The organism is Actinosynnema sp. NPDC049800 (genome assembly GCF_040656635.1).
Classification (GTDB): Bacteria; Actinomycetota; Actinomycetes; order Mycobacteriales; family Pseudonocardiaceae; genus Actinosynnema.
In genome coordinates, this window is sequence record NZ_JBFAMT010000039.1 from 1 (window position 1) to 42,501 (window position 42,501).

The window sequence follows — 42,501 nt, forward strand, 5'->3', positions numbered from 1 at the left end:
AGCCATCCAACGGCAGAGGACTGATTGCCACACCCCACCAACCCGGGCGTCCGGAACATCGTGTCCCGGACGATCAAGAGCTTATGGAGGGCTGAGCGACCGCTCTTCGCCCCGCAGGCCGCACGGGCTGCGGGGCGGCCTCGTGCCCGCGGTCAGCCGAACCACCGCGCGGCGACCTGCCGGAGCTCGTCCTGGTCGGGGCGTGCGTCGTCCGACGCCCACGCCACGTAGGAGTCGGGGCGGAGCAGCAGGGCGGTGACGTCGGTGTCCGCCTCGGCGCGGACGACCTCGACGCCGTCGGCGCGCAGGTCGCCGCTCCCCGTCAGGTCGATCAGCAGCGGCCGCGCCGTCCTGACCAGCTCCGCGAGCCGGACCGTGCCGGCCGACGTGCGCAGGTCGAGGTCGGGGGCGGGCAGGCCGGCCAGCGGGTGGGCGTCCTCGCCGACCGGGTAGCGGACGTCCGCGCCGGCGACCAGGTCGGCCACCACCCGCACGACACCCGGCTGGGCGAGCAGCTCGCCGAACAGCCGGCGCAGCCCGGTCACGTCCTCGCCCGGTGACAGCAGGGCGGACTGCGCCTGCGAGTAGGTGATGGTCCGGTCGGCGACCGGACGGCGCTCGGCCTCGTAGGTGTCGAGGACGTCGGCGGCGCCGTTGACCACCGCGGCGAGCTTCCAGCCCAGGTTCACCGCGTCCTGGAGGCCGACGTTGAGGCCGGTGCCGCCGGCGGCGAACACGTGGGCGGCGTCGCCGACCAGGAACACCCGACCGTCGCGGTACCGCTCGGCGACCCTGGTGTTGCCGCCGTTGAGCCTGCGCAGCACGTGCGGGCCGGCGCCGGGTGGCGGGCCGAGCGGCACGTCGACGCCCAGCACGCGGGCGACGCTGGCGCGCATCTCGTCCAAGCTCATCGGAGCGGTCGCTGCCGGCTCGTCCCACTCCGTGGTGGCGACGAGCGGTGGGCGGCCGGGCAGCGGCGCGTAGGAGAAGCCGCCGCGGGCGGTCCGGACGGGCAGGAACGGCAGGACGGGGCCGTGGCCGGGCACGTCCAGCGCGCCGGTCGCGGGGTCGAGCCGGTCCGGCGGCACGGTCACGTGCGCGGTGCGGGTGGTGGACCGGTCGTAGGTGACGCCCGGGAAACCGATGCCGGCGGCCTTGCGGACCGGGCTGTGCGCGCTGTCGGCGCCGACGACGTACCGGGTGCGCAGCTCGTAGGGCCCGTCCGGGCCGTCGACGGTGAGCGTGACGCCGTCGGCGTCCTGAACGAGCCCGGTGAACTCGTGGCCGCGGCGGAGCTCGACGCCCAGCTCGGTCGCGCGTTCTTCGAGGACCCGGACGGTGGCCGCCTCGGGCACCGGGAGGTTGTAGATCGGGCTGTCGGCGAGGAGGCCGAGGTCGAGCGGCATCGCGGCGAACATGAAGTAGCTGCCGTTGGGCGCCGGCGGGCCGGGCTGCCCGCTGAGCCGCTCGAACAGGCCGCGGCGGTCGACCAGGCGGACGACCTGGCCGACCAGGCCGTTCGACCGGGGTTCCGCGGCGGGTTCGAGGAGGCGTTCCAGCACGACCGGCCGGACGCCTCCCAGGGCGAGCTCGCACGCGAGCATGAGCCCGTTCGGTCCACCGCCGACGATGACCACGTCCATGGCGTCACTCCTCTGCTTCGGGTGTTTTCGGGCATGCCGGGGGAGCCCGTCGGGCGGGCGTCGGTCTGCGGGGCGGACGGCGCGGTCAGCGCGGGGCGGGCAACCCGGCGCGGATCTGGTCGAAGACCTCGCGCAGCAGTGGTGCGATCGACCCGGTGGGGTTCCGGGTCCACCGGGTGAGCGCGGCGCCCAGACCCGCGCTGACCACGGCGGCCACGATCCCCGGGTACAGGTCGCCGGGGTCGGTGCCGGTGCGGTCGGCGATGGCGGCGGTCAGCTCGTCCTGCGCGGCGGTGTGGGCGCGGAACACCTCGTACTGGACGGCCGGCTCGGCGAGCAGCTCCTGGAGCGCGTCGGCGTAACCGGAGGGCGTCGGGGCGCTGCCCGGCGGTGGCTCGAACTGCGAGACGACGGCGTCGACGAGCGCGTCCCAGAGCGGTTCGTCGGCCGGGCGGTCGCGGAGGGCCTCGGCGATGCGCCGGCCGCGCTCGACGTGGGTGGCGACGATCGCCTCGGCCTTGTTGGCGAAGTAGTTGCGGAAGGTCCGCTCGGACACGTTCGCCGCGGCGGCGATGTCCTCCACCGAGACGTTGTCCCACCCGCGTTCCAGGGTGAGCCGGATGGCGGCCTGGCTCAACGCGAACCGCGTCTCCCGCTTCTTGCGCTCACGCAGCCCTTCCGTCGCCATGCGGATCAGCCTAGCTAAACTTTCCGAATCTGCAAACTTGCCGATCCGGAAAGTTTTGTCGGTGAGGCTCGGGTCTCACGAACCGTCGGGTCGCATCGCCGAGCGGGCGAGGCGGGCGAGGCCGGCGCGCATCCGCCGTTCGCCGAGTTCGGGCAGGAGCGAGGCCACGTGTTCCGCGGCCAGTGCGGCGAGCAGGGCGTGGGCGGTGTGGTCGGGGTCGGGTGTGGTGTCGAGCAGGATCGCCGCGTGGCGGTGCCAGAACCGGTAGGCCCCGATCCGGTACCGGGCGCCGGGCACCGCGGTCTCCGACATCCGGACCAGGGCCAGGTGTTCCAGCAGGTAGTCGAGGTAGGCGTCGATGAACGCGACGAGGCGTTCGACGGGCGGCGCGCCGGGGCCGAGCGGCGGTGGTCCGTGCAGGATCGCCTCTTGGAGCACGCGTTCCCGGGTGTCCAGCAGGGCGGCGGCCAGTCCGGACTTGTCGCCGAAGCGGCGGAACAGGGTGCCCTTGCCGACGCCGGCGGCGGTCGCCACCTGGTCCATGGACACCGCTTCGACGCCGTGCTCGGCGAAGAGCCGGGCGGCGGCCTCCAGGACGGCGACGCGGTTGCGCGCCGCGTCCGTTCGCTCCTTGGGTGGCGGGGTGCGCAGCAGTTCCAGGGGGATTGCAGAACCGGACTGCGGTCCGCTATCGTCGTGAGGCACAAGCGGACTATAGTCCGATTCTCTTCCGGAAGGCAGTGGGATGACCGCACTCATCACCCGCGACGAGCTGAAGGCAGCGATCGACGCGGGCACCGTGACCGTCCTCGACGCGCTGGGCGGCGACTACTACGCCAAGCAGCACCTGCCCGGCGCGCTCGCGCTGGTCCTGGCCGACGTCGACACCCTGGCGCCGGCCCTGCTCCCCGACCGCGACGCCGCGATCGTCACCTACTGCTCGAACCCGGCGTGCCCCAACAGCGGGCAGGTCGCCGACCGGCTGACCGCGCTCGGCTACACCGACGTCCGCAAGTACCGCGAGGGCATCGAGGACTGGACGGAGGCCGGCCTGCCCACCGAATCCGCCTGAGGGTCCACGCGGACGAGGACTCCGGGGGCCGTGGTCCGGCCGCGGCCCCCGGACGGGTCAGTGGCTCGGGGTGAGCTCGCCGGCGTCCGGCGCGACGTCGGCGCCGTGGGACCAGAGCCGGGCGTAGTGGCCGTTGGCCTCGAGCAGCTCGGCGTGGGTGCCCTGCTCCACGATCCGGCCCTCGGACAGGACCACGATCCGGTCGGCGCGGGCGGCGGTGGCCAAGCGGTGGGCGACGACGAACGTGGTCCGGGCCCCGGCCAGGTGGTCGCTGGCTTCCAGGACCGCGGACTCCGTGGCGGGGTCGAGGGCGGCGGTGGCCTCGTCCAGCAGCAGGATCGTCGGCTGGACCAGCTCGGCGCGCGCCAGCGCGACCAGTTGGCGCTGGCCGGCGGACAGGCCCTGGCCGCGCTCGCCCACCTGCTGGTGGAACGCGTTGGGCAGGGCGGCCACCACGGGCATGGCGCCGACGGCCCGGACCGCCGCCTCGATCTCGGCCCTGGTCGCGTCGGGCTTGCCGTAGGCGACGTTCTCCGCGATGTCGCCGCCGAACAGGTGCGCCTCCTGCGGGACGATGCCCAGCCGTTGGCGCAGCGCCGCCAGGTCGTAGGAGCGCAGGTCCACGCCGTCGACCAGCACCGCGCCCTCGGTGGCGTCGTAGAACCTCGCCACCAGCTTGACCAGGGTCGACTTGCCCGCACCGGTCGCGCCTACGAAGGCGACGGTCTCGCCCGGCGAGACGTGCAGCGAGATGTCCTCCACCGCGGGACGGGTGGTGCCCTGGTAGGCGAACGTGACGTTGCGCAGCTCCACCTCGCCGCGCAGGTGGGGCACCGGCACGGGGTCGTCGGCCGGCGGGACGGTGGTCGGGGTGCGCAGCAGGTCGCCGATGCGGCTCAGGCCCACCCTGGCCTGCTGGTAGCCGTCGAACACGCCCGAGAGCTGGTACAGCGGCGAGAAGAACAGGCCCAGGTACAGCACGAACGCCAGGAGCACGCCGGGGGACAGGGTGCCCTCCGCCACGCGGTACGAGCCGACCACGAGGATCCCCGCCTGCGCGACGCCGGAGAGCAGCGACAGGAACGGGAAGTAGGTGGCGATGTACCGCTGCGCCCGGATGCGGGAGCGGCGGTAGGCGTCGCTGCGCTCGGCGAACGCCTCGGCCGACCGCGCCTCCCGCGTGTACGCCTGCGACACGCGCAGCCCCGAGACGTTCTCCTGGAGGTCGGCGTTGACCGCGCTGACGCGTTCGCGCGCCTCCGCGTAGGCCGCCGACGAGAGGCGCTGGAAGACCACCGTCGCGATCAGCAGGATCGGCAGCACGCTCAGCGCCACCAGCGCCAGGCCCGGATCGGTGACGACCAGGGCCACCGCGATGCCGACGACGGTCAGCACGCTGATCACGAACGTGGTCAGGCCGGTCTGCAGGAAGCTGGACAGGGCGTCCACGTCGGTGGTCATCCGGGTCATGATCCGGCCGGCCATCTCGCGCTCGTAGTAGTCCAGCCCGAGTCGTTGCAGGTGGGCGTAGCTGCGCACGCGCAACAGGTACAGCAGGCGCTCGCCGAGCCGGGAGGTCACGACGGTGCCCGCCGCCGCCGACACCCAGCCCAGCACGACCAGCGTGAAGCTGATCGCGGCGGCGGTCCAGAGCCAGCCGACCTGGCCGCCGACGACGCCCTTGTCGATGCCCAGGCGCACCAGGTTCGGCGAGGCGACGGCCAGCGCGGTGTCGATCAGGAGGAGACCGCCCACGCCCAGCATCGTCCAGCGGACGGGCCGCAGCAGGGTGCGCAGGCGGAAGCCCGGGTCGGGGGCGCGCGGGTCCTCGCCGTTCAGGGTCGGCACGTCGTCGGCGGGCGGCAGGGAGTGGACGCGGGCCATCAGCTCCGGGGTGGGCGGGGTGCCGCCCAGCAGCGCCGACGTGCCACCGCCGCCCCGGGAGACCTTGGCCGCGCCGACGGCCCGGTTCGCCGCGCGCACGGCCAGGTCGTCGTCGTCGCTCTCGGGCCAGAGGTCCGGGGTCGTGCCGTCCGGGCCCGGTTCCAGCCTGGCGTCGGCACGGGGGTCGACGTGCTCGATCGCCTCGCCCGGTCCGGCGAGGAGCTCGCGGTAGAGGCGGCAGCGCTCCCGCAGCTCGGCGTCGGTGCCGACGTCGACCACCCGGCCCGCGTCCAGCACGGCGATGCGGTCGGCCAGCGCGAGCGACGACCGCCGGTGCGCGATCAGGAGCGTCGTGCGCTCGGCGGTCACGGCGGCCAGCGTGCGGTGGATCGCCGCCTCGGTGGCGTTGTCCACGGCCGAGGTCGCGTCGTCCAGGACCAGGACGCGCGGGTCGGAGAGCAGGGCGCGGGCCAGGGCGACGCGCTGGCGCTGACCGCCGGAGAGGGTCAGGCCGCGCTCGCCGACCACGGTGTCGTAGCCGTCCGGCAGGGCTTGGACGAACTCGTGCGCCTCGGCCGCCCGCGCCGCCGCCTCCACCTGCTCGTCGGAGGCGTCCGGCAGGCCGTAGGCGATGTTCGCGCGGACGGTGTCGGAGAAGAGGAACGCCTCCTCGAACACCGTGCCCACGGTCCGGCGCAGGGAGGCCAGCCGCAGGTCCCGGACGTCCACCCCGCCCACCGACACCGCGCCCTCGTGCACGTCGTAGAACCGGGGCAGCAGGAGCGAGACGGTCGACTTGCCGGAGCCCGCGGTGCCGACGACCGCGAGGGTCTCGCCCGGTTCCACGCGCAGGGACACGCCCGAGAGCACCGGTTCGCTGCGCGTGTAGCCGAACGTCACGTCCCGCAGCTCGACGGCCACCGGACCGGCGGGCACGTCGCGGTCGCCGTCCACGACCGTCGGCTGCGAGTCGACCAGCTCGTACACGCGCTCCACGCCGGCCCGCGCCAGCTGCGCCGTCACCATCAGGCTCGCCAGCAGGCGGGTCGGGCCGACGAGGGTGGCCACGTAGGTCGCGAACGCCAGGAACGTGCCGAGGGTGACCTCCCCGCGCAGCGCCATCCAGCCGCCGAGCGCCAGGACCGCCACCTGGCCGAGGTAGGGCAGGGCGTTCAGCGTCGCGGACGGGCGGGCGGTCAGGCGGGCCGCGCGCATCCGCTCGGCGAACAGGAGCTTGGCGCGGGACTCCAGCCGGGAGACCTCGCGGGCCTCCTGGCCGAACCCCTTCACCACGCGCACGCCGGTGACGGTCTCCTCCACGTGCTGCGCCACGTCGGCCGCGCGCTGCTGGGCCGACCAGGTGGCCGGGAAGAGCGTCAGCCTGCTGCGCGCCGCGACCACCCCGACGGCGGGGGTGATCACCAGCGCGATCACGGTCAGCAGCGGCGACAGCCAGAACATCGCCACGATCGCCGCGACCGCGAACACGACCGTGCCGAACGCCAGCGGCGTCATCGACAGCAGGCTGTTGACCAGCTGGAGGTCGGTGATCGAGCGGGACACCACCTGGCCCGTGCGCAACGCGTCCTGCTTGGGCCCGTCCAACCGCTGCACCGCGCCGAACACGGCCTGCCGCAGGTCGTGCTGCACGTCGACGGCCAGCCTGCCGCCGAGGAACCGGCGCACGAACGCGGTGCCGAAGGTCAGCAGCTCCAAGCCGACCAGGACGATCGCGAGCCAGGTCAGGCGGTCCGTGCGGCCGGCCATCGCGTCGTCGACGGCGACCTTGATCAACAATGGACCGACGGCCTGCAACCCGACGCCGACGACGGCGGCGAGCACCGAGAGCACCACGAGGGCGCGGTGCTGCCAGCACGCCTTGGCGAGCCTGCGGATCCAGCCGTCGGGAGAAGTCACGACGTCCAACATAGGTCGGACCACCGACGGTGTCGGCCCCCCTGGAGGTGACGAAGGCCGCCCCGAACCTTCGGGGCGGCCTCCGTCAGCCGATCAAGAACACGCGATCAGGTGATGTCCTTGCGCTGAGTGGCCGCCCAGCCGCCGAGGAAGAACAACGCCGTCCAGACGAGGAAGACCAGGCCGCTCAACCACCAGTCGAACGCGCCCAGCGCGCCCGCGATCGCCCGCAGGAACTCGACCATGTCCTCCGGCACGACGCCGGCGTTCGACAGGAACAGCGACGACGCCACCGAGCCGGTCATGCCGTTCACCGCGCCGTTGGGCAGGAAGCCGATGATCTCCGGCAGGCCCTGCGACGCCAGCACGAGCTGGATGCCGTTCTCCACGATCAGCATGTAGAGCAGCAGCACCACGGTGGTGCCGACGACGCTGGTCATCAGCGCGCCGACGCCGACGCCGAACATGGTCATCAGGATCGACGACAGCACGCCGACACCGGCCAGCGCGAGCCAGCCGCCGGCGTCGGGCAACGAGCCCGAGTTCGAGGTCAGCGCGATGCCGATGCTCACCGACGCGACGATGGCGATGCCGAAGATCGCGCCCCACAGGATGTAGACGATCATCTTCGCGGCCAGCGCGGAGACCCGGTTGGGCGAGGTCAGGAACGTCGTGGTGATCGTCTTGCGGTTGATCTCGTTCGCGATCGCCAGGCCGCCGAAGATCATCGGGAAGATCGTCGCCACGTTGATGCTGCGGGCGATCCCGAACACCGACATCTGCCACTGCGACGGGTCCACGTTGAGCAGCGCGGTGAGCTCCGCCGCCTCGTCGTTGTTCATGATGTCCGAGACGGTCTTGAAGATGGCCCCGGTGCCGAGCGCCCAGCCGAACGCGAGCAGCACGGTCGGGATCATCAGGCCCCACCACAGGCCCGTGGTGGTCGTCTTGCGGAACTCCGACTTGATCAGGTTGCCCATCACGCACCGCCCCCGAGGCCGCCCTGACCGTGTTGCTGTCCGTACGGGTTGTCCTGCGGCGGCGGCTGGGACCCCGGTGGTGGCGCCTCGTAGCCCTGCGGGGGCTGTTGGTACTGCTGCTGGTACTGCTGCTCGTAGCCGGGCGGCTGCTGGTACGGCTGCTGGTAGCCCGGCGGCGGCTGCTGGTAGCCCTGCGGCGGTGTCTGGTACGGCTGCTGGTAGCCGGCCGGTAGCTGCTGCTGGTAGCCGCCGGGTTGGGCGTACTGGCCCGGCGCCGCGTACTGGCCGTTGGTGAGCTGGAAGAACAGCCGCTCCAGGTCGACCTTCTCCTCCTGGATGCCGTAGACCGACACACCCGCCTTCAACGCGGTGTCGGCGACCTGCCTGGCCTCCACGCCGGTCACCGCGATGCGGCCGTCCGGCAGCTGCTCGATCGCGCTGATCCCGTCCTCGCGCAACGCCGCGACCAGCGCGCCGGTGTCCGACGGCTGCACGAGCACGCGGCCCTGCTGCTGGTCGCGCAGCTGGTCGAGCGAGCCGTAGTACATGGTCTGACCGCGGCTGATGACGACCACCTGGTCGACGGTCTGCTCGACCTCCGCCAGCAGGTGGCTGGAGATCAGCACGGTCCGCCCGCTGCGCGCGTAGGACTGCAGGAACGTCCGCAGCCACGCGATGCCCTCCGGGTCGAGCCCGTTGGCCGGCTCGTCGAGCACCAGGATCTGCGGGTCGCCGAGCAGCGCGGTGGCCAGGGCCAGCCGCTGCTTCATGCCCAGCGAGAACCCGCCCGCCTTGCGGTCGCCGGCCGCGCCGAGGCCCACCAGCTGGAGCACCTGGTCGGCGCGCGAGTCCGGCACGCCGATCGCGGCGGCGTAGACCCGCAGGTGGTTGCGCGCCGTGCGCTTGGGGTGGAAGCCCTGCGCCTCCAGCACCGCGCCGACCACCCGCGCCGGGTTGCCGAGCTGGGCGAACGGCCTGCCGTTGATCAGTCCGGTGCCCGCGGTCGGGGTCACCAGGCCGAGCAGCATGCGCAGCGTCGTCGTCTTGCCGGCCCCGTTGGGACCGAGGAAGCCGGTCACCGAACCGGGTTCCACCGTGAAGCTGAGATTCTGCACCGCTGCGACCGGACCGAACTGCTTGGTCAAGTTCTGCACCACGATGCGGCCACTGCCGTCGTGCACGCGTCCCTCCCGAGTACTCCTACCGGGCGTCATCCTGCCCTAGGAGGGTCACTCTGGGAGGGCATGCCGCGGTTTCGACGCGACCCTGGGTATCTCGGCCGTCGTCTCGACCTCCTTCGAATGTCGCAGCGTGCGCAGCGGACGGCGGCGTTCGCGGTGCGGCAGGCCGTCGCCGATGAGGTGCTGGTGGGCCATCGTCCACACCTGGCACGGCCACTTCTTGTGCCGCAGGATGCCGGGGCACGCGCCGCAGCGGCCGTCCGGATCCGGTTGGTGCACGGTCAGCAGCAGCCGCCAGCCGTCGGCCAGGCGGTGGATCTCGGACCGCGCGAGCGGCACGAGGGCGTCCGCCTCGCCGGTCTCGGCGGCCTCGTCCAGCAGCGCCAGCCGGCGCATCACGGCGGCCCGCAGCGCTTCGTCCACGGCCGTCACATCCTGTCGGCGACTTGGTCGAGCAGGCGGTGCAGCCTGCGCGTCTGCGTGACGGACATCACGGCGGACTCGCCGGGCGGCGCGACCAGCAGAACTCGGTCGTCCTCGACGAGCACGGTCATCGACCGGTCCCGCCCGAACGGGTCGTGGCAGTCGATCCAGCCCTCGGGTTCAGCCATCTGCGCTCCGATCGGAGGTGGCGCGGCAGAGCGCCGCGCGAGCGGACGACCCCGCCGGGTAGCCGCGGGGTTCCCGCCCTGTGCATCGGTCGCGGGGCCGTCGTGACTTACCCGTTATCACCCAAGTTCACTCGATTGCTTGAGTTTGGGCACAGCGCGTCGCCACCGCCGGGTGGGAATCTCGGCCGGATCGGTGGGGTCACTGGGCAGCGACCCCCGTTCCCGGCTAAGATTGGCGACGCGGCCCGCTCCCAGTGACCCCCAGGCTGGTTGAGCGGGCCGTCTTTCTTTCGCCGAAGGGCCCCGCTCACAGCACGTGAGCGGGGCCCTTCGCGGTGGGTCCTCAGAAGTCGAGCGGCGTGTGGGTCATCCCGTGCGCCTGCGCGACCGGCAGGTTGGTCAGCAGGCCCTCGTGCGCGTTCAGGCCGAGCGCCAGCGACGCGTCCGCCCGCAGCGCCGCCTCCCAGCCCTGGTCGGCCAGCGCGACGGCGTACGGCAGCGTCACGTTGGTCAGCGCGTAGGTCGACGTCCGCGGCACGGCGCCGGGCATGTTCGCCACGCAGTAGAAGACGGTGTCGTGCACCTGGTAGGTCGGGTCGGCGTGCGTGGTCGGGCGCGAGTCGGCGAAGCAGCCGCCCTGGTCGATCGCGATGTCCACCAGGACGGAGCCGGGCTTCATGTCGGCGACCAGCTCGTTGCTCACCAGCTTCGGCGCCTTCGCGCCGGGCACCAGCACCGCGCCGATGACCAGGTCGGCCTCGCGGACGGCCTGCTCGACGGAGTACCGGTTGGACGTCACGGTGCGCAGGCGGCCTTGGTAGAGGGCGTCGATGTGGCGCAGCCGGTCCACGTTGGTGTCCAGGATCTGCACGTCCGCGCCCATGCCGACGGCGATCGCCGCCGCGTTCAGGCCCGCCACGCCGCCGCCGATCACGACCACCCGCGCCGGGTGCACGCCGGGCACGCCGCCGGGCAGCACGCCGCGCCCGCCGGACGGCTTCATCAGCGAGAACGCGCCCACCTGCGGCGCGAGCCTGCCCGCCACCTCGGACATCGGCGCCAGCAGCGGCAGCGCGCCGTTCGCGGTCTGCACGGTCTCGTAGGCGACGGCGGTGGTGCCCGAGTCCAGCAGCGCCTGCGTCAGCGGCCGGTCGGCGGCCAGGTGCAGGTACGTGAACAGGACCTGGCCCTTGCGCAGCCGCGGGTACTCCTCGGCGATCGGCTCCTTCACCTTGAGCACCAGGTCGCCCTCGGCCCACACGTCGTCCGCGCCCGCCAGCACCTTCGCGCCCGCGGCCAGGTACTCCTCGTCGGTGATGGCCGAACCGAGGCCCGCGCCGGCCTCGACCACCACGTCGTGGCCGCGCTGCGTCAGCTCGTGCGCGCCCGCCGGGGTCAGCGCGACGCGGTACTCGTGGTTCTTGATCTCGCGGGGGACGGCGATCCGCACGGTGGGCTCCTTCGGCCGTTGTTACACCAAAGGTCCGGTAACGGGTATTCGGTGTCATCGTGCGGCCGGCACCAACGCACCCCTGCGCCACTGTGCTGATCGAACAAGCCCGGCGGTGCGTTGACACCCGTCGGGCCCGGCACCTAGCGTGCGGGCCAACCAACTGAACATCGGCCGCGGCGCGCCAGGAGCGCCGGAACCCGCGCGGGAGAGACCTCGGTGAACGTGCCGGGGCGCCGAAGGAGCAAGCACCCCGCACACTCTCAGGCAGCGAGAACCGCTCGGGTGAGGCGACTCTGGAAAGCGCGCAAGTCCGCGCACCCACGGTGCAAGCCGCCGCTCCGGCGTCGGTGAAGCTCTCAGGTCCCAGGACAGAGTGGGGCTCTGGTGGACCTTGCCGTGAGGGAGCGCTGTCGTGACTTTTCCGGACAACCTGCTGTACACGCCCGAGCACGAGTGGGTGGACTGGGCGCCGGGTACCCAGGAGCCCGTGGCGGTCGGCATCACGTCGTACGCGGCGGAGTCGTTGGGTGACATCGTGTTCGTGGAGCTGCCCGAGGTCGGCACCGTGGTGAAGTCGGGCGAGGTGTGCGGCGAGCTGGAGTCGACCAAGTCGGTCAGCGACCTGTACGCGCCGATCAGCGGCGAGGTGGTCGAGGTCAACCGGGCCGCGGTCGACGACCCGTCGTTGATCAACAACGACCCGTACGGGGCCGGGTGGCTGTTCAAGGTGGCCGTGACGGACGCGTCCGGGTTGCTGACCGCGGCGAAGTACGCGGAACTGACCGGGGACTGACGTCATGGCGATCAGCGTGTTCGACCTGTTCTCCGTGGGCATCGGACCGTCGAGCTCGCACACGGTGGGCCCGATGCGCGCGGCGATGATGTTCGCGCAACGGCTGCGGCCCTCGTTGGCCTCGGTCGACCGGGTGCACGTGGAGCTGTTCGGGTCGCTCGGCGCGACCGGGCACGGGCACGGCAGCCCGAAGGCGGTGGTGCTGGGCCTGGAGGGCAGCCGGCCGGAGGAGGTCGACCCGGAGGAGGCCGAGCGGCGGCTGGCGGAGATCCGGGCGACCGGGCGGCTGCGGCTGGCCGGGGTGCGGGAGATCGCGTTCACCGAGGACGCCGACCTGGTGATGCACCGGCGGAAGTCGTTGCCGCTGCACCCCAACGGCATGAGCTTCACCGCCCACTCGGGTGACGTCGTGGTCGACTCGGCGGTGTACTACTCCGTCGGCGGCGGGTTCGTGGTGGACGACACGGCCACCGGGGCGGACCGGATCAAGCCCGACGAGACGCCGGTCGCGCACCCGTTCCGGACCGGTGACGAGCTGCTGGCGCGGTGCCGGGAGACCGGGCTGTCGATCAGCGAGGTGATGTTGGCCAACGAGCGGTCGTGGCGCGACGAGGAGTCGGTGCGCTCGGGGCTGCTGCGCATCTGGGACGTGATGCAGGAGTGCGTCGAGCGCGGCTGCACGCGGACCGGGGTGCTGCCCGGCGGCTTGAAGGTGCGGCGGCGGGCGGCCGAGATGCGGCAGCGGATGGCCGCCGAGCACTACGCCACGGACCCGTTGCGGGTGATGGACTGGGTGACCCTGTTCGCGCTGGCGGTGAACGAGGAGAACGCCGCGGGTGGCCGCGTGGTGACCGCGCCGACCAACGGCGCGGCCGGCATCGTGCCCGCGGTGCTGCACTACTACACCCGCTTCGTGCCGGGCGCGTCCGACGACGGCGTGGTGCGGTTCCTGCTGACGGCGGGTGCGGTCGGCGTGCTGTTCAAGGAGAACGCGTCGATCTCCGGAGCCGAGGTCGGGTGCCAGGGCGAGGTCGGCTCGGCGTGCTCGATGGCGGCCGGCGGGCTGGCCGAGGTGCTGGGTGGCACGCCGGAGCAGGTGGAGAACGCGGCCGAGATCGCCATGGAGCACAACCTGGGGCTGACGTGCGACCCGATCGGGGGACTGGTGCAGATCCCGTGCATCGAGCGCAACGCGTTGGCGTCGATCAAGGCGATCACGGCGGCGCGGATGGCGTTGCGCGGCGACGGCTCCCACTTCGTGTCGCTGGACAAGGTCATCAAGACCATGCGTGAGACGGGCAAGGACATGAAGGTCAAGTACAAGGAGACCGCGCGCGGCGGCCTGGCCGTGAACGTCATCGAGTGCTGATAACCGGCCGCTGACCAGGGCGGATGGCTTCCATCGCTGCTCGATGGTTCTCGCCACTGCCTGACGTCCCACGGCCTGGAGACGGCCTGATCTTGAGCCGCACCTGACGGGCTCCACCTCGTAACGCGGGGTGGAGCCCGTTCGCGCGTCTTTGGCCTGAACCTCGATGCCGCACAACACTTCTCGACCACGCGATCGTCCCGACTGCTGCGGCTGCCAGCTGTCGCGCCCTCAGGTCGGCGCGCCTTGATCGCGCACAGCAGAATTCAGCAGCGGCTACGGGAGGAGGTTCACGCCGTCGTGAGCGCGAGTGTGCAATTCGGACCGAGGCCGGGGCTGCCCTTGCGGAGGGCGGGCCCGGCCTCGGTCACCCCGACCAGCCCGGCATGGTCAGCTCGTCGTCGTGGACCGCCCACGCGGGCGGGCCTTCGGGTGCGGCGAGGACGTCGACGCCGTACGGGAGGTAGTCGTTCGTCGTGTGCCGGGCGGTGAAGCCGGCGGCGGTCAGGATGGTGATGACGGCGTCGGCCATGGCCTGCGACACGGCTCCCTGCTGGTGCAGGGCCGGGTGGTCCAGGTGCTTGTGGCGCAGGGCGTCGACCGCCACCCGGCTGAGCCGGGGGCTGGGCCGCCAGTCCGCGTGCACCACGCCGTCGTCCGGCTCCCACATGGTCACCCGGACCGTGACGCCGCACTGCAGGTCCGGCGCCAGCCCTTCGTGCGACAGGGGCAGGCCGGCGGCGGCCAGTTCGTCGCGCGCCTGCCGGGCCAGGCGCTCCAACTCCGCCCGCGCGGTCAAGGCAGCACCGACTCGATGGCCTTGACGACCGCCTCGTCCTCCGGCTCGGTCCGCGGCCGGAACCGGGCGACGACTTCGCCGGACGGGGCGAGCAGGAACTTCTCGAAGTTCCACTGCACGTCGCCGGCCGCGCCGTCGAGGTCCGCGAACGACGTCAGCTCGGCGTACAGCGGGTGCCGGGACGGGCCGTTCACCTCGACCTTCTCGAACAGCGGGAACGTCACGCCGTACGTGGTGGAGCAGAACGTGGCGATCTCCTCCGCCGTGCCCGGCTCCTGCCCGGCGAACTGGTTGCACGGGAACCCGACCACGGAGAACCCCTGCCCCGCGAACCGCTCCTGCAACCGCTCCAAGCCCTGGTACTGCGGCGTCAGCCCGCACTTCGAGGCGACGTTCACCACCAGCAAGGCCTTGCCCTCCAACGCGCCCAGGCTCGACGGCTCACCGGACAGCGTGCGCAGCGGGATGTCGTGGATGCTCATGGCTGCGAGGCTACGTGCCGCTCGACGAGCGCCCGCAGGGCCGTCATCTCCGCCGCCAGCGCGGCCCGCCCCGCCGCCGTCACGCCGACCCACGTCCGCGGCCGCTTGCCGTCGTACCCCTTCTCCACGGCCACCAGCCCGGCCTCCTCCAGCACGGCGATGTGCCGCGACAGGTTGCCCGCCGTCAGCTCCAAAGTGGACCGCAGGTAGCCGAACTCGACCCGCTTCGCCTCCGCCGCCACGGTGAGGATGCCCAGCCGGTGCCTCTGGTGCACCACGTCGTCCAGCGACGCGGTGGGGTGCTCAGCCACGCCGCAAGCCCACCACACCGCCCACGAGGAGCACCAACCCGGGCAGCACGACCACGCTGCCCAACGACCACGTGCCGGGGTCGACCGCGGCCGGCGGCGTGAAGCCGGCCGACACGCACAGCGCGACCAGGTACCCCGCCGTGATGGTGGTGAACCGGGTGCTGCGCTCCACCGCCGCCAGCACCACCAGGCCGAGGCCGATCGCGATGAACTGCCCGATCGGGCCCTGGTCGTACTGGAGCACCGCCGTGCCGAGCACCGCCGCGGCCGCCGTCGGCACCAGCGGCGCGCGGCGGCGCCACAGCACGGTGGCCACGGCCAGCACGATCAGCCCGATCGCCGTGCCCGACCACGGCCCGGAGGCGCCGACGCGGTGACCCGGCAGGACGACCGCCAGCACCACGCCGACCACCGGCGCGCTCAACCCGATCGCCAACGCGCCGAGGTAGCCCGCCGTGGACGTCTCGATGCCCACCCTCGCGCCGCGCCTGCGGTACCACCACGCCGTGGCGAGCCCGCCCACCACCAGCACGACCAGCCAGTACAGGCCGAGCAGCGTCGGGTGCCGCACCTCGGGGTGCGCGCCGAGCACCGTCAACGGGCTCCACGCCGCCGCGGCCCCCGGTGACGGCGCGTACAGCGGCACGGCCAGGAACGACGCGACGCCGAAGAACAGCAGCGGGAACGGGTAGGCGTGCCGGTCCTCCCGCGCCCGACGGCGCAGTTCGGCCAGGTCACCCAGCAGGTCTGCCACCCGGTCAGGTTTGCACCGCAAACCAACCGCGTCAACCGCGTGGCCGGAAGATCGTCACCACCACCCGCAGCCCGAGCAGCACGCTGATGACCAGCAGGTTGTAGCCGAACACCTGGAACAGCGAGAGGTCCGGCCCGACGTGCGGCCCGCCGTCCGCGCCCAGCAGCAGCACGGCCATCACGCCCGCCGTCGCGCCCAGCACGGTCAGCATCACCTGGTGCAGCAGCGAGACGATGAACTGCCGATCGCGCTCGTCGGCGAACAGCCGCATGCTCAGCCCCAGCCGACCCTGCTCCAACGCGCTGGAGATCCGGTCCGCCCGTCGCGGCAGGCGCCGCAGCATGGGCATCAGCGCGTGCAGCTCCTCGGTCACCGTGCGCTTCAGCGACTCCGGCGTGAGGTGCGCGCTGAACTGCTTGTCCGCGAACGACCGCGACTCGACCACGATGTTGAACCCCGGCGACAGCGCGGCCAGCGTGCCCTCCACCGTGGCCAGCGCCCGGAACACCGCCGCGATCTCCGGCGGGATGCTCAGCCCGTACCGGTAGACCAGCTTGAACAGGTCGCCGAACATCTCCACGTCCGGCCGCATCCCGGTGCTGAGGTGCCGTGCCATGAACTGCCCGAGCGCGCGCTCCAGCTGCTGCTCGTCGATCTCGTCCGGCCGGGCCACCAGCTCCAGCAGCGCGTCGCGCAGGCCGGCCGGGTCGCCGTGGTCGATGGCCAGCAGCAGCTTGCCCAGCGCCGCGCGCAGCTGCGCGTCGATCCGGCCGACGGAGCCGAAGTCCAGCATGCCGAGCCGGCCGTCACCCAGCAGCATGATGTTGCCGGGGTGCGGGTCGGCGTGGAAGACGCCGTTGAGCATCACCTGGCGCAGCAGCGCGTCCAGCAGCGTGCGGGCCAGCGCGTCCCGGTCCACCGACTCCAGGGACGCCGACCGCACGGGCGCACCGTCCAGCCGCTGCATGACCAGCACGCGTGCCGTGCAGAGGTCCTCGTGCACGGCGGGCAGCACCACGCCGGTGCCGTCGGACGCCGCCCGGACGGCCGCCAGGTTGCGCGCCTCGACCCGGAAGTCCAGCTCCTCGCGCAACGCGGCGGAGAACCCGGCGGCCAGGTCGCGCACGCCGATCGCCTTGCCCCACCGGGTCTTGTCGTGCAACGTCGACGCGAGCCGGTTCACGATGTCCAGGTCGCCCTCGGCGACCCGCCGCACGCCCGGCCGCTGCACCTTCACCACCACGTCCTCGCCGGACTTCAGCCGCGCCCGGTGCACCTGCGCGACCGACGCGGCGGCGATCGGCCGCTCGTCGAACTCGGCGAACACCTCCTCCGGCGGCAGGCCCAGCTCGGCCACCAGCACCTCGCGCACCGCCGGCCACGGCGCGGCGGGCACCTTGTCCTGCAACAGCGCCAGCTCGTCGACCACGTCCGGCGGCAGCAGGTCCGGCCGCGTGGACAGCACCTGGCCGAGCTTGACGAACGTGACGCCGCCCTCCTCCAGCGCCAGCCGCAGCGACCGGGCCAGCCGGGTGTCGGTGCGCTCCCGGCCGCGCAGGTACGGCCCCAGGCCGTGGCGGAACGCGATCGCGGTGATCCGGGAGTAGCGGCGGGTGCGCGAGACCCGCCCGCGCAGCGCGCGCCACCACTCGGTCGGCGGCGGGATCGAGCCGGTCGGCACGACGATCTCGGCGAACGTGAGCAGCGCGATCATCATCAGCAGCGCGACGCCGATCTGCACGGTCGCCAGCGCGGGCGTGGTCTCCGGGCCCGGCATCGCGTTCAGCGCCGCCTCGCTCGCCGACAGGCCGACCATGCACGCGAGCGTCGTGCGGATGAGCCCGACGTGGAGCCCGAGGATGCGGCGCGCGGCCAGGGCCATGCCGAGCACCAAGGACAGGAACGTCACCGGAACGGCGATCGTGTACAGCAGGAAATCACCCATACGTCTTCCCCCAAGCGGTTCGCGCGGAGGATAGAACGGTCTGCCTGAGACGGTGCGCACCCAGAACCAGAGATCCGATCACTCGGATGGCTCAAGGAGGTGTTCACCCGGTAATGGTCTGGGCAGAGGGGTGCGGCGACCTCGTTTCACGAATGTGAAGAAGGTTGACGATCAGGTCCTCGGGTCCCTACGGTCGCCTGAGAGGTCCGAGGACCTTCGCAGGACCCCGTGGAGGGGCCACGACTTCGGCGGCGGTGTCGCGGGCCCTCCACGGGTTGCGCCCCTGCCGGGTCAGAAGTCGAACACCGGACCGGTCTGCGCGCGCATCACGCACGGGTTCGGGAACTCCGCCTCGAACGACCGCGTCTCGCCGCGCCACGTGCCGGACGCCGTGACGCGCACCGGGTCGTGCTCCAGCGTGCACAGGCCCTGGTCGGTCGACAGGCCGTCGATCTGTCCGTCCACACCGGACAAGGCGAGGCACGCCTCGTCCGCCCTGGGGTGCAGGCCGCCGGCGGGTTCGCAGGTCAGGTTCGACAACAGGAGCGATTCGCCGCGCTGCACGCTGAGCACGAAACTCGACTCCGGGTTGGTGAACGAGGGGATGAGCGCGGCGATCGCCGCGAACAGCGGGAGTGGTGCCATGCTCCACAGGGTGGCGGCCGATTACGGCTCAACTCCAGGCATCTCACCGGATCGTGTGGTTTCCGGCAAGATCGAACCGGTTCGGCGGGCCGGGGTTGCGGTACCCGTCGGTAGCGGCGGGTGTGTGACGTGGCTCACGGTCGAGGTGGGTCGCGCGCCCGTGCGGGCCAGGGTGGGTGGATGGCTTCCGAAGTGCGCCGGGTGGCGTTCGCCAGCTCCGCCGGGAACGCGGTCGAGCTGTACGACTTCCTGCTCTACGGCACCGCGTCCGCGCTGGTGTTCGACAAGCTGTTCTTCCCCTCCTTCGACCCCAGGATCGGCACGCTGCTGGCGTTCGCCACGTTCGGCGCGGGTTTCCTGGCCCGGCCGCTGGGCGGGGTGGTGATCGGTCACTTCGGCGACCGCATCGGGCGGCGGTCGATGCTGGTGCTGACGTTGACCGCGACCGGCTTGTGCACGGCGGCGATCGGGTTGCTGCCGACGTACTCCTCGATCGGGCTGGCCGCGCCGTTGCTGCTGGTCCTGCTGCGGGTGGTGCAGGGGTTCTTCCTGGGCGGCGAGCAGGGCGGCGCGACGTTGATGGCGGTCGAGCACGCGCCGGTCGGGCGCACGGGGTGGTACGGCAGCTGGACGTTCCTCGGATCGCCCGTCGGGTTGCTGCTGGCCAACGGCGCGATGGCGGCGTCGACCGCGGTGTCCGGCGACGCGTTCCTGAGCTGGGGCTGGCGGTTGCCGTTCCTGGCGAGCCTGGTGCTGGTCGGTGTCGGGCTGTACGTGCGGTTGTCGGTCGAGGAGAGCCCGGTGTTCCGCGAGGCGCGGGAGAAGGCGGGCGCGGTGCGGCTGCCGGTGGCCGTGGTGCTGCGCGAGTCGTGGCGGAAGGTGCTCCTCGGCGCGGGGGTGAACCTCGGGTTCAACATGTTCATCTTCGTGGTGGCGACGTTCGCGGTGTCGTACGGGACGCGTCAGCTGGGGATGGCGCGGGGGACGCTGTTGACCGCCGGGCTGATCGGCGCGTTCGCGCAGGCGTTGGCGATCCTGGTGTTCGCGCGGCTGTCCGACCGGGTGGGTCGGTTGCCCGTGATGCTCGGTGGGGCGGCGTTCCTGGGCGTGTTCGCGTTCCCGTTGTTCTGGCTGTTGGAGACGCGGTCGCCGGGGCTGGTGGTGCTGGCGATGGTGGTGGCGTTCGCCGGTTCGGCGGCGGTGTTCGGGCCGATGCCCGCCTACTACGCCGAGCTGTTCGGCACGCGGGTGCGGTACAGCGGGGTGTCGTTGAGCTACCAGCTGGGCGCCGTGCTGGGTGGTGGCCTGTCGCCCGTGATCGCGACGTGGCTCCTGGGCGTGACCCCGACCCACGACTCGTGGCCGATCTCCCTGTACCTGATCGTGGGGGCCCTGATCAGCGCCCTCTCCCTGCTCGCCATCGGCGAGACCCTCCGCCGCACCGCCTCCTGACCCGAGCGTGCCCTGCGTTCGGAACGCGGGACGCGAACGCAGGACACGCGCGGGGGTCAGAGGGATTTCAGGGTGCGGAGGGTGGTGGAGAGGTCCGGAGCGGGGGAGGTGGGGGGATTGGTGGTGTGCCAGGCGATGACGCCGTCGGGGCGGATCAGGGCGGCGCCCGCGGGGCCGATGCGGTAGCGCGTGGCCAGGGTGTCGGTGTGGTCGGTGATGGTGGGGACGTGCAGGGACGGCACGGCGGTATCGCGCCACTCGGGGTTCAGCGTGACGAGGGTCCAGGTGGTGAACAGGTCCAGAGTGGACACCTGGCGGCCGTGGTGGGTCACCACGACGTGCGGTGCGCGGAAGCCGGGGCGGGCGGACGGGGTGGCCGGGTCCTCCACCGGCGCCGGGTCGGTGTCCTCGATCAGCACGGCGTTCGAACGGCAGCGGTAGCCCAGGGTCAGGTGCAGGTGGTCGACCTCCGCCGGCACGTCCGGGCCCGCCAGGTGCGGCGCGAACCGCTGCACGTAGTTCGCGTACGACCCGTCCACCACCAGCTTCGCGTACGGCCGCCGTTCGGCCTCGTAGCTGTCCAGCAGCCCTTCACCGGCCTCGCCGTCGAGCACCTCCGCCAGCTTCCACGCGATGTCGTACCCGTCGCCGATCGCCGTGTTGCCGCCGAGCCCGCCGGTCGGCGGCGTCACCTTCGCCGCGTCACCGACCAGGAACACCCGCCCGACCCGGAACCGGTCGCTCAGCCACGCCGCCATCTCCCACGCCGTGACCTCGAGGATCTCCGGCTCCAGGTCGGGCGCGTCCGTGGCGATCCGCAGCAGCTCGACGCACCGCCGCACGGGGTAGTCCGCCGCCGACTCGCGCGCCGGGTCGTACTCGATCGTGAACACGTTGCGCCGCGCGGTGTTCGTGCCGACGAACGCACCGGTGAACGCCGGGTTCCGCAGGTAGTACAACGTCAACTTGTCGGCCGCGATGTGCGAGGTCAGGTCCGCGTCGAACACCACGCCGACGTGGCTCGACAGCTCACCGGGGCCCTGCCGCCCGATGCCCGCCGCCGAGCGCACCACCCCGCGGTGCCCGTCGGCCCCGATCACGTAGTCCGCCCGGACGGTGTACTCGCCCCCGGCCGAGCGGACCCGCGCCGACACCCCGTCGTCGTCCTGCGCCAACGACACCAGCTCGGTCTCGAACAGCACCTCGGCGCCCAGTTCGCGCGCCCGCCGCAACAACACCGGCTCCACGTGGTCCTGGCTCGCCATGCCGGAGCGCTCGGGGCTGAGCGGGGTCTCCCACGTGTCGTCCTCGTGCACGATCGTGTGAAACACCCGCCCGCGCAGGCTCTCCGCGACCTTGATCACGAGCCCGCCGTCGAGCCCCGCGCCACCCGCCAGCACCTCGTCCGCGACGCCGGCCCGCCGCAGCACCTCCATCGTGCGGTGGGTCTGCCCCGTCGCCTTCGGGTGCGGCGACGTGCCCCGGTGCTTCGAGATCCCCAGCACCGAAACGCCCCGCTGCGCCAGGAACAACGCCGCGGTCAACCCGCTGAGCCCCGCGCCGACCACCAGCACCTGCACACGCCTGTCGTCTCTCATGACAAAGAATCTTAGTCACTGAGAGATTCGGCCGGCAAGACACCTAGGGCAGTGGGACGACCTCACCCGAACGCGCCGACGCGAACGCCGCCTCGACGACCTCCAGCCCGGTGACCGCGTCCGCCACCGGAACAGGGGCCTGACCAGCGGCGACGGCCGCGTAGAAGTCCTGGTACGCCCCCGGCTCCGTGCGCACCGGCTCCGTGCCGAGCACACCCCACCGCTCCACCGCGTCCTCGCCCCACCCCTCCCCGCCGGGCACCTCGCCCGCCTTCAACGCCTCCTCCTGCGGGTCCATCCCGTGCTTCACGTACGCCGACCGGTCGCCCAGGACGCGGAACCGCGGCCCCGGCGACGCCGCCAACGCCGACGCCCACAGGTGCGACACGGCGCCGGACGAGTGGGTCAGCGCCAGGAACGCGTCGTCGTGCGCGCGGGCGCCGGCCCGCAACGTCCGCACCTCCGCGTACACGCTCGTCGGACGCCCGAACAGCGCCACCGCCTGGTCCACCAGGTGCGTGCCCAGGTCGAACACGATGCTGCCGAGGTCGGCCGGGTCGCCGGACTCCTTCCAGCTCCCCTTCACCTCCGGCCGCCACCGCTCGAACCGCGACTCGAACCGGTGCACCCGCCCCAACGCGCCCTCGCCGACCAGCCGCGCGACGGTGCGGAAGTCGCCGTCCCAGCGCCGGTTGTGGAACGGCGCCAGCAGCAACCCGCGTGCCGCCGCCAGGTCCGCCAGCTCCCGCGCCTCGCCGGCCGACGGCGCGAACGGCTTGTCCACCACGACGTTCAGCCCGTGCTCCAACGCGGCACGGGCGTGCGCGGCGTGCAACCGGTTCGGCGTGGTCACCACGACCAGGTCGAACTCGTCGGCCCGCCGCCACACCTCGTCCACCGACGAGATCAGCTCGGCCTCCGGGTAGCGGGACGACACCTCCGCCTGCCGTTCCGGGTTCCCGGTGACGACGGCGCCCAGCGCCAAGCCGGGCGTGGTGGACAGGAACGGTGCGTGGAAGGCGGCTCCGCCGAGCCCGTAACCGATCAGTGCGGTGCGCATGACCCGAACCCTAAGCGGCCCAAGACCGGGACGCCCTGTCGCGCGCGGTGTCTTCGGAGCGCCCGAAACCCCGTGCCCGACAGGTGCCCTCCGAGGTCGCCGACGCCGTTCCCGGCGCCGGCGACCAGCGCGTGGCGACCTCACGGCCGCGACGCGTGCATCATGGAGTTCGGCCAGGTGTCGAAACCGGTCGGCGAACCGCTCAGAACCCGGCCGTGATCCGGGTGAACTCCCAGTCCGCCTGCGGGATGCCGCTGCAGTTCGACGCGACCTGGCCGTCGCACCCGCCGCGGTCGCGGTTGACGGCCCAGAACGCGAACCGGGCCAGGCCGTTGGACTTCGACCAGTCGCGCAGCTGCGTCCACGTCTGGGTGGTCGTCACCTCGCGCTGGTCGGACAGGCCGTTCATGCCCGAGATGCCGACGTGCCGGAACGCCTCCGCGTCCGACCACCCGAACGTGGCCTTCAGCTTGTCCTTGAGCCCGGTGGCGGCGTTGACGGTGTCGGCGCCGATGTTCGAGCTGCCGAAGTCGAACGGCATGATCGTGAACACGTCGACGCCCGCCCCGATCGCCGCCGCCCGCTCGACCAGCCGGTTGCCCCAGGAGTTCGGGCCGGTGGTCGTGGTGCCGAACGTGACGATGGTCTGGATGCCCGGGTTGTTCGCCTTGACGATCTTGAGCGCCTCCAGGATCCGGTCCTGCACGGCGGCGTTCTCGAACTCGTCGGTGTTCTCGATGTCGATGTCGATGGCCTTGAGCCCGTAGGCGTTGATGACCTGCTGGTACGCGCCGGCCAGCGCCTGCGGGGTCGAGCAGTTGGGGCCGAGCTTGTTGCCGCTCCACCCGCCGAACGACGGCACGACGTCGCCACCGGCCGCCCGGATCTGCTGGATCGCCTGCGCGTCGATGCCGCCGGTCAGCGGCCGGTTGCCGTCCCACGCCGGGTTGCAGCCGCCCGACGACAGCACGAACGCCATGGTGAACCACTTGACGCCGGTCGTGCTCATGATCGTGGCCGGCGCGGGCGGGTTGCCCCAGCCCAGGAACAGGTACGGCGCGCCCCGGCCGCCGGTCGGGTTCGTGCCCGGCTGGGTGGTCGCGGAGACCTGGTCGGACGGGCCCGAGGTGTTCCCCGCGGCGTCGCGCGCCCGCACCGTGAACGTGTACGAGGTGGACGCGTTCAGGCCGGTCACGGTGGCCGTCGTGCCGCTGACCGCGGTGGCGACCGAGGTGCCGCGGTACACGTCGTACGCGGTCACGCCGACGTTGTCGGTCGACGCGGTCCACGCGAGCGAGACCGAGTTGCTGGTCGTGCCGGTGACGCGCAGGGAGCCGGGCGCGCTGGGCGCGGCCGTGTCACCGCCGCCGCCACCGGTGCAGGGAGCCCCGTTGACGGTGCAGTTGAGCGGCGCGCCGGAACCGGTGCCGACGAAGCCGAAGCTCGTCGACGCGCCGACACCCACGTTGCCGTTGTACTCGCGGTTGGTCGCCACGTAATGATCACCCGATCGGGTGACAAGTGCGTCCCAGTACGACCCGAGCGCGGTGCCCGCGGGCAGGTCGAACTCGATGCGCCACGAGGTGATGGCGGACGGTCCGCCGTTGGCGACGGTGAACCGGGCCTCGAAGCCGCTGCCCCAGTCCTGGGTCTTGGCGAAGGTGGCGGTGACGCCCGGCGCCGCTTGGGCGGCCGGACCCACGACCAGTGAACCTATGGCCAGCGCGCTCGCTGCGAGCAGCGCGCTCGTTCGTCGTGACATGAAGAGTCCTCCTCGGCGGGATCGGCAGGGTGAATCGCGCCCACCTCGGAGAGTGGTCTAGACCAAATAAAAAGGCAAGGTTCTTTACGGTTCCGTCGGCGGAAGAGGGCGGCCGAACCGGGCGAACGGGACTATTCCTCCAGCGCGGTCGCGATCCAGGGCGACACGGGGAGGTCGCGCAGCCCGCACTCCACGGCCAGCTTCACCGTCCACCGCAGGGCCTGGAGCACCACCGTGGCCAGCTCCTGGGGCTGCCCGTTGGCCAGCGCGATCTCGATCTGCTCGGCCGCGGCCTCCTGGTCGCCGTGCACCTCGGCGAGCAGCGTGCGGATCGCGGTGCGGACCGGCGGGTCGGCGTCGTCGATCGGCACCTCCTGCCCGTCCTCGTCGAAGACCTGCATCTTCACCGGTGTCGCGCCGCCCGAGCCCAGGGCGGCGACCATGGCGCTGCACTCGGAGAACAGCAGGAGGACCAGCTCCCGGATCTCCTCGTTGCCCTCGGGCGAGCCGCTGAGGTACCCGGTGACGAGGTCGACCGCGACCGCGTCCTCCCCGACCTTGGCCGCGGTCAGGGCTTCGCCGGCCACGGCCTGGAGCCGCGACCAGCGATCCGGATCTTGCTGCGGGTGCATTCAGCCATCTTCCAACACGGAGTAGGGGCGCACAGCTCTGCATATTGCCTACCCGGTGGTGTTCGCCCACCGCAACGGCTTGTCCGGTGCGCCGCCTGTCCGGTATGGGCGGCCTTCGGCGCGGGCGGTCCTCCCGTGCGTGCGCTCCCCGGTGTGGGCGGGTCGTACCCGGGTATGACAGACCGTGGTGGCATGTGTCGTCGCGGCCCGCCGCATAGCATCGGGGCCGTGATCCGCACTCTCCTCCAGGTCGTGCTGTTCCGCGACCGCTCGCGGGTCTTCGACGGCTTCCGCTTCCGCCACCCGCTGACGGCGTTGGTGCTGCTCCACGGCTTGATCATCGCGATCGGGGTGAGCTCCGACTACGTCACGCGGGAGGAACCGGACGGCTGGTGGCCGCTGCTGTTCGCGATCGTCGCCGGCAGCACCGCGCTGACCCTGCGCTCCACGCTCGTGGCGTGGCGGCTGGCCACGGCCGGTCTGGTGGTCATGCGGCTGCTGACGCCCTCGGAACCCGCGGCCCTGGGCGGCTGGCAGTGGTGGTGGTACGTGCCGGTGCTGCTGGCGGTCGCGACCGTGCACCGCGGCCGGGTCGTGCTGCTCGTGGCGTTGATCACGTCCGGCGTGGTGCTCTGGGTGGAGCGGTCGGGCGGGGCCCTGCCGACCATCGGCCTGCTGCTGCTGGTGCTCCTGCTCGGGTACGCGTTCGGCGCGCGCGGGCGGGCCGAGCGGCGGTTCCACGCCGAGCAGGACGAGAAGGCGGCGCTGGTCGAACGCGCCCGGATCGCCCGCGAGATGCACGACGTGGTCGCGCACCACATGTCGCTGGTCGTGGTCCGGTGCGAAACCGCGCCCTACCGGATCGCGGACCTGCCCGAGGCGGGCAGGCAGGAGTTCGCCGAGCTCGGCGCGGCGGCCAGGGCCGCGATCACGGACATGCAGCAGCTGCTCGGCGTGCTGCGCGAGTCCGACCGGCGGGCCGACCGGACGCCGCAGCCGGGCTTGGCCGACATCCGGTCGCTGCACGCGGACGCGTCCGTCACCGACGCCGAGGTGCCGGAGGCCGTCGGGCTGACCGCGTACCGGATCGTGCAGGAGGCGCTCACGAACGCCGGTCGGCACGCGCCGGGCGCGACCACGTCGGTCACCGTCGACCTGGTGGACGACGCGCTGCGGGTGGTCGTGCGGAACGCGGCGGGCGGGCCGTCGCTCGGCGGTGGCGGCGGGCACGGGCTCAGGGGCATGCGGGAACGGGTGGCGGTGCACGGCGGTTCGCTGACCGCCGGGCCGACCGCGGACGGGGGGTTCGAAGTGCGGGCGATCGTGCCGGTGGGGCAGCGGTGATCCGGGTGCTGGTCGCCGACGACCAGGAGATGGTGCGCGAGGGCTTCTCCGCGCTGCTGGACGCCCAGGCGGACATCAGCGTGGTGGGGTCGGCCGGCGACGGCGTCGCCGCCGTCGGCGAGGTCCGCAGGCTGCGGCCGGACGTGGTGCTGATGGACGTGCGGATGCCGGAGATGGACGGGCTGACCGCGACCAGGCTGCTGGCCGACGACCCGGTCAAGGTGCTCGTGCTGACCACGTTCGACCTGGACGACTACGTCTACGAGGCGTTGCGGGCCGGTGCGAGCGGGTTCCTGCTCAAGCACGCGCCCGCGAGCGAGCTGCTGGCCGCGGTGCGGGTGGTGGCGCGCGGCGACGCGTTGCTGGCCCCCTCGGTGACCAAGCGGCTCATCGAGGACTTCGTGAAGGCGCAGCCGGTGCGGGTGGTGAAGCCCGCCGCGCTGACCGCGTTGACCGAGCGGGAGACCGAGGTGCTGCGGCTGATCGCCCAGGGCCTGTCGAACGGCGAGATCGCCGCGCACCTGGTGCTGGCCGAGCAGACGGTGAAGACGCACGTGAGCCGGGTGTTGATGAAGCTCGGCCTGCGCGACCGGGCGCAGGCCGTGATCGCGGCCTACGAGTCCGGCCTCGTGGTACCCGGGTAGGGCCCGCGGAACGGCACCGCGGGGTGACGCCGCGAGGGGCGTGGCCTTCCTAGTTTCGGCGCCATGCCGAAGAAGATCGCGTTGGTGGCCGCGCTGCTGGTCCTGGCGGTGCCGGGTGGCGACCCGCCGCCGTTCACGCCCAGGGTCGAGGTGCACGGCGACCTCGCCCGGGCCGCGCACGTCGCGGTCGTCGTGCCGGGGTCCGATGTGGACGACCGGCGGTTCGACCGCACGGTCGGGCGGATGGCGCGCGACCTGCACGCGTCCGTCGGGCGGGACGACGTCGCGGTGGTCGCGTGGCTGGGGTACCGGACGCCGTCCGGGCTCGGGGTGGACGCGGCCGGCGGCCGGTTGGCGCGGGCGGGCGCGGTCGCGCTGGACGAGTACGTGCGCACGTTGCCGGGGCACGTGCACCTGATGTGCCACAGCTACGGGTCGGTGGTGTGCGGGTTGGCCCGGCCACGCGTCGACGACGTGGTGCTCCTCGGCTCACCCGGCGTGCGGGTGGACTCGGTGACGTCCGGCGCGCGGGTGTGGGCGGCGCGTGGCGGCCGGGACTGGACGCGGTGGGTGCCCTCGGTGCGGCTGGGCGACCTGGGGCACGGCCCGGACCCGGTCGACCCGGCGTTCGGCGCGCGGGTGTTCGACGCGGGCGACATCGGGCACGACGAGTACTTCCGGGAGGGGACGCCGTCGCTGCGCGCCCTGTCCCGGATCGCGGTGGGGGAGACGCCGTGACTCAACGGGACCCGGTGATCGACGCGACGCGCGCGATCGCCGTCGTCGGGGTGGTGCTGGGGCACTGGCTGGTGACGGCCGTGGTGCTCACCGGTGACGGGCTGGTGGTGGACAGCCCGTTGCGGTGGATGCCGGAGCTGGCGCCGCTGACCTGGGTGCTCCAGGTGTTGGGGCTGTTCTTCTTCGCCGGCGGGTTCGGCGCGGTGCGGTCGGGCGTGCCGTGGTGGTCGCGGGCGCGCAAGCTCGTGCCGCCGGTGGTGGTGCTGCTGGGCGCGTGGGCCGCGGTCCTGTTCGGACTGTCGATGCGCGGGTTGCCGCAGCAGACCGTGATGACCGTCGGGTACCTCGTCGTGACGCCGTTGTGGTTCCTGGTCGTGTACGTCGTGCTGTCGGCGTTCACGCCGTTGCTGCGCCGGCTGGGGTGGTGGGGCGTGGTGGTCCCGGTCGCGCTGGTGGCGGTGGACGTCGGCTGGGTGAACGTGGTCGCGGTGTGGTGGGCGCCGTGGCAGGTGGGCGTGCTCGTGGCCCAGCGCGGGCACCACCGCTCGTGGGGTGCGGTGCTGTTCGCGGCCGGCGGGGTGGCGTTCGCGCTGCTGCTGGCCGCCGGGTACCCGGCCAGTGCGGTCGGCGTGCCGGGCGCGGCGGAGTCGAACCTGTCGCCGCCGTCGGCCGCGGCGCTGGCGTTGGCGCTGGCGCAGGTGGGGTTGGTGCTGCTGGTCCGGCCGTCGTTCCCGGCGCGGCGGCTGAACGCGCGGGCGTTGCCGATCTTCCTGGTGCACCAGAGCGCGTTGCTGGTGGTGACGTTGGCGGGATCGGTGTTCGGCTCGTTGCGCGGCCTGCACACGCCGCCGTCGGACGCGCTATGGGTGCTGGAACGCGGGACGTGGCTGCCGGTGTTCACCTGCGTGTGCCTGGTCCTGCTTCGGTATGGCCGCCGCCAGGGCGACGACGATCGTCGCGCCGTGCAGGACGACCACCGCGCCGGTGGGCTCCAGCACCAGCAGCGGCGGCACGCAGGCCAAGGCGGTGAGCAGCCAGGGGCGGCGGCCGTGGCACGTGCCGGCGTGCGCGGTGTGCAGCAGGTACCAGCCCAGCAGCAGGTGGATCAGGTTCTGCAGCGGGTCGACCTTGAGCACGACCAGCGTGCCCGCCGCGCCCGCGAACCCGGTCACCACGAACCCGAGGACGCCGAGCACCCCGTAGCCGGCGCCGAGCGTGACGGCGAGCCGGGTGCGGTGGGTCTCGCGGGTGCGGCAGGGGCTGAGCGCGGCGTTCCGCTCGAAGCGGTGGAACACGGCCAGGACGGGCAGGAGCAGCAGCACCAGCACGGCCAGCCAGCGCGGCTTGGTGGCGACCCAGTCGAACGCGGCCGGCGAGTCGAGCAGGCCGAGCACGCCGATCACGGCGGCCAGCACGGTCAGGTAGCCGAGGTAGACCGTCATGGGCGCGGTCCGGGCGAACTCCACGACCCGCCACGGCCCGCTGCCCGCGAGCCACGCCGTGACGCGGGGCTTGAGCAGCAGCACCACGCTGATCTGGGCGAGGCCGAGCACGAGCAGGCACACGGTGGGCGGGCTGAGGTTCGAGCCGCCCTCGCCGGGCAGCGGCATCATCGTGCGCGGGTAGCCGCCGAACGTGATCAGCGCGAGTAGCGCGGGCACGGCGGCGAGCGCGAGGGCGCCGAGCACCTTGCGCGAGACGCGCTGCAGGCTGCCGTCGGCGTAGTGGAAGCCGAGCTGTTGCAGCAGCAGCGCGCCCAGCACCAGGTTGAGGTAGCCGCCGGTGCGCCAGGCGAAGCCGATGCGGGCCAGGTCGACCACGATCATGGCGGCGACGAGCGCGACCGGCGTGGCCAGGCGGGCGTTGCGGTGCAGCCAGGCCATGACCGGGGTGGCGGCGACCGCGACCAGGTACAGGCCGAGGAACCACAGCGGGTGCGCGATGAGCCGGCCGAACATCTCCACCCGCGACTTGTCCACGTCGAGCAGTTCCAGCGGCAGCGGCAGGACCAGCCAGGCCAGCACGAACGCGAGCACGGGCCGCAGCAGCCAGGAGATCCGCGCGGCGAGGTAGCGGCCGTAGCCGCCGTGGTCGGCCTGCACGGCGTGCCAGCCGACGAGGTTGGCGTGGCCGCCCGCGAAGTAGAAGACGGGGATGGCCTGGAGCGCCCAGGTGAGCAGCCACAGCCAGGTCGCGCTCACGCCCGCCCAGTGCAGGACGGTGATCACGGACTGGCCGATCACCACCAGGGCGAGCGCGCTCAGCCGCAGGAACGTGGCGTAGCGGTCGTGGGTGGCCCGTGGCCGGGGCGCGTCGACGGGTTCGTCGGGTCCTCGCTTGCGCGGCAGGCGGGCGAGCAGCAGGAACACCACGACGGCGCTGCCGAAGCCCCAGGCGAGGACGGGTTCGTGGCCGGGCGGTCCCCAGCGCTGCCGCCACGAGTTGAACTCCAGGCCCGCCGCGTAGAGCTGGGCGGTCGCGTGGCACCGCGTGGCGTGGCCGCGCGGGTTCACGTCGCACTGGGCGTGCATGTCGGCCGCGAGGCGGGCGTCGAGGGACTTGCGGGCTTCCTGGCCCAGCGGGCGGCCCTTGTGCTCGGCGTAGCGGAGCAGGTCGTAGCCCAGGTCGTGCGCCTTGCAGCCGGTGCCGAAGTCCCACTCGGTGTCGCCCGCCGGGCCGGAGCACCCGCCGTTCGGGTCGACGGCCCGGGTGGACCCGTCGGGCCCGGGGACCACCACCGGCTCGCGGTTGGTCACCTCGCCGAAGTCGGCCGGGAACCCGAGGAGCGGGTTCGCCCCGCTGGGGTTGGCCATCGCCTCGACGGCCCGCGCCGCCACCGCGACGTCACCCTCCAGTGGCGAGGTGTCGGTCGCGCCCGCCGGCCTGGACGCGATCACGCCGCAGACGAACACGGCCAGCGCCACCAGCACGAACCTGAACCAGGCGGGCAGGCGGGCGAGCAACCGGAGCCCCGGCCACCCCCCGGTGGTCTTCACCGCCACGTCACCCATTGGCAGCCCAGCGTACGCGAAACTCCCCCACCCACCCCGCCGCGTGTCCTGCGCTCAGGACCACCGCGTGCTACGTCAAGGCCCCGCATGTCCGACGTCCAGCACCCCCGAGTCGAACGCTCGGGACCCGCGACCTGCGCCTTCCCCGCGCGTCAGGGGTGCACGGGCAACGCGCCCGACAACGACGCCAGCGCCATCTGCGAGAGCAGCGCGGCCATCTGGTCGCGGTCCAGGTGCGCGCTGTGGGGCGTGGAGTTGATCAGGCCGAACACGGCGTGCGCCGCCGCACGGGCGGTCGGCTCGTCCACCTCCGGCGACGTCTTGCGGATCGTCTCCACCCACACCTCGACGTAACGCCGCTGGAGCGCTCTCACCCGCCGCCGGTCCGGGTCGGTCAGGTTCGCCAGGTTGCGGATCTGCACGGTGATCAGCGCCGGGTCGTCCAACGCGAAGTCGACGTGCCACCGGATCAATTCCCGAAGCGCGTGCGCCGGGTCGCCCGACGCGGCCACCCGGTTCTGCCCGCCGTCGAGCAACCGCTCGCTGATGGACGTCAGCATCTCGCCCAGCATCGCGTCCTTGCTGCGGAAGTGCCGGTACAGCGCCGGCCCGGAAATCCCCACCGCGGCACCGATGTCGTCGATGCCGACGCCGTGGAAGCCGTGCCGGGCGAACAGTTCGGCGGCGGCGGCCAGGATCTGGTCACGGCGGGTCTGCTTCGCTGGCTCGGCTGGCACGGCGCCCATCTTAAACGGCCGGCCCGGTCCACGTAAACGGGCGTTAACCTGGCCGTCGGCAAACGATCACCGCCCCGCGGCCGAAACGCGTAGTTAACTCTTGACCCACTCTTTTTATATAGGACTACTTACTGGTAACCCTTGTTGTGCTCCGCATCACACCCTGCGTTGTTTCCCTCCGGGAGGCTCCGATGCGCCTTGTCCGAACCCTGTCCAGCGCGGCGCTGGCAATCGTCGCCGCGCTGGCACTCGTCGTGCCGGCCGAAGCGGCCGCCGCCAACTACGTCGCACTCGGCGACTCCTACTCGTCCGGAACGGGCACCGGCTCGTACTACAGCGACTCCGGCAGCTGCAAGCGCAGCCAGTACAGCTACCCGGCGCTCTGGGCGGCGTCCCACGCGCCCGCGTCGTTCAAGTTCGTGGCCTGCTCCGGCGCCAAGACCGGCGACGTGCTCGCCAACCAGGTCAGCGCCCTGACGGCCTCGACCTCCCTGGTCAGCATCTCGATCGGTGGGAACGACGCCGGCTTCACCGACGTGATCACCACGTGCACCTTCGGCTCCGACTCGACCTGCGTCAACCGGGTCAACCAGGCCAAGGCCTACGCCACCGGCACGCTGCCCGGCCTGCTGGACAACGTCTACGCGCAGATCCGCACCCGCGCGCCGTCCGCCACGGTCGTCGTGCTCGGCTACCCGCGCCTGTACAAGGTGCCGGGCAGCTGCTCGGTCGGCCTGAGCGACACCAAGCGCGCGGCGATCAACTCCGCCGCCGACACCCTGCACCAGGTCATCTCCGCCCGGGCGGGCGCGAAGTCGTTCGCCTACCGCGACCTGCGCACCGCGTTCACCGGGCACGAGATCTGCTCGTCGGACTGGTGGCTCAACAGCCTGTCGTGGCCGGTGGAGGAGTCCTACCACCCCAACCGCAACGGCCAGCGCCTCGGCTACCTGCCCCAGCTCACCGCCGTCACCGGCTGACCTGGACCCGCACCACCCCGGAGGGGGCCGCACCTGCGGCCCCCTCCGGCTTGTGAACAGGAGTTAACAAGCGCTAACATCTCCTCAGGTTAACGACGGCTAACCGCGAGGAGTTCGATGGACGCCCCGGTGTTGCGCAGCACGGCCGACAAGTCGGCCGAGGCCTTCCGGCGCTACCACGACGAGCACGCGCGACTCGTGCAGGACCTGCGCGCCAAGCTCGGCCGAGCCGCCCTGGGCGGCCCGGAGAAGGCACGGACCCGGCACGTGGCGCGCGGCAAGCTGCTGCCGCGCGACCGGGTCGACACGCTGCTCGACCCCGGTTCGCCGTTCCTCGAACTGTCGCCGCTGGCCGCGGACGGCCTGTACGGCGACGAGGCGCCCGCCGCGGGCGTCATCACGGGCGTCGGCCGCGTGTCCGGCCGCGAGGTCGTGGTCGTCGCCAACGACGCCACCGTCAAGGGCGGCACCTACTACCCGCTGACGGTGAAGAAGCACCTGCGCGCCCAGGAGGTGGCGCTGCAGAACCACCTGCCGTGCGTCTACCTGGTGGACTCCGGGGGCGCGTTCCTGCCGAAGCAGGACGAGGTGTTCCCGGACCGCGAGCACTTCGGCCGGATCTTCTTCAACCAGGCCACCATGTCCGCCCGCGGCATACCGCAGATCGCCGCCGTGCTCGGCTCGTGCACGGCGGGCGGCGCGTACGTGCCCGCGATGTCGGACGAGGCGGTGATCGTGCGCGGCCAGGGCACGATCTTCCTCGGCGGCCCGCCGCTGGTGAAGGCCGCGACCGGCGAGGTCGTCACGGCCGAGGAGCTGGGCGGCGGCGAACTGCACTCGCGCACGTCCGGCGTCACCGACCACCTGGCGGAGGACGACGCGCACGCGTTGCGGATCGTGCGCTCGATCGTCAGCACGCTGGGTCCGCGCGCGCCGCGCCCGTGGCAGGTCGAGCCGACCGTGGAGCCCGCGGTCGACCCCGCCGAGCTGTACGGCGTCGTGCCGACGGACAGCCGCACGCCCTACGACGTGCGCGAGGTGATCGCCCGCGTCGTGGACGGCAGCCGGTTCCACGAGTTCAAGAAGGAGTACGGCGCGACGCTGGTCACCGGGTTCGCCCGGATCCACGGCCACCCGGTCGGCATCGTGGCCAACAACGGCGTGCTGTTCGGCGAGTCGGCGTTGAAGGGCGCGCACTTCATCCAGCTGTGCGACCAGCGCGGCGTGCCGCTGGTGTTCCTGCAGAACATCAGCGGGTTCATGGTCGGCCGCGAGTACGAGGCGGCGGGCATCGCCAAGCACGGCGCGAAGATGGTGACGGCGGTGGCGTGCGCGCGGGTGCCGAAGTTCACCGTGGTCATCGGCGGGTCGTTCGGCGCGGGCAACTACTCCATGTGCGGCCGGGCCTACTCGCCCCGGTTCCTGTGGATGTGGCCCAACGCCCGGATCTCGGTGATGGGCGGCGAGCAGGCGGCCTCGGTGCTGGCGACGGTGCGGCGCGACCAGCTCGGCGACGAGTGGTCGGCCGAGGACGAGGAGGCGTTCAAGGCGCCGATCCGGCAGCAGTACGAGGACCAGGGCAACCCGTACTACTCCACGGCCCGGCTCTGGGACGACGGCGTGATCGACCCGCTCGACACGCGCACGGTGCTCGGCCTGGCCCTGTCCACGGCGGCGAACGCCCCGATCGAGCCGGTTTCCCACGGCGTCTTCCGGATGTGAGGGCGATGTCTCGGCAGGAGATGTTCGACAGCGTTCTGGTGGCCAACCGCGGCGAGATCGCGGTGCGGGTGATCCGCGCGTTGCGGCGGTTCGGGATCCGCTCGGTGGCCGTGCACAGCGACGCGGACGCCGACGCGCTGCACGTGCGGATGGCGGACGTGGCGGTGCGCATCGGGCCCGCGTCGGCGCGGGAGAGCTACCTGTCGGTCGAGCGGATCGTCGAGGCGGCGCTCTCGACCGGCGCGCAGGCCGTGCACCCCGGGTACGGGTTCCTCGCCGAGAACGCGGAGTTCGCGCGGGCGTGCGAGAAGGCCGGGCTGGTGTTCATCGGTCCGCCCGCGGACGCGATCGAGGCGATGGGCGACAAGATCCGCGCCAAGCTGACCGTCGCGGCGGCGGGCGTGCCGGTGGTGCCGGGGCGGACCGAGGTCGGGATGACCGACGACGACCTGGTCGAGGCGGCGGGCGAGATCGGCTTCCCGGTGCTGCTCAAGCCGTCCGCCGGCGGTGGCGGCAAGGGCATGCGGCTGGTGGAGTCCGGTGCCGGCCTGCGCGACGCCATCGAGTCGGCGCGGCGCGAGGCGCGCGGGTCGTTCGGCGACGACGCGCTGCTGATCGAGCGGTTCATCGGCAACCCGCGGCACATCGAGATCCAGGTGCTGGCCGACGCGCACGGCGGGGTCGTGCACCTCGGCGAGCGCGAGTGCAGCCTGCAGCGGCGGCACCAGAAGATCATCGAGGAGGCGCCGTCGCCGATGGTCTCGCCGGAGCTGCGGGAGGCCATGGGCACGGCGGCGGTCGAGGCGGCGAAGGCCGTCGGGTACGTCGGCGCGGGCACGGTCGAGTTCATCGTGGACGGCGCGTCCGGCGACTACTTCTTCATGGAGATGAACACCAGGCTCCAGGTCGAGCACCCGGTGACCGAGCTGGTGACCGGCGTCGACCTGGTCGAGTGGCAGTTGCGGGTGGCCGCGGGCGAGCCGCTGGGCTTCACGTCGGTGGACCTGGCCGGGCACGCCGTCGAGGCCCGCGTCTACGCCGAGGACCCGGCGCGCGGGTTCCTGCCGACCGGGGGGACGGTGCTCGCGCTGGACGAGCCCTCCGACGTGCGGGTGGACTCGGCGTTGCGGGTGGGGCTGACCGTCGGCAGCGACTACGACCCGATGCTGGCCAAGGTGATCGCGCACGGTGCGACGCGGGAGGAGGCGCTGCGCCGGCTGGACGCCGCGTTGGGGCGGTTCGTGCTGCTGGGCGTGACGACGAACATCCCGTTCCTGCGGGCGTTGCTGCGCGACCCGGACGTGCGCGCGGGTGCGCTGGACACCGGGTTGGTCGAGCGCGGGCTGGAGTCGTTGACGCGCCACGACGTGCCGGACGAGGTGCTGGCGGCGGCGGCGCTGGAGCGGCAGCTCGCGGTGCGCGGCGACGACCCGTGGGAGCGGACCGGCGGGTGGCGGGTCGGCGAGCACGCGTGGACGAAGTGGCTGATCGACGGCGTCGAGGTCCGGGTGCGCGGCGACGAGGTGTCCGTCGACGGCCGGGAACCGGTGCGGCTCGCGGCCCACGTCGAGGACGCGTGGCTGGTGGTCGGCGGTCGGCGGTACGCGATGGCCCGTGCGGGCGACGTGCTGTGGCTTGGCCGGGACGGTCACGCGTGGGCGTTGACCGAGACCCTGCCGTCGGAGGTCGCCGCGTCGTCGGCGGCGGGCAGCGGTGGGCCGGTGACCAGCCCGATGCCGGGCACGGTGCTCGTGGCGCGGGTCGCCCAGGGCGAGCACGTGACGGCCGGCCAGGCGTTGTTCGTGGTCGAAGCGATGAAGATGGAGCACACCGTCACGTCACCCGTGGCGGGCGTGCTCGCCGAAGTGCACGTCCAGGCGGGCCAACAGGTCGCGCTGGACGAAACCCTTGCCGTCGTCGTGCCCCACGAGGAGTGAACGATGTTGGACTTCCGCCTTGACGAGGAATACGAGGCGTTGCGCAAGACCGTCGAGGAGTTCGCCCGCGAGGAGGTCGCGCCGGTCATCGGCGGGTTCTACGAGCGCGAGGAGTTCCCCTACGAGGTCGTCGCCAAGATGGGGCGGATGGGGCTGTTCGGGCTGCCGTTCCCGGAGGAGTTCGGCGGCATGGGCGGCGACTACTTCGCGTTGTGCCTGGCGTTGGAGGAGCTGGCCCGGGTCGACTCGTCGGTGGCGATCACGCTGGAGGCGGGCGTCTCGCTGGGGACGATGCCGGTGTTCCGGTTCGGCTCGGCCGAGCAGAAGGCGACCTGGCTGCCCCGGTTGTGCCGCGGCGAGGTGCTCGGCTCGTTCGGGCTCACCGAGCCCGGCAGCGGGTCGGACGCGGGCGCGCTGCGGACCACCGCGCGGGTCGACGGCGACGAGTGGGTGATCAACGGCGCCAAGGCGTTCATCACCAACTCGGGCACGGACATCACCGGGTTGGTGACGGTGGCGGCGGTGACCGGGCGGCGGGAGGACGGCAGGCCGGAGATCTCCACGATCATCGTGCCGTCGGGCACGCCGGGGTTCTCGGTGTCGCGCAAGTACTCCAAGGTCGGGTGGAACGCGTCGGACACGCGTGAGCTGTCGTTCCAGGACTGCCGCGTGCCGCTGGGGAACCTGGTCGGCGAGCGCGGGCGCGGGTACGCGCAGTTCCTGCAGACGTTGGACGAGGGCCGGGTGGCGATCGCGGCGATCGGCGTCGGCCTGGCGCAGGGGTGCGTGGACGAGTCGCTGAAGTACGCGGGGCAGCGCGAGGCGTTCGGGCACCGGATCGGCGAGTACCAGGCCATCCAGTTCAAGATCGCCGAGATGGAGGCGCGCACGCACACCGCGCGGCTGGCGTACTACCAGGCGGCGGCGAAGATGCTGCGCGGCGAGCCGTTCAAGCGCGAGGCGGCGATCGCGAAGCTGGTGTCGTCGGAGGCGGCGATGGACAACGCGCGTGAGGCGACGCAGATCTTCGGCGGGTACGGGTTCATGAACGAGTACCCGGTGGGCCGCTTCTACCGCGACGCGAAGATCCTGGAGATCGGCGAGGGCACGAGCGAGGTGCAGAAGATGCTGATCGCCCGCGAACTGGGCCTCCCGCCGGCCGCTTGACCCAGCCCGCGCGTGTCCGACGTTCGCGTCGGACACGCGGGCTGGAGGTAGGACACGCGGGTCAGGGGCGGTGGTGGCGGCCTTGGGTCGAGTGGAACCGGCGGAGGCCCTGTTCCACCTCGGTCAGGGAGAGTTCGCCGTGGGCCAGCTCGTTGGCCAGGGCGTCCGCTTCGGGGAGGGACTCCTGTTCCAGGACGGAGAGGCGGTCCTGGCGCAGGCACAGCTGGGGGAGCGCGGCCAGCTCCAGGGCCAGGGCCTCCGCCGCCGAACGGGACGTGCCCGGCGGCACGACGCGGTTGACCAGGCCGATGGCCAGCGCCTCGTCGGCGGGGACCGGGCGGCCGGTCAGGATCAGGTCCATGGCGCGGGACGTGCCGATCAGCCGCGGCAGGCGCACCGTCCCGCCGTCGATCAACGGCACGCCCCACCGGCGGCAGAACACCCCGAAGACCGCGTCCTCCTCCGCCACCCGCAGGTCGCACCACAGGGCCAGCTCCAAGCCACCCGCCACCGCGTGCCCGGCGACGGCGGCGATCACCGGCTTCGACAGCCGCAACCGCGTCGGACCCATCGGGCCGGACGGTGACGCGGGGTCGTTGCCCCGGGCAGTGCCCAACGCCTTCAGGTCGGCCCCCGAGCAGAACGTGCCGCCTTCACCGTGCAGCACGGCCACCGACGCGGTCGGGTCCTCGTCGAACTCGCGGAACACCTCGGTCAACGTGTGCGCGGTCGGCCCGTCCACCGCGTTGCGCACGGCCGGTCGGTCCAGCAGGACGGTGAACACCGGTCCCGACCGCTCAACCCGGACGGCGCTCACGGCTTCGGCAACCCCCGCTCCACGATCGCCCCGAAGTCGACGCCGCGCGGCAGCGTGCCGAACGCCACGCCCCAGTCACCGGACAGCCGCGACGCGCAGAACGCGTCCGCCACCGCCGGGTGCCCGTACCGCACCAGCAACGCGCCCTGCAACGCCAACGCCATCCGCTCCACCAGCCGCCGCGCCCGCACCTCCAGGTCGGCCACGTCGGTCAGCTCGTCCTTCAGCCCGTCGACCGCCGCGTCCAACCGCCGGTCGGCCCCGCGCGCCGCGTCCAGCTCGCCGAAGAACTCCGCCACCGCCTCCGGCGAACGCCCGAGCGCGCGCAGCGCGTCCAACGCCGCCACGTTCCCCGAACCCTCCCAGATGGACATCAGCGGCGACTCGCGGAACAGCCGCGGCATCCCCGAGTCCTCGATGTACCCGTTGCCGCCCAGGCACTCCAACGCCTCGGCGGCGTGCGCCGGGGCCCGCTTGCACACCCAGTACTTGCTCACCGCGAGCCCCAGCCTGCTCCGGTTGCCGGCCAGCCACAACGCCACCGTGGTCGCCGCCTCCGACTCCACCGCCAGGTCCGCCAGCACGTTGCGCATCGCGGGCTGGTCGACCAGGTACGCGCCGAACGCCTTGCGGTGCGCCGCGTGGTGCGTGGCCTGCGTCAACCCCAGCCGCATCCCGGACGCCGACCCGAGCACGCAGTCCAGCCGGGTCATGTTGACCATCTCGATGATGGTCCGCACGCCCCGGCCCTCCTCGCCGACGAGCCAGCCGACCGCGCCGTCGTACTCCAGCTCCGCCGAGGCGTTCGACTTGTTGCCGAGCTTGTCCTTGAGCCGCTGCAGGAACATCGCGTTGCGCGTCCCGTCCGGCAGCACGCGCGGCAGCACGAAGCACGACAGGCCGCCCGGCGCCTGCGCCAGGGTCAGGAACAGGTCCGACATCGGCGCGGACGTGAACCACTTGTGCCCGGTCAGCAGGTAGTGGTCGCCGACGGGCACGGCACGCGTGGTGTTCGCCCGCACGTCCGAGCCGCCCTGCTTCTCCGTCATCGACATGCCCGCGATGAGGCCCCGCTTGGACGACGGCGGGCGCAAGCCGAAGTCGTACTCCCGCGACGCCAGCAGCGGCTCGAACCGCTCGGCCAGCGCGGGCGTCGCGCGCAGCGCGGGCACGGCCGCGTAGGTCATCGAGATCGGGCAACCGTGGCCCGCCTCGGCCTGGCTCCACACGTAGAACTTGGCCGCGCGGGCGACGTGCGCGCCCGGCCGCTCGTCCCGCCACGGCGCCGCGTGCAGGCCGTTGGCGACCGCCGTTCCCATGAGCTCGTGCCAGGCGGGGTGGAACTCGACCTCGTCGACCCGGTGCCCGTACCGGTCGTGGGTGTGCAGCACGGGCGGGTGCGCGTTGGCCAGCCGCCCCAGGTCCTGGACGTGCGGCGTGCCCGCGAGCACGCCGAGCGCGCGGACCTCGGGTTCGGCCCACTCCGCGCCGCCGCGCCGCAGGCCGTCCAGCAGCGCCGGGTCGGCGGAGACGTCGTGCCCTTCCAGCGGCGGGACCTGGTTGGTCACCTCATGAGTGGCGTGCGTCATAACCGCCTAGCGTACTACCCGTCGGTAACTTGGAGGGGTGTGAAATTTGGGGGTGCTGATCAAGCTCCGGCGGCCTAACGTCGGTGCCGTGACGGATCACCGGCAGGGGCAGGAGACCGACCACGAGCGGGCCGTGGCCGCGTTGCGCGGCCAGTACGCGGCGATCCCGGCGGGCGCGCCGGTGCGCCTGGCCAAATCCACGTCGAACCTCTTCCGGTTCCGCGCCGACCAGTCCGGCGGCCTCGACGTGGCCCGGTTCAACCGGGTCCTGTCGGTGGACGCCGCCGCGCGGACCGCGCAGGTCCAGGGCATGACGACCTACGAGCACCTGGTCGACGCCACCCTGCCGCACGGCCTCATGCCGCTGGTCGTGCCGCAGCTCAAGACGATCACGCTGGGCGGCGCCGTGGCGGGTCTGGGCATCGAGTCCAGCTCGTTCCGCAACGGCCTGCCGCACGAGTCCGTGCGCGAGCTGGAAGTGATGACGGGCGACGGCGAGGTCGTCACCACGCACCCCCGGGACGATGTCCACGGCGGCCTCTTCCACGGGTTCCCGAACTCCTACGGCACGCTCGGCTACACCCTGCGGCTGGAGATCGAGCTGGAGCCGGTGAAGCCGTACGTGCGGCTGCGGCACGTGCCGTTCGCCGACGCGGGCGAGTGCGCCCGGATGCTCGCCGAGGTCTGCGCCGACGGCTCCTACCAGGGCGAACCGGTCGACTTCGTCGACGGGACGGTGTTCTCCGGCACCGAGCAGTACGTGACGCTGGCCAACTGGTCCGCCACCGCGCCGTTCACCTCGGACTACACCGGCAACCAGATCTACTACCGGTCCATCCAGCGGCGCGACGTCGACTACCTGACCGTGCGCGACTACCTGTGGCGGTGGGACACCGACTGGTTCTGGTGCTCACGCGCGTTCGGCGTGCAGCACCCGGTCGTGCGGCGGCTGGTGCCCAAGCGGTACCTGCGGTCGGACGTGTACCGCAAGGTGGTCGCGTGGGACCGGCGGCACAAGCTGTCCGACCGGCTGAGCAAGGCGGTGCAGGAGCCGGTGATCCAGGACGTGGAGATCCCGGTGGACCGGCTCGCCGAGTTCCTGGACTTCTTCCACCGGGAGATCGGCATCAGCCCGGTGTGGCTGTGCCCGGTGCGGCTGAGGGCCCGGTCGGACGGGAGCCGGACGGTCTGGCCGCTGTACCCGATGGACCCGGACGTGCTGTACGTCAACGTCGGCTTCTGGTCGACGGTGCCGTTGCGGCCCGACGAGGAGCTGGGCAGCCGGAACCGGCTGATCGAGGACAAGGTCACCGAGCTGGGCGGGCACAAGTCCCTGTACTCCGACTCCTACTACGGCGAGGAGGAGTTCTGGGACAACTACAACGGCCCGACGTACCAGGACCTGAAGAAGCGGTACGACCCGGCGGGCCGGCTGCCCGATTTGTACGCCAAGTGTGTTCTCCGTAGGTGAAGGGAGCCGGGGCCAATGCGGTTGGCGGAGGTGTTCCAGCGGGCGGTCGGAGGTGGCGCGTCCGTGCGGTTCAGCGCGTACGACGGCAGCCACGCGGGGCCGGCCGACGCGGGTGTGAGCATCGAGGTGCGCACACCGGAGGCGTTGTCGTACCTGGCGTCGGCGCCGGGTGAGCTGGGTCTGGCGCGCGCGTACGTGACCGGGCACCTGGAGATCATCGGTGACGTGTACGGGGCGTTGAAGCAGCTGTCCGAGATCTCGCTGCGCGAGGTGCCGTGGGGCGAGCGGGTGGAGCTGCTGGCCACGCTCGGGCGGACCCGGCTGGGCACGAGGATCGAGGTGCCGCCGCAGGAGCGCCGGTTGCGCGGCCTGCGGCACTCCAAGGCGCGCGACCGCGAGGCGATCGCCCACCACTACGACGTGTCGAACACGTTCTACGAGTGGGTCCTCGGACCGTCCATGGCGTACACGTGCGCCGTGTACCCGACCGCGGGGTCCACCTTGGAGGAGGCGCAGTTCGCCAAGCACGACCTGGTGGCGCGCAAGCTCGGGCTGAAGCCGGGCATGCGGCTGCTGGACGTCGGCTGCGGCTGGGGCGGGATGGTCATGCACGCCGCGCGCGAGTACGGCGTGAAGGCGCTCGGCGTGACGTTGTCGCGCAACCAGGCGGAGTGGGCGCAGAAGGCCATCGTGGAGGCCGGGCTGTCCGACCTGGCCGAGGTGCGCTACCTCGACTACCGCGACGTGCGGGAGACCGGGTTCGACGCGGTCAGCTCGATCGGCCTGACCGAGCACATCGGCAAGGCCAAGCTCCCCGCGTACTTCCGGTCGCTGTACGGCAAGCTCAAGCCGGGCGGGCGGCTGCTCAACCACTGCATCACCCGGCCGGACAACAGGCAGCCGGCGCGGACCGGCGGGTTCATCAACCGGTACGTGTTCCCCGACGGCGAGCTGGTCGGGCCGGGCCACCTGGTGTCGTTGATGCACGACACCGGGTTCGAGGTGCGGCACGAGGAGAACCTGCGCGAGCACTACGCCATGACGCTGGCGGCGTGGTGCGACAACCTGGAGAAGCACTGGGACGACGCGGTGACCGAGGTGGGTCTCGGCCGGGCGCGGGTGTGGCGGCTGTACCTGGCCGCGTCCCGGCTGGGCTTCGAGCGCAACAACATCCAGCTGCACCAGGTGCTGGGCGTGAAGCTGGACGGCACCACCTCGCACATGCCGCTGCGCCCGGAGTGGCTCGGCTGACGCGGCCGGGCGGGGGGGGGGGCGCCCCCGGGCCCCCCCCCCCCGACCACGGGGGACAACAC

36 protein-coding genes, 1 pseudogene and 1 riboswitch are annotated in these 42,501 nt (G+C 72.4%); of the genes and pseudogenes, 14 read left to right on the plus strand and 23 right to left on the minus strand.

Annotated elements, in window-relative coordinates:
- Positions 1-152 precede the first annotated feature (152 nt).
- The 3 genes from AB0I91_RS31635 to AB0I91_RS31645 all read right to left on the minus strand — a co-directional run bounded on the left by AB0I91_RS31635 (position 153) and on the right by AB0I91_RS31645 (position 2,991).
- On the minus strand, positions 153-1,643 hold the full coding sequence (locus tag AB0I91_RS31635) for an FAD-dependent monooxygenase (protein ID WP_499640238.1): 1,491 nt from the start codon (positions 1,641-1,643) through the stop codon (positions 153-155).
- 85 nt (positions 1,644-1,728) lie between these two features.
- Positions 1,729-2,331, minus strand: a complete 603-nt coding sequence (locus AB0I91_RS31640; protein WP_499640240.1) for a TetR/AcrR family transcriptional regulator — start codon at positions 2,329-2,331, stop codon at positions 1,729-1,731.
- 75 nt (positions 2,332-2,406) lie between these two features.
- Positions 2,407-2,991 carry a TetR/AcrR family transcriptional regulator gene (locus tag AB0I91_RS31645; RefSeq protein WP_498784490.1) on the minus strand — a complete coding sequence of 195 codons (585 nt, stop codon included), beginning with the start codon at positions 2,989-2,991 and terminating at the stop codon, positions 2,407-2,409.
- An 85-nt stretch (positions 2,992-3,076) separates the two neighbouring features.
- On the opposite strand from AB0I91_RS31645, the gene AB0I91_RS31650 reads away from it, so the two are divergent.
- Positions 3,077-3,403, plus strand: a complete 327-nt coding sequence (locus tag AB0I91_RS31650; protein ID WP_498784480.1) for a rhodanese-like domain-containing protein — start codon at positions 3,077-3,079, stop codon at positions 3,401-3,403.
- A 57-nt stretch (positions 3,404-3,460) separates the two neighbouring features.
- On the opposite strand, the gene AB0I91_RS31655 is transcribed toward AB0I91_RS31650, so the two are convergent.
- From AB0I91_RS31655 to ald, 6 genes are all read right to left on the minus strand, one after another.
- On the minus strand, positions 3,461-7,216 hold the full coding sequence (locus AB0I91_RS31655; RefSeq protein WP_499640242.1) for an ABC transporter ATP-binding protein: 3,756 nt from the start codon (positions 7,214-7,216) through the stop codon (positions 3,461-3,463).
- A gap of 95 nt (positions 7,217-7,311) precedes the next feature.
- Positions 7,312-8,184 carry an ABC-2 transporter permease gene (locus AB0I91_RS31660; protein WP_498784476.1) on the minus strand — a complete coding sequence of 291 codons (873 nt, stop codon included), beginning with the start codon at positions 8,182-8,184 and terminating at the stop codon, positions 7,312-7,314.
- The gene (locus AB0I91_RS31665) at positions 8,184-9,365 is read right to left on the minus strand and encodes an ABC transporter ATP-binding protein (RefSeq protein ID WP_499640244.1); all 1,182 of its coding nucleotides are present in this window, start codon (positions 9,363-9,365) and stop codon (positions 8,184-8,186) included. Before AB0I91_RS31665 ends, AB0I91_RS31660 begins: the two co-directional genes overlap by 1 nt.
- 48 nt (positions 9,366-9,413) lie before the next feature.
- Positions 9,414-9,788, minus strand: coding sequence for a hypothetical protein (locus tag AB0I91_RS31670; protein ID WP_498784472.1), 375 nt, complete (start codon positions 9,786-9,788; stop codon positions 9,414-9,416).
- Positions 9,789-9,793: 5 nt separating this feature from the next.
- Positions 9,794-9,976 carry a hypothetical protein gene (locus tag AB0I91_RS31675; protein ID WP_123745591.1) on the minus strand — a complete coding sequence of 61 codons (183 nt, stop codon included), beginning with the start codon at positions 9,974-9,976 and terminating at the stop codon, positions 9,794-9,796.
- A 343-nt stretch (positions 9,977-10,319) separates the two neighbouring features.
- Positions 10,320-11,426, minus strand: a complete 1,107-nt coding sequence (gene ald / locus AB0I91_RS31680) for an alanine dehydrogenase (RefSeq protein WP_498784470.1) — start codon at positions 11,424-11,426, stop codon at positions 10,320-10,322.
- A gap of 195 nt (positions 11,427-11,621) precedes the next feature.
- Positions 11,622-11,716, plus strand: a riboswitch (glycine riboswitch).
- A 125-nt stretch (positions 11,717-11,841) separates the two neighbouring features.
- Between ald and gcvH the strand changes: the two genes are divergently transcribed.
- Both gcvH and AB0I91_RS31690 read left to right on the plus strand, forming a co-directional pair.
- Positions 11,842-12,222 carry a glycine cleavage system protein GcvH gene (gene gcvH, locus AB0I91_RS31685; protein ID WP_499640246.1) on the plus strand — a complete coding sequence of 127 codons (381 nt, stop codon included), beginning with the start codon at positions 11,842-11,844 and terminating at the stop codon, positions 12,220-12,222.
- Between the two features lie 4 nt (positions 12,223-12,226).
- A complete protein-coding gene (locus AB0I91_RS31690) occupies positions 12,227-13,591 on the plus strand; it encodes an L-serine ammonia-lyase (RefSeq protein ID WP_498784466.1) in 1,365 nt (454 codons plus the stop codon).
- A gap of 367 nt (positions 13,592-13,958) precedes the next feature.
- Here AB0I91_RS31690 and AB0I91_RS31695 read toward each other — a convergent pair whose 3' ends face one another.
- From AB0I91_RS31695 to AB0I91_RS31720, 6 genes are all read right to left on the minus strand, one after another.
- Positions 13,959-14,390, minus strand: a complete 432-nt coding sequence (locus AB0I91_RS31695) for a hypothetical protein (RefSeq protein WP_498784464.1) — start codon at positions 14,388-14,390, stop codon at positions 13,959-13,961.
- The gene (locus AB0I91_RS31700; RefSeq protein WP_498784462.1) at positions 14,387-14,872 is read right to left on the minus strand and encodes a glutathione peroxidase; all 486 of its coding nucleotides are present in this window, start codon (positions 14,870-14,872) and stop codon (positions 14,387-14,389) included. Before AB0I91_RS31700 ends, AB0I91_RS31695 begins: the two co-directional genes overlap by 4 nt.
- Positions 14,869-15,183 carry a transcriptional regulator gene (locus AB0I91_RS31705; RefSeq protein WP_498784460.1) on the minus strand — a complete coding sequence of 105 codons (315 nt, stop codon included), beginning with the start codon at positions 15,181-15,183 and terminating at the stop codon, positions 14,869-14,871. The genes AB0I91_RS31700 and AB0I91_RS31705 overlap by 4 nt, the downstream gene beginning before the upstream one ends.
- Positions 15,176-15,937: a hypothetical protein gene (locus AB0I91_RS31710; RefSeq protein ID WP_499640250.1), complete on the minus strand. Its 762-nt coding sequence runs from the start codon at positions 15,935-15,937 to the stop codon at positions 15,176-15,178. Before AB0I91_RS31710 ends, AB0I91_RS31705 begins: the two co-directional genes overlap by 8 nt.
- A gap of 31 nt (positions 15,938-15,968) precedes the next feature.
- Positions 15,969-17,882 carry an ABC1 kinase family protein gene (locus AB0I91_RS31715; RefSeq protein ID WP_499640252.1) on the minus strand — a complete coding sequence of 638 codons (1,914 nt, stop codon included), beginning with the start codon at positions 17,880-17,882 and terminating at the stop codon, positions 15,969-15,971.
- Between the two features lie 291 nt (positions 17,883-18,173).
- Complete coding sequence (locus AB0I91_RS31720) at positions 18,174-18,527, minus strand: SSI family serine proteinase inhibitor (protein WP_498784454.1); 354 nt, start codon at positions 18,525-18,527, stop codon at positions 18,174-18,176.
- A gap of 180 nt (positions 18,528-18,707) precedes the next feature.
- Here AB0I91_RS31720 and AB0I91_RS31725 point away from each other — a divergent pair, with 180 nt between their 5' ends.
- On the plus strand, positions 18,708-19,979 hold the full coding sequence (locus AB0I91_RS31725) for an MFS transporter (protein WP_498784452.1): 1,272 nt from the start codon (positions 18,708-18,710) through the stop codon (positions 19,977-19,979).
- 56 nt (positions 19,980-20,035) lie between these two features.
- Here AB0I91_RS31725 and rdmE read toward each other — a convergent pair whose 3' ends face one another.
- The 4 genes from rdmE to AB0I91_RS31745 all read right to left on the minus strand — a co-directional run bounded on the left by rdmE (position 20,036) and on the right by AB0I91_RS31745 (position 25,031).
- A complete protein-coding gene (gene rdmE / locus AB0I91_RS31730) occupies positions 20,036-21,577 on the minus strand; it encodes an aklavinone 12-hydroxylase RdmE (protein ID WP_499640254.1) in 1,542 nt (513 codons plus the stop codon).
- 43 nt (positions 21,578-21,620) lie between these two features.
- The gene (locus tag AB0I91_RS31735) at positions 21,621-22,637 is read right to left on the minus strand and encodes a Gfo/Idh/MocA family protein (RefSeq protein ID WP_498784448.1); all 1,017 of its coding nucleotides are present in this window, start codon (positions 22,635-22,637) and stop codon (positions 21,621-21,623) included.
- A gap of 202 nt (positions 22,638-22,839) precedes the next feature.
- Complete coding sequence (locus AB0I91_RS31740; protein WP_498784446.1) at positions 22,840-24,399, minus strand: cellulose binding domain-containing protein; 1,560 nt, start codon at positions 24,397-24,399, stop codon at positions 22,840-22,842.
- A gap of 131 nt (positions 24,400-24,530) precedes the next feature.
- Positions 24,531-25,031, minus strand: a complete 501-nt coding sequence (locus AB0I91_RS31745) for a hypothetical protein (RefSeq protein WP_498784444.1) — start codon at positions 25,029-25,031, stop codon at positions 24,531-24,533.
- A 228-nt stretch (positions 25,032-25,259) separates the two neighbouring features.
- Here AB0I91_RS31745 and AB0I91_RS31750 point away from each other — a divergent pair, with 228 nt between their 5' ends.
- From AB0I91_RS31750 to AB0I91_RS31765, 4 genes and pseudogenes are all read left to right on the plus strand, one after another.
- Positions 25,260-26,375 (plus strand): sensor histidine kinase, encoded by a 1,116-nt coding sequence (locus AB0I91_RS31750; protein ID WP_498784442.1) that lies wholly within the window; start codon positions 25,260-25,262, stop codon positions 26,373-26,375.
- A complete protein-coding gene (locus tag AB0I91_RS31755) occupies positions 26,372-27,019 on the plus strand; it encodes a response regulator transcription factor (RefSeq protein WP_498784440.1) in 648 nt (215 codons plus the stop codon). The genes AB0I91_RS31750 and AB0I91_RS31755 overlap by 4 nt, the downstream gene beginning before the upstream one ends.
- Positions 27,020-27,082: 63 nt before the next feature.
- On the plus strand, positions 27,083-27,757 hold the full coding sequence (locus AB0I91_RS31760; protein ID WP_498784438.1) for an alpha/beta hydrolase: 675 nt from the start codon (positions 27,083-27,085) through the stop codon (positions 27,755-27,757).
- 71 nt (positions 27,758-27,828) lie between these two features.
- Positions 27,829-28,602 (plus strand): annotated as a pseudogene (locus AB0I91_RS31765) (acyltransferase family protein); the annotation flags it as partial.
- Positions 28,603-28,617: 15 nt separating this feature from the next.
- Here the strand turns inward: AB0I91_RS31765 and AB0I91_RS31770 are convergent.
- Both AB0I91_RS31770 and AB0I91_RS31775 read right to left on the minus strand, forming a co-directional pair.
- Positions 28,618-30,768, minus strand: a complete 2,151-nt coding sequence (locus AB0I91_RS31770; RefSeq protein ID WP_498784436.1) for a phospholipase A2 — start codon at positions 30,766-30,768, stop codon at positions 28,618-28,620.
- 152 nt (positions 30,769-30,920) lie between these two features.
- Positions 30,921-31,505 (minus strand): SACE_7040 family transcriptional regulator, encoded by a 585-nt coding sequence (locus AB0I91_RS31775; RefSeq protein WP_498784434.1) that lies wholly within the window; start codon positions 31,503-31,505, stop codon positions 30,921-30,923.
- A gap of 191 nt (positions 31,506-31,696) precedes the next feature.
- Between AB0I91_RS31775 and AB0I91_RS31780 the strand changes: the two genes are divergently transcribed.
- The 4 genes from AB0I91_RS31780 (at position 31,697) to AB0I91_RS31795 (ending at position 37,311) form a co-directional block, all read left to right on the plus strand.
- A complete protein-coding gene (locus AB0I91_RS31780; RefSeq protein ID WP_498784432.1) occupies positions 31,697-32,485 on the plus strand; it encodes an SGNH/GDSL hydrolase family protein in 789 nt (262 codons plus the stop codon).
- Positions 32,486-32,602: 117 nt separating this feature from the next.
- Positions 32,603-34,207 carry a carboxyl transferase domain-containing protein gene (locus AB0I91_RS31785; RefSeq protein WP_498784430.1) on the plus strand — a complete coding sequence of 535 codons (1,605 nt, stop codon included), beginning with the start codon at positions 32,603-32,605 and terminating at the stop codon, positions 34,205-34,207.
- Positions 34,208-34,227: 20 nt separating this feature from the next.
- Positions 34,228-36,144, plus strand: coding sequence for an acetyl/propionyl/methylcrotonyl-CoA carboxylase subunit alpha (locus AB0I91_RS31790; RefSeq protein WP_499616540.1), 1,917 nt, complete (start codon positions 34,228-34,230; stop codon positions 36,142-36,144).
- Positions 36,145-36,147: 3 nt separating this feature from the next.
- The gene (locus AB0I91_RS31795; protein ID WP_498784428.1) at positions 36,148-37,311 is read left to right on the plus strand and encodes an acyl-CoA dehydrogenase family protein; all 1,164 of its coding nucleotides are present in this window, start codon (positions 36,148-36,150) and stop codon (positions 37,309-37,311) included.
- A gap of 61 nt (positions 37,312-37,372) precedes the next feature.
- Here AB0I91_RS31795 and AB0I91_RS31800 read toward each other — a convergent pair whose 3' ends face one another.
- Together AB0I91_RS31800 and AB0I91_RS31805 are read right to left on the minus strand one after the other, a co-directional pair.
- On the minus strand, positions 37,373-38,128 hold the full coding sequence (locus AB0I91_RS31800; protein WP_498784426.1) for a crotonase/enoyl-CoA hydratase family protein: 756 nt from the start codon (positions 38,126-38,128) through the stop codon (positions 37,373-37,375).
- Positions 38,125-39,717: an acyl-CoA dehydrogenase family protein gene (locus AB0I91_RS31805; RefSeq protein ID WP_498784423.1), complete on the minus strand. Its 1,593-nt coding sequence runs from the start codon at positions 39,715-39,717 to the stop codon at positions 38,125-38,127. The genes AB0I91_RS31800 and AB0I91_RS31805 overlap by 4 nt, the downstream gene beginning before the upstream one ends.
- An 88-nt stretch (positions 39,718-39,805) precedes the next feature.
- On the opposite strand from AB0I91_RS31805, the gene AB0I91_RS31810 reads away from it, so the two are divergent.
- The gene (locus tag AB0I91_RS31810) at positions 39,806-41,188 is read left to right on the plus strand and encodes an FAD-binding oxidoreductase (protein WP_499619215.1); all 1,383 of its coding nucleotides are present in this window, start codon (positions 39,806-39,808) and stop codon (positions 41,186-41,188) included.
- 15 nt (positions 41,189-41,203) lie between these two features.
- Positions 41,204-42,439 carry a class I SAM-dependent methyltransferase gene (locus AB0I91_RS31815; protein ID WP_498784486.1) on the plus strand — a complete coding sequence of 412 codons (1,236 nt, stop codon included), beginning with the start codon at positions 41,204-41,206 and terminating at the stop codon, positions 42,437-42,439.
- The last annotated feature ends 62 nt before the right edge of the window (positions 42,440-42,501 follow it).

Bases quoted from the DNA above. Each gene is read 5' to 3' on its own strand.
- rdmE (WP_499640254.1), bottom strand. From the start codon at position 21,577: ATGAGAGACGACAGGCGTGTGCAGGTGCTGGTGGTCGGCGCGGGGCTC.
- AB0I91_RS31790 (WP_499616540.1), top strand. From the start codon at position 34,228: ATGTTCGACAGCGTTCTGGTGGCCAACCGCGGCGAGATCGCGGTGCGG.
- AB0I91_RS31690 (WP_498784466.1), top strand. From the start codon at position 12,227: ATGGCGATCAGCGTGTTCGACCTGTTCTCCGTGGGCATCGGACCGTCG.
- AB0I91_RS31725 (WP_498784452.1), top strand. From the start codon at position 18,708: ATGGCTTCCGAAGTGCGCCGGGTGGCGTTCGCCAGCTCCGCCGGGAAC.
- AB0I91_RS31760 (WP_498784438.1), top strand. From the start codon at position 27,083: ATGCCGAAGAAGATCGCGTTGGTGGCCGCGCTGCTGGTCCTGGCGGTG.
- AB0I91_RS31780 (WP_498784432.1), top strand. From the start codon at position 31,697: ATGCGCCTTGTCCGAACCCTGTCCAGCGCGGCGCTGGCAATCGTCGCC.
- AB0I91_RS31745 (WP_498784444.1), bottom strand. From the start codon at position 25,031: ATGCACCCGCAGCAAGATCCGGATCGCTGGTCGCGGCTCCAGGCCGTG.
- AB0I91_RS31795 (WP_498784428.1), top strand. From the start codon at position 36,148: ATGTTGGACTTCCGCCTTGACGAGGAATACGAGGCGTTGCGCAAGACC.
- AB0I91_RS31660 (WP_498784476.1), bottom strand. From the start codon at position 8,184: ATGGGCAACCTGATCAAGTCGGAGTTCCGCAAGACGACCACCACGGGC.
- AB0I91_RS31735 (WP_498784448.1), bottom strand. From the start codon at position 22,637: ATGCGCACCGCACTGATCGGTTACGGGCTCGGCGGAGCCGCCTTCCAC.
- AB0I91_RS31805 (WP_498784423.1), bottom strand. From the start codon at position 39,717: ATGACGCACGCCACTCATGAGGTGACCAACCAGGTCCCGCCGCTGGAA.
- AB0I91_RS31770 (WP_498784436.1), bottom strand. From the start codon at position 30,768: ATGGGTGACGTGGCGGTGAAGACCACCGGGGGGTGGCCGGGGCTCCGG.
- AB0I91_RS31700 (WP_498784462.1), bottom strand. From the start codon at position 14,872: ATGAGCATCCACGACATCCCGCTGCGCACGCTGTCCGGTGAGCCGTCG.
- AB0I91_RS31655 (WP_499640242.1), bottom strand. From the start codon at position 7,216: ATGTTGGACGTCGTGACTTCTCCCGACGGCTGGATCCGCAGGCTCGCC.
- AB0I91_RS31675 (WP_123745591.1), bottom strand. From the start codon at position 9,976: ATGGCTGAACCCGAGGGCTGGATCGACTGCCACGACCCGTTCGGGCGG.
- AB0I91_RS31720 (WP_498784454.1), bottom strand. From the start codon at position 18,527: ATGGCACCACTCCCGCTGTTCGCGGCGATCGCCGCGCTCATCCCCTCG.
- AB0I91_RS31815 (WP_498784486.1), top strand. From the start codon at position 41,204: ATGCGGTTGGCGGAGGTGTTCCAGCGGGCGGTCGGAGGTGGCGCGTCC.
- AB0I91_RS31640 (WP_499640240.1), bottom strand. From the start codon at position 2,331: ATGGCGACGGAAGGGCTGCGTGAGCGCAAGAAGCGGGAGACGCGGTTC.
- AB0I91_RS31650 (WP_498784480.1), top strand. From the start codon at position 3,077: ATGACCGCACTCATCACCCGCGACGAGCTGAAGGCAGCGATCGACGCG.
- AB0I91_RS31635 (WP_499640238.1), bottom strand. From the start codon at position 1,643: ATGGACGTGGTCATCGTCGGCGGTGGACCGAACGGGCTCATGCTCGCG.
- AB0I91_RS31785 (WP_498784430.1), top strand. From the start codon at position 32,603: ATGGACGCCCCGGTGTTGCGCAGCACGGCCGACAAGTCGGCCGAGGCC.
- AB0I91_RS31740 (WP_498784446.1), bottom strand. From the start codon at position 24,399: ATGTCACGACGAACGAGCGCGCTGCTCGCAGCGAGCGCGCTGGCCATA.
- AB0I91_RS31715 (WP_499640252.1), bottom strand. From the start codon at position 17,882: ATGGGTGATTTCCTGCTGTACACGATCGCCGTTCCGGTGACGTTCCTG.